This is a genomic window from Methylomonas sp. PHL2-19, from assembly GCF_059331595.1.
This window is the reverse complement of sequence record NZ_CP196839.1, coordinates 4,954,406-5,012,076: the sequence shown is the minus strand read 5'-3', so window position 1 is coordinate 5,012,076 and position 57,671 is coordinate 4,954,406. Positions and strand designations below refer to the sequence as shown.

At 51.6% G+C, this 57,671-nt stretch carries 53 protein-coding genes (2 of these 53 running past the window's edge); 28 read left to right on the top strand and 25 right to left on the bottom strand.

Going from position 1 to position 57,671, the window contains the following annotated elements; genetic code table 11:
* A protein-coding gene (locus ACR02O_RS23110) for a class I SAM-dependent methyltransferase (RefSeq protein ID WP_255190436.1) crosses the window boundary here: on the bottom strand, positions 1-496 show its 5' end (the start). The gene continues 518 nt to the left of window position 1, outside the view; the window shows 496 of its 1,014 coding nt (coding positions 1-496); its start codon is at positions 494-496; its stop codon lies beyond the left edge, outside the window.
* Between the two features lie 126 nt (positions 497-622).
* Positions 623-1,429, bottom strand: coding sequence for a class I SAM-dependent methyltransferase (locus ACR02O_RS23105; protein ID WP_494522516.1), 807 nt, complete (start codon positions 1,427-1,429; stop codon positions 623-625).
* A gap of 183 nt (positions 1,430-1,612) precedes the next feature.
* Between ACR02O_RS23105 and ACR02O_RS23100 the strand changes: the two genes are divergently transcribed.
* Positions 1,613-2,509 carry a LysR family transcriptional regulator gene (locus ACR02O_RS23100; RefSeq protein WP_255188820.1) on the top strand — a complete coding sequence of 299 codons (897 nt, stop codon included), beginning with the start codon at positions 1,613-1,615 and terminating at the stop codon, positions 2,507-2,509.
* Between the two features lie 434 nt (positions 2,510-2,943).
* Entirely contained in the window at positions 2,944-3,414 is a 471-nt protein-coding gene (locus ACR02O_RS23095; RefSeq protein ID WP_494522515.1) for a hypothetical protein, read from the top strand.
* A 3-nt stretch (positions 3,415-3,417) separates the two neighbouring features.
* Here the strand turns inward: ACR02O_RS23095 and ACR02O_RS23090 are convergent, their stop codons facing one another.
* The 3 genes from ACR02O_RS23090 to traF all read right to left on the bottom strand — a co-directional run bounded on the left by ACR02O_RS23090 (position 3,418) and on the right by traF (position 9,143).
* Positions 3,418-6,615, bottom strand: a complete 3,198-nt coding sequence (locus ACR02O_RS23090; RefSeq protein ID WP_494522514.1) for a conjugal transfer protein TraG N-terminal domain-containing protein — start codon at positions 6,613-6,615, stop codon at positions 3,418-3,420.
* A 63-nt stretch (positions 6,616-6,678) separates the two neighbouring features.
* Positions 6,679-8,130, bottom strand: a complete 1,452-nt coding sequence (locus ACR02O_RS23085; protein WP_494522513.1) for a conjugal transfer protein TraH — start codon at positions 8,128-8,130, stop codon at positions 6,679-6,681.
* On the bottom strand, positions 8,127-9,143 hold the full coding sequence (gene traF / locus ACR02O_RS23080; protein ID WP_494522512.1) for a conjugal transfer protein TraF: 1,017 nt from the start codon (positions 9,141-9,143) through the stop codon (positions 8,127-8,129). The genes ACR02O_RS23085 and traF overlap by 4 nt, the downstream gene beginning before the upstream one ends.
* Positions 9,144-9,647: 504 nt before the next feature.
* Here traF and mobI point away from each other — a divergent pair.
* Positions 9,648-10,118, top strand: coding sequence for a conjugative transfer protein MobI(A/C) (mobI, locus tag ACR02O_RS23075; RefSeq protein ID WP_494522511.1), 471 nt, complete (start codon positions 9,648-9,650; stop codon positions 10,116-10,118).
* A 347-nt stretch (positions 10,119-10,465) separates the two neighbouring features.
* Here mobI and trfA read toward each other — a convergent pair whose 3' ends face one another.
* Entirely contained in the window at positions 10,466-11,332 is an 867-nt protein-coding gene (gene trfA / locus ACR02O_RS23070; protein WP_494522510.1) for a plasmid replication initiator TrfA, read from the bottom strand.
* 7 nt (positions 11,333-11,339) lie between these two features.
* Positions 11,340-11,780 carry a hypothetical protein gene (locus ACR02O_RS23065; protein ID WP_494522509.1) on the bottom strand — a complete coding sequence of 147 codons (441 nt, stop codon included), beginning with the start codon at positions 11,778-11,780 and terminating at the stop codon, positions 11,340-11,342.
* Positions 11,781-11,909: 129 nt separating this feature from the next.
* Here ACR02O_RS23065 and mobH point away from each other — a divergent pair, with 129 nt between their 5' ends.
* From mobH to ACR02O_RS23040, 5 genes are all read left to right on the top strand, one after another.
* Complete coding sequence (mobH, locus tag ACR02O_RS23060) at positions 11,910-14,315, top strand: MobH family relaxase (RefSeq protein ID WP_494522508.1); 2,406 nt, start codon at positions 11,910-11,912, stop codon at positions 14,313-14,315.
* The gene (gene traD / locus ACR02O_RS23055; RefSeq protein WP_494522507.1) at positions 14,312-16,144 is read left to right on the top strand and encodes a conjugative transfer system coupling protein TraD; all 1,833 of its coding nucleotides are present in this window, start codon (positions 14,312-14,314) and stop codon (positions 16,142-16,144) included. The genes mobH and traD overlap by 4 nt, the downstream gene beginning before the upstream one ends.
* Entirely contained in the window at positions 16,141-16,773 is a 633-nt protein-coding gene (locus ACR02O_RS23050; RefSeq protein ID WP_494522506.1) for an IncC plasmid conjugative DNA transfer DtrJ family protein, read from the top strand. Before traD ends, ACR02O_RS23050 begins: the two co-directional genes overlap by 4 nt.
* A gap of 110 nt (positions 16,774-16,883) precedes the next feature.
* Positions 16,884-17,249 carry a hypothetical protein gene (locus tag ACR02O_RS23045; RefSeq protein WP_494522505.1) on the top strand — a complete coding sequence of 122 codons (366 nt, stop codon included), beginning with the start codon at positions 16,884-16,886 and terminating at the stop codon, positions 17,247-17,249.
* On the top strand, positions 17,227-18,024 hold the full coding sequence (locus ACR02O_RS23040) for a hypothetical protein (protein ID WP_494522504.1): 798 nt from the start codon (positions 17,227-17,229) through the stop codon (positions 18,022-18,024). Before ACR02O_RS23045 ends, ACR02O_RS23040 begins: the two co-directional genes overlap by 23 nt.
* Before the next feature lie 9 nt (positions 18,025-18,033).
* On the opposite strand, the gene ACR02O_RS23035 is transcribed toward ACR02O_RS23040, so the two are convergent.
* Both ACR02O_RS23035 and ACR02O_RS23030 read right to left on the bottom strand, forming a co-directional pair.
* A complete protein-coding gene (locus ACR02O_RS23035; protein WP_494522503.1) occupies positions 18,034-19,323 on the bottom strand; it encodes a Y-family DNA polymerase in 1,290 nt (429 codons plus the stop codon).
* 2 nt (positions 19,324-19,325) lie between these two features.
* On the bottom strand, positions 19,326-19,811 hold the full coding sequence (locus ACR02O_RS23030) for a LexA family protein (protein WP_494522502.1): 486 nt from the start codon (positions 19,809-19,811) through the stop codon (positions 19,326-19,328).
* Positions 19,812-19,914: 103 nt separating this feature from the next.
* Here ACR02O_RS23030 and lexA point away from each other — a divergent pair, with 103 nt between their 5' ends.
* From lexA to ACR02O_RS23005, 5 genes are all read left to right on the top strand, one after another.
* A complete protein-coding gene (gene lexA, locus ACR02O_RS23025; protein ID WP_494522501.1) occupies positions 19,915-20,541 on the top strand; it encodes a transcriptional repressor LexA in 627 nt (208 codons plus the stop codon).
* A gap of 9 nt (positions 20,542-20,550) precedes the next feature.
* Positions 20,551-21,957 carry a 3'-5' exonuclease family protein gene (locus ACR02O_RS23020; protein WP_494522500.1) on the top strand — a complete coding sequence of 469 codons (1,407 nt, stop codon included), beginning with the start codon at positions 20,551-20,553 and terminating at the stop codon, positions 21,955-21,957.
* On the top strand, positions 21,947-22,186 hold the full coding sequence (locus tag ACR02O_RS23015) for a TIGR02450 family Trp-rich protein (RefSeq protein ID WP_494522499.1): 240 nt from the start codon (positions 21,947-21,949) through the stop codon (positions 22,184-22,186). Before ACR02O_RS23020 ends, ACR02O_RS23015 begins: the two co-directional genes overlap by 11 nt.
* Positions 22,187-22,207: 21 nt before the next feature.
* The gene (locus ACR02O_RS23010) at positions 22,208-22,882 is read left to right on the top strand and encodes an SOS response-associated peptidase (RefSeq protein ID WP_494522498.1); all 675 of its coding nucleotides are present in this window, start codon (positions 22,208-22,210) and stop codon (positions 22,880-22,882) included.
* 98 nt (positions 22,883-22,980) lie between these two features.
* Positions 22,981-23,289 (top strand): hypothetical protein, encoded by a 309-nt coding sequence (locus ACR02O_RS23005; protein WP_494522497.1) that lies wholly within the window; start codon positions 22,981-22,983, stop codon positions 23,287-23,289.
* Between the two features lie 196 nt (positions 23,290-23,485).
* On the opposite strand, the gene ACR02O_RS23000 is transcribed toward ACR02O_RS23005, so the two are convergent.
* From ACR02O_RS23000 to ACR02O_RS22975, 6 genes are all read right to left on the bottom strand, one after another.
* Positions 23,486-23,803 carry a hypothetical protein gene (locus ACR02O_RS23000; RefSeq protein ID WP_494522496.1) on the bottom strand — a complete coding sequence of 106 codons (318 nt, stop codon included), beginning with the start codon at positions 23,801-23,803 and terminating at the stop codon, positions 23,486-23,488.
* 50 nt (positions 23,804-23,853) lie between these two features.
* A complete protein-coding gene (locus tag ACR02O_RS22995; RefSeq protein ID WP_494522495.1) occupies positions 23,854-24,195 on the bottom strand; it encodes an immunity protein Imm33 domain-containing protein in 342 nt (113 codons plus the stop codon).
* Positions 24,196-24,262: 67 nt separating this feature from the next.
* On the bottom strand, positions 24,263-24,874 hold the full coding sequence (locus ACR02O_RS22990) for a HEAT repeat domain-containing protein (protein WP_494522494.1): 612 nt from the start codon (positions 24,872-24,874) through the stop codon (positions 24,263-24,265).
* 72 nt (positions 24,875-24,946) lie between these two features.
* Positions 24,947-25,207, bottom strand: coding sequence for a type IV pilus assembly protein FimV (locus tag ACR02O_RS22985; RefSeq protein WP_494522493.1), 261 nt, complete (start codon positions 25,205-25,207; stop codon positions 24,947-24,949).
* A gap of 66 nt (positions 25,208-25,273) precedes the next feature.
* The gene (locus ACR02O_RS22980; RefSeq protein WP_494522492.1) at positions 25,274-25,531 is read right to left on the bottom strand and encodes a hypothetical protein; all 258 of its coding nucleotides are present in this window, start codon (positions 25,529-25,531) and stop codon (positions 25,274-25,276) included.
* Between the two features lie 144 nt (positions 25,532-25,675).
* On the bottom strand, positions 25,676-25,972 hold the full coding sequence (locus ACR02O_RS22975; protein WP_494522491.1) for a hypothetical protein: 297 nt from the start codon (positions 25,970-25,972) through the stop codon (positions 25,676-25,678).
* Between the two features lie 140 nt (positions 25,973-26,112).
* Here ACR02O_RS22975 and ACR02O_RS22970 point away from each other — a divergent pair, with 140 nt between their 5' ends.
* From ACR02O_RS22970 to traN, 15 genes are all read left to right on the top strand, one after another.
* Positions 26,113-27,501, top strand: a complete 1,389-nt coding sequence (locus ACR02O_RS22970; protein ID WP_494522490.1) for an integron integrase — start codon at positions 26,113-26,115, stop codon at positions 27,499-27,501.
* A 221-nt stretch (positions 27,502-27,722) separates the two neighbouring features.
* A complete protein-coding gene (gene traL, locus ACR02O_RS22965) occupies positions 27,723-28,004 on the top strand; it encodes a type IV conjugative transfer system protein TraL (protein ID WP_494522489.1) in 282 nt (93 codons plus the stop codon).
* Entirely contained in the window at positions 28,001-28,612 is a 612-nt protein-coding gene (locus ACR02O_RS22960) for a TraE/TraK family type IV conjugative transfer system protein (protein WP_494522488.1), read from the top strand. The genes traL and ACR02O_RS22960 overlap by 4 nt, the downstream gene beginning before the upstream one ends.
* Positions 28,609-29,586 carry a TraK protein gene (locus ACR02O_RS22955; RefSeq protein ID WP_494522487.1) on the top strand — a complete coding sequence of 326 codons (978 nt, stop codon included), beginning with the start codon at positions 28,609-28,611 and terminating at the stop codon, positions 29,584-29,586. The genes ACR02O_RS22960 and ACR02O_RS22955 overlap by 4 nt, the downstream gene beginning before the upstream one ends.
* Entirely contained in the window at positions 29,586-30,965 is a 1,380-nt protein-coding gene (locus tag ACR02O_RS22950; RefSeq protein WP_494522486.1) for a TraB/VirB10 family protein, read from the top strand. The genes ACR02O_RS22955 and ACR02O_RS22950 overlap by 1 nt, the downstream gene beginning before the upstream one ends.
* A gap of 27 nt (positions 30,966-30,992) precedes the next feature.
* On the top strand, positions 30,993-31,817 hold the full coding sequence (locus ACR02O_RS22945) for a DsbC family protein (RefSeq protein ID WP_494522485.1): 825 nt from the start codon (positions 30,993-30,995) through the stop codon (positions 31,815-31,817).
* A 5-nt stretch (positions 31,818-31,822) separates the two neighbouring features.
* Positions 31,823-32,329: a TraV family lipoprotein gene (locus tag ACR02O_RS22940; protein WP_494523480.1), complete on the top strand. Its 507-nt coding sequence runs from the start codon at positions 31,823-31,825 to the stop codon at positions 32,327-32,329.
* A gap of 131 nt (positions 32,330-32,460) precedes the next feature.
* Complete coding sequence (gene traA, locus ACR02O_RS22935) at positions 32,461-32,760, top strand: TraA family conjugative transfer protein (protein ID WP_494522484.1); 300 nt, start codon at positions 32,461-32,463, stop codon at positions 32,758-32,760.
* Positions 32,761-32,771: 11 nt separating this feature from the next.
* Entirely contained in the window at positions 32,772-33,029 is a 258-nt protein-coding gene (locus tag ACR02O_RS22930) for an RRXRR domain-containing protein (RefSeq protein WP_494522483.1), read from the top strand.
* A complete protein-coding gene (traC, locus tag ACR02O_RS22925) occupies positions 33,026-35,440 on the top strand; it encodes a type IV secretion system protein TraC (RefSeq protein WP_494522482.1) in 2,415 nt (804 codons plus the stop codon). Before ACR02O_RS22930 ends, traC begins: the two co-directional genes overlap by 4 nt.
* Positions 35,430-35,747: a hypothetical protein gene (locus ACR02O_RS22920; protein WP_494522481.1), complete on the top strand. Its 318-nt coding sequence runs from the start codon at positions 35,430-35,432 to the stop codon at positions 35,745-35,747. Before traC ends, ACR02O_RS22920 begins: the two co-directional genes overlap by 11 nt.
* A 4-nt stretch (positions 35,748-35,751) precedes the next feature.
* The gene (gene lepB, locus ACR02O_RS22915; RefSeq protein ID WP_494522480.1) at positions 35,752-36,291 is read left to right on the top strand and encodes a signal peptidase I; all 540 of its coding nucleotides are present in this window, start codon (positions 35,752-35,754) and stop codon (positions 36,289-36,291) included.
* Positions 36,278-37,486: a TrbC family F-type conjugative pilus assembly protein gene (locus tag ACR02O_RS22910; protein WP_494522479.1), complete on the top strand. Its 1,209-nt coding sequence runs from the start codon at positions 36,278-36,280 to the stop codon at positions 37,484-37,486. The genes lepB and ACR02O_RS22910 overlap by 14 nt, the downstream gene beginning before the upstream one ends.
* Positions 37,483-38,514, top strand: a complete 1,032-nt coding sequence (locus ACR02O_RS22905; RefSeq protein ID WP_494522478.1) for a TraU family protein — start codon at positions 37,483-37,485, stop codon at positions 38,512-38,514. Before ACR02O_RS22910 ends, ACR02O_RS22905 begins: the two co-directional genes overlap by 4 nt.
* On the top strand, positions 38,481-41,294 hold the full coding sequence (gene traN, locus ACR02O_RS22900; protein ID WP_494522477.1) for a conjugal transfer mating pair stabilization protein TraN: 2,814 nt from the start codon (positions 38,481-38,483) through the stop codon (positions 41,292-41,294). The genes ACR02O_RS22905 and traN overlap by 34 nt, the downstream gene beginning before the upstream one ends.
* Positions 41,295-41,327: 33 nt before the next feature.
* On the opposite strand, the gene ACR02O_RS22895 is transcribed toward traN, so the two are convergent.
* The 10 genes in view from ACR02O_RS22895 to ACR02O_RS22850 are tightly spaced (at most 45 nt apart) and all read right to left on the bottom strand, a layout consistent with a single transcriptional unit that may run on beyond the window.
* Entirely contained in the window at positions 41,328-43,640 is a 2,313-nt protein-coding gene (locus ACR02O_RS22895) for a nuclease-related domain-containing protein (protein ID WP_494522476.1), read from the bottom strand.
* Between the two features lie 22 nt (positions 43,641-43,662).
* Positions 43,663-44,529, bottom strand: coding sequence for a DUF7281 domain-containing protein (locus ACR02O_RS22890; RefSeq protein WP_494522475.1), 867 nt, complete (start codon positions 44,527-44,529; stop codon positions 43,663-43,665).
* A complete protein-coding gene (locus ACR02O_RS22885) occupies positions 44,526-45,749 on the bottom strand; it encodes a hypothetical protein (RefSeq protein ID WP_494522474.1) in 1,224 nt (407 codons plus the stop codon). Before ACR02O_RS22885 ends, ACR02O_RS22890 begins: the two co-directional genes overlap by 4 nt.
* A complete protein-coding gene (locus ACR02O_RS22880; RefSeq protein ID WP_494522473.1) occupies positions 45,746-46,369 on the bottom strand; it encodes a condensin complex protein MksE in 624 nt (207 codons plus the stop codon). Before ACR02O_RS22880 ends, ACR02O_RS22885 begins: the two co-directional genes overlap by 4 nt.
* Positions 46,362-50,018: an ATP-binding protein gene (locus ACR02O_RS22875; protein WP_494522472.1), complete on the bottom strand. Its 3,657-nt coding sequence runs from the start codon at positions 50,016-50,018 to the stop codon at positions 46,362-46,364. The genes ACR02O_RS22880 and ACR02O_RS22875 overlap by 8 nt, the downstream gene beginning before the upstream one ends.
* Before the next feature lie 45 nt (positions 50,019-50,063).
* Positions 50,064-53,090 (bottom strand): type I restriction endonuclease subunit R, encoded by a 3,027-nt coding sequence (locus ACR02O_RS22870; RefSeq protein WP_494522471.1) that lies wholly within the window; start codon positions 53,088-53,090, stop codon positions 50,064-50,066.
* Between the two features lie 6 nt (positions 53,091-53,096).
* On the bottom strand, positions 53,097-53,852 hold the full coding sequence (locus ACR02O_RS22865) for a Fic family protein (protein ID WP_494522470.1): 756 nt from the start codon (positions 53,850-53,852) through the stop codon (positions 53,097-53,099).
* Positions 53,849-55,138, bottom strand: coding sequence for a restriction endonuclease subunit S (locus ACR02O_RS22860; RefSeq protein ID WP_494522469.1), 1,290 nt, complete (start codon positions 55,136-55,138; stop codon positions 53,849-53,851). Before ACR02O_RS22860 ends, ACR02O_RS22865 begins: the two co-directional genes overlap by 4 nt.
* Positions 55,131-56,234 (bottom strand): PDDEXK nuclease domain-containing protein, encoded by a 1,104-nt coding sequence (locus ACR02O_RS22855; RefSeq protein WP_494522468.1) that lies wholly within the window; start codon positions 56,232-56,234, stop codon positions 55,131-55,133. Before ACR02O_RS22855 ends, ACR02O_RS22860 begins: the two co-directional genes overlap by 8 nt.
* Before the next feature lie 6 nt (positions 56,235-56,240).
* Positions 56,241-57,671: the 3' portion of a type I restriction-modification system subunit M gene (locus tag ACR02O_RS22850; protein ID WP_494522467.1), read on the bottom strand. The gene runs 939 nt beyond the window's last position; only the last 1,431 of its 2,370 coding nucleotides appear in the window; the start codon falls outside the window, past its right edge — the gene reads right to left on this strand; its stop codon occupies positions 56,241-56,243.

Genomic DNA, 57,671 nt, shown 5'->3' with positions numbered 1-57,671 from the left:
AGCCAATATCGGCAACTTTGGCGCCGGCCTCGAGTTTTTCGCGCACGCCATCAAGCGCGGGCAGCCATGAATCGATCAGGTTCATCGCATACATTGGCCGGAAGAAGCGTTCGGTGCCGCAGAACAAACAAGGACTATGATCGCTCCAGGGCAAGCCCTTACCGGAGCGGAAAACTTCAGTCAGTTTGGGTTCATCGACATAGGCAGACATGACTGCCTGGAAGAAGCCTTGCATGCAAGCCGGATGCCCTTCGGCGGCAAAAACGACGGCTTGTTCGGGCGATAATGAAAATCTGCCGGCTGCTGAATCGTAATTCACATACCCCGCCGCCGCGTTGGCAGAAAGCCACTCTCGAAGATAGCGTTCATCCATTCCGGTGCTGTCGGCCAGTTCCTGGCTGGTTGCGGGAGTAATCTCGGCCAAGGCGCTATACAGGTCGAGTTTGTCGCCTATATAGGCTATCAGCAAGCCCAGTGAACCGGCCACATCACCCATCACTTTTCCCTGCAACTGTTCCAGCTTGTTCTCATTAATATCTGTCAAACGTATTGCCATCTCTTATGCCTTCTGTTGTTAAGATCATTGCGAGTAATCTTTTGATCGTTGTGAAATTGCGGCCAGTTAAATTATAAGCGGGGGCTTTTCCGTCTCGAACAGAATCGCCTGCATCGGGTAACGCGTCGGGCCAGAGCCGAATTCTTTTTTGAACGCCTCAGCCAGTTCCTTGACTATGTCCTCGGGATCGATGCCGCCCCGGTCCTTGATTTCAAAAATAACGGGTGTGTAAACCAGGGCGCGCGCAAACGCCGTCACATCTAGAATGTCATAGACATGGCGCTGAACGGAAATAACGACTGGATCGAAACCGATCTGAATCAACTGCTCTTTGAGTGGATCGATTTGATGGCAGGACATGGGATCGAATAGAAACTGCGGTGTATCCGACGGAAAATATTGCTTGAGAACTTCGAAACTCAAACTGGCAAATGGGTTATAGCGTTCCGAATCCCAGACGCGGAACAGATAACGGCCGCCCGGCTTCAAGGTCCGGTAAACCTCGCGAAAGCCCTTGTCCCGGTTGAAAAACATGATGCCGAATTGGCAGACCACGGCATCGAAGGTTTCGTCATCGAACGGCAACGCGGTGGCATCGGCGTTTTGGAAGATTATCTGTTCGCCAGGCTGAAACTTTTGCCTCGCCACATCCATCATCGAATCGCTAATATCGATGGCGGTCAGGCGTGCTTCTTTTGCCAATAAATTACGCAAGTGACGCGTCACGATGCCGGTGCCAGCGGCGATTTCCAACACATCCATCGGCGCTTGCTCGGCGACGCGTCTTGCGGTATCGGCACCGTAATGCTCAAACAGCACCGGGCCAAGATCACGGTCATACGGTATGACAACCTCATCAACATAACCAGCCATAGTCAATTCCCTATATTAAGTCTGAATGTTATTGCAACCCAAAGCCTTACCAATGATTGAATGCCGCATGTTTAGTAACGGCATCACTGGGATGGCTTTGAAATAAGCTATAAATTGTATCGTAATGTGCTATCGATTAAAATGCATGGCAAATATCGAATTTAGCATAAGGCTTTTGCAAATATGCATAACATGAATTGGGACGATCTACGCTATTTCATCGAAGTGGTCCGCTCGGGCAATGTGACCGAAGCAGGCTTACGCCTCGGCGTTAATCAATCAACCGTAAGTCGCCGGATTGCTCAGCTGGAAAATCAATTAGGCAAAGCCTTGTTCGACCGAACAGCCAAAGGTTGGCTAATCACACCGGTTGGGGAAAAGATCGTTATGCTTGCCGAAGAAATGGCAAACCAAGCCAACGCCATTCATCGGAAAATAGAAAGCGATTCGGAAGACGTTTCGGGAGTCATCAAATTGACGGTTTCCGATGTTTGCGCCAAGCGATTCGTATTCCCTGTCATCCGCGATTTCAAACGCGACTATCCTGATGTCGATTTCGTGTTGATTGCTGCCGAAGAAGTCTTGAATCTAGCTGGCCGCGAGGCCGACATTGCGATTCACGCCATTATGGAGCCACCGCCGAATGTGGTGGGCAAACGCATCTGTCGGCTTGCCTATTCTGTCTACGGTCACCCGGAATTAGTGAAAAACCTGTCAACTGAAATGCCGCCCTGCATCACTTGGATAGGTGATGGCGCCACCTTACCCAATTGGATAACGAAAAACTTTCCGAAACTCAAACGGGCATATCGGACGAATTCCAGCGTAGCCATGTTTGAAATGTGCCGGGAAGGTTTGGGCTTGGCTTTGCTGCCTTGTTCGCTGGCCGATGAAGCGGATGAGTTGGTCCGTGTCCCAGTCGAGCATATCGAATCCGGTTATGACGTATGGGTTCTCAGTCATGTTGATTTACGTACCACCGCACGAGTTCGTATCTTTCGAGATCGCATGGTCGAATTTTTGACTAACGAAATCGACTTATTGGAAGGGCGTAAACCAAAGATCAATTCATGGAGTTGAAATTCAGCTTTGAGTAAAATTCCGGTCATTCCGTTAAGGATATTCATTGCCTGCTTTTGGCCGGGTCTTGCCTGCCAGTTCCTAAAAAACTAGAAAATTTGAACGACAGGTTTCGGGTTTAATTCAGTTTAAAAATATCCCGTTTAGTCTTTATTTGGCTGCGTTATGGTGGGTGACCTCTTGAAGTCACAGAACTTCAATGTCAATGGCTATCAATCCAATTGGATTAAAGCTAACTTGGCAGCTCAGCCTATTCGCAGTACGATAAGCTTGTTAAGCAAGGTTGGAGATCATCAATGTCCTCGTTTCCATCACACTCACGTCAACTAAGACTATCATCTAAACCGCATCAGACTGCGCCCGAAAGGTCGGTATTCGCCGGCCATCATGCTACTGTCAATTGCCTTGAATGTCACCGCACTATGGTCCCCAGAGTGGTGACGTACTATGGTCAACCCCTGCGATCGATCTGCCCCTTTTGCGGTGCAACTTATGCGAAGTTTCCGGGAGGGTTAAAACGATTTTTTGAACGATTTCATCCAAGAACTCTGTCTCTCGATGCCTTTAAAGGCTTAGTGATGATGACAATATGCTTTGGATTAATTTGGTTCATAAGTATTTGGGTAAAGTTGCCGGAAGAATTCAATTTTATTGGGACTATCGGTACTCTTATATTGGCTATTCTCGCTGCGGCAGAGCTAACTGTTCAGTTTGTTGAGTTTATGGCGGCCAAACTATCTCACGAAAGTAACTACTATTGGGCTGGTTTAGTTTTGATAGCCTTAGTGTTAGCGAACGAAAACCCTAATCTGATTGACTATTTGCTTCTTTTTTCAGGAATCATGATGTTGCGCTGGCTCGTCGTAGGTGTTTTACAAAATCTTCGAAGAAAGGCCAGTAGCTAATACTCAATAATTAATTCGTCCACGTGCACGATTAAGGTTACCTATTTGATCGATTAAATCCGGTCTATTTTGACCTGCGGCTTGTCTTAGCAATTTCGCAACATTATCTACATCTACAGGATCTTCTTCATTCAATAAACGTTGTTTTGCCGCACCCATACTGCCGTTATCGTCACCACCTACGGCAATTCCGGAAAATGCTTCGAACATAGCTGCTTTATAGTAAGCCTGTTGATTTGGCGTCAACTTATCTGCCACTTCATTGACTCTTTGATCGGCCCAAATTTGCGATACTTCGGTAAATCCAGGATAGGATTGTGATGCTGCAGATTTAACAGCATCCCATACGTTTTCGCCATTTTCATAGGCTGTGCGAGCATATGCAACGAATTGATTTATGTGTTCTTTACCCACCATTCCCACTGCTTCTAATGTTTTAGCGGTATTGTATAGACTACCTCCCAGAAAATTATAGGAAGCCTCTGCGGCCGAAGGAGTTTCATTGGCAGCCGCCGCAATGGATTGCCTAAAGTGCTCCGCTTTAATGTTCGCCAATTGCCCAAAGCCTTCTTTTGAATTTTGTTCACGCTCTGCCAGATTGCGATCATGTTGCGCTCCGACTCGAGCTTCGCCTCCAGCAACTTTTCCCGTCGCTGAACGAATCTGTCCCTGTGCACGCTGATTTAGCGATTCGGTTTCAGCGCGTGGGTCTTTGAGATTGGCCTGTTCGACTGATGCTTGAACCTTACCAGTTTCCGGAGCATTGGTTTTCAGCGATTCGTTCTGGCTGGCATTCAAGGTTTGATCGGCCTGCGGCGCATTAAACGCATCGCCCAGCAGTTGGTAACCCGAGATGTGTGCCTGGTGCGATTGTTGGTCATCCAGCGTGCGGTAACTGGGTGACGAAAATCCGGTCAATAACGACATGCCAGCGGCAGCATAGGCTTGATCGGCGTTGCTAATCCAACCGGCGGCTTTCCATTGCGATGCCAGTCGTTGCGTATCGCCGCGCAAGCCGTATTGATCCAATGTCCGATCCAGGCGTTCCATCAAGCCGGGATCATGGGCGATTTTGTAACCCGTTTCCGCCGCGCCGAAACTCGCCTGCGTCCCGAAGCGTTGTTGAGCCGATAGGGTTTGTTGATAGGATTCGCTGGCGGATACCGCATCGGTTGCACTGTGTTGCAATGATGACAACGATTGATTTTGTAAGCCCATCGACGCGACGTTTCGAGTTCCAGTTTGTGCATCCAGTGCCAGGCTTTTGGCCAACCCGGCTTGATAGCCCTGACTGTCGTTGACGGTTTGACTGATGTCGGCGGCAATGGCGTCGGACTTGTCCTGACTGACTTTGAAGTCGTTTTGTAAGCGACCAGAAATTGCGCCGCTGAGTTGGTCGTTACCGAGTTTAGCGCCTGCATTGGCACTGCCGGCCACCAAGGCCGAGAACTGATCGGCGGATATGCCGGTATCGGCATGTTTTTTGGCGAATGCTTCGCCGAACTGACGGTTATAGGCATCGGTATAGCTGGAACTGCTGGCGATTTGATTGCCCAATGAACGGCTGTCAAAGGCATCACTGGTGATACTGGCCGACTTCGACGCTGTTGAAGACACACTGTGCATGAAGCTATTGGTTGCCTGTTCGGAAGCACTGTAAGCCGACGAAACGACCGCACTCATGTCCTTGCCGGCCGTGAACGTGGGCAGCACTTTGTCGACGCCGGTTTGCGTAATCGCCGACAACGGACTGTATTGATGCTGCGCTTGCGCATTCAAGACCGGCGCCGGACTGATCACATCGGGCGTGGCGATTTTCTCGTTGACGTAATCGCCACCGTCCATCCGCCCCAAAAAATGGGTAGCAGTCACTGCCCCGCGATAAATCAGCATCAAGGTAATGGCCGGCGTTGAAGCGGCTAACATGCCGCCGATCGACAGCCATTGCTGCAACTCCATGTCTAATTGGTAAATGCCCATCATCGACGGCAAGTTGTAGGTGGCCGTAGTCAGCGCCGCCATTTTGCCGGCGGCCGACATCTGGATGAACAGATTGATCACCGCCAGTATAGGCATCCACAATTGGATCCACAGCAGCATCGAGAAGTAGCCAATATTCATCCGAATGCCGACACTACCCAGCATCACCACGAAGGCCATGATCGGTGCAATGGCGTAACTCAAACCTTCGATAAACGCCATCATCGGCCGGACGATCTTGGCAAACAGGGTTTGCTCGGCGGCCCACTGGGTATTGCGTTGCTGGATGGCTTGTTCGACCATGGCGGCCTTGTTCCAATGCAAACCGTCTTCATGCCGGCCGATCACGCCTTTCTCGAACATGGGCATGATCGCTGACATCAACATGTAATCGGCGGCGTCGACTACCCCGGGTCCGGCCAGCGCATCGAAGGCATCCTGGATTTTCGGCACCGTATCGCCAGCTGCCGGCACACCCAAGGTCGGTTGCAACAAACTCTCCAGCGCCGTCGCAAAATTACCGTTGGCCACCATGCTCAAATCGGCCCAGGCATCCGTGCAGGTTTTGGTTTGCGGTTGGCCGCCGACATAAATTTGGGTCATGTAGATGTCGGAATCAAAGCGGATGGCATTCAGGGGATCGGCATCACGCAAAATGGCGTCCACCGATTTCTGATTCAGATCGACACCGGTCAGGGTACATTCATGTACATAATTGGCAAACGAGGTTTCCATATCGCTGCCGGCATTGGGCACGTTGGCCGCCCCTAAATTCACCCGCGACAACAAATTTTTCCGTACTGCGGTCAAGGTCTGCAAACTGTCGGCAAAGCCATTGCCGGTCATCGACGGCGTGCCAAAGCCTTGCTCAAACAATCGCGTGGTCCGATAGCCCATGTTCGACATCACGCTACCCACGACCGCCGGCCCCAGGGGTACGTTGTCGACCACCACCACGCTGCCGGTATAGGCATCCTCGATCGACACCCGCACCGACGGAGCATACAACATCAGCCACAATACATACGCCAACAATAAATCCTGATAACGAATGCCACGGCCATCCCATTGCAACAAAGCTCGAAGCATGACGATGATGACACCGATCAAGCCCCCAACGGCTGCCGCAGTGCGGTAATCGCCGGTCCCGGAAATCATCGCGATCGCATTGAGAACGGCTTGCAGATAGGCGGAATCGCCCACGGAGAAGATTTCAAACATGGGCGACCTGCCTTTTAAACAACGAGGGAGTAAACCATAGTGGTGGGACGGGAGAACGAGATATTAAGGGCTTGGCCAAGCCAGCCCGGATGCCGGCAACTGCGCCACAGTGCCGTAGTGTTTGGGCTTCACGGTGGTCATCAATTGCTGGTAAAACGCCATCAGGGTTTGCGGATTACCGTAGCGGCCGGCAATGGTGACGTATTCGTCCTGGATCTGCTCGCGGGCATCCTTCAAGGCATCCATCAGCAACTTGGCATAGGCATGGTCATTCATGTGTGCGGCGGTTTGCACCGCATTGAGCAAATCGTTGACGATCAATTGCGCCAGTTCCAGGGCAATTACCGGTGCCGCTTCTTCGGCCCACAACTTGGCAATGCCGGCGTCTTCCCGCGCCAGGTTATGAATCATGGCTCCGATGGCATCCGGCACGGTTTGCATGAAGGCTTTTTCGCTATCGGTGATCTGGCCGCTGTTGGTCGAGAATTTGTAAATCAAACCGTTGCCGCTATTGGCCGAACCCAACAGGATGTCCATCACTCGCTGTTTCAAGCCGACCAGATTGACATTCTGGACAATGGGTTTGAGACATTGATCTGCATCGTGGCCATCCGAACAAGTGTACATTTTGACGGTTTGATAAGTGTTGCCGGCGTCGTTGCCGTACATCAAATCCTTGATCCGCAACACTGGCGGCGGCGCGCTGATCGCATTGTTTTCGCCTTTGCCATCGGGTGCGGCTTGCGGGGCATCGACGATCACCGTACCGGAAATACTCATTGCCGCTTCCAGCAAGCTGTTACCGCCGAACCGAAACCAGCCGCCGGCGTTCTGATTGACCAAGGCCCGCCAGACCAGATTACCTTGGATGATCTTGGTCATATCGGTCGGGTCATTCTGCTTGATCTGCTGTACCGGATCACCCAGGGTACTGGTATTAGTCCAACTGGAAAACACATCCGAAATGCCTTGGGTAAACGAGGCATTGGACAGATTGGTTTTGCTCTGCAGATCGAAGGCTTTGACCGTGTCGTTGACCAGGCCTTGCGCCAAACGGCAGGAGTTGCTGAACATCTGGTTCATTTCCTGGATTTTCTTTTGCAGGTCGGTCATCACCGACGCACACCAGGGACACATCGCACCAACCGCCAACTGAAACGCATAGCCTGCGGCGTTGCCGGCCACGTTGCGCAGCAATTGCACGAACTGGTTGAAGTTGATGAAACTGAAGCTGCCGCCAAACAAATCGATGCCTCCGCAACCGGCACTGAACGAGGGTGGCACGAACGACACCAGATTGGTGTTGGTGATACCGTTGCGCGCCACCAAGCTGCCACCGGTAATCACGCCACGACGCTGTCCCAAATGGGCGGTTGGCGCTGTAAAGTTGGTCATGGTGCCAAACATGCTGTCCATTTCCTGTTGCAGGTCGGCATAGGCTGGAACGGCACTTTCAACCAACAAAATCAACACTACGATCTGACGATAGCGTAATCGAAACGTAAACGACGTCATGGCGTGTTCCCCCTTTGCGCACTGCGTTGCAATGCCTGGATCAGTGACAGTGGATCTTGAGTGACCGCAGGGCTGATGCTACCGGCTGTCGGTAACAGCATTGGCGTATTGCGAATGCCCTGAGTGGTTTGGTATTGCGACGCATCGATCCATCCCGCTTCCTTGGCGGCCAGCAGAATCCGACCGGTAACTTCCTCTAACGACAAGGCGCCTTGCGCCAAGGGCACGATTTGCTTGGGCGGTTTCATCAGAAACAGCGCCGGTGTCTGTTCAACCCCCAACATCGCAGCCTGACCGTTATCCCGCTTGAACTGGCTAAAAAAGCCGTTCGGCATGGGTAATCCATCCAGCGACACAGGATAGATTTTGAAGCCGTAAGCGTTTTCCAGCATCGCCAGAATCGGCGCCTGGACATGGCAATAAGGACAATCGGACCGGAAGAAAAACAAAATGCCGGCTTGCGAGGCGATCGACTTCAAGGCCTGCTCAGCCACCACGCTGGCCTGATGATTGGCTTCATTGGCCGCATAGGTGGCCACCGGCCTGCGCACGGTTTCGTCGAGTTGCGGATCGGACATCACCACGTAACGCGCGGCGTTGGTAAAACGTTCGGCTTTATCCATCATCACCCGCTGCAGGTAATAAAACGCTGCGACATTTTCGGGACTCGGATCATCGATCGCCCGGTTCAGGTAATGCTCCAGGTTTTGCTTCAACCAGGCCGAGGACAGCGGTTGGGGTTCCGCAGAAGACTTGGATTGTGTTTTGGGTTCAATGTCAGCTTGAACGACGCTGGGCGGTTTGATTTCAGGCTTGGGTTTTTCCTGATCCGCTTGAATTTCGGGTTGCGATTTTTTAACCAGCTCCGGCAGCGCCTCATACCAAAACCAGCCGCGTTGCTTGTCTTCGAAATACGACGCAGTCGGTATGTCGACAGACGCATCCCTACAAACCGCCGATGTCGGCAGTAGCAGTACGAGCAAAAAGGGATGCAGAGCGTGTTTTGGGTTCATAGCTCAATTGTCTACGACACCCAAGACCTGGTCGTCATCGAAATCGCGATAATTTTGGCGATTTCGACAAAGCGGTCAAAAAAAATGCCCCTGTATGGCCGGCATCGACGAAACCGCCGAAATCATCCTCCTTTCGCAACCTTACCACGCGCCCGAATCTCTACAATTCGGTTCGGAGTTCTGAAATGTGCCGCAAAAACCTAACAATGCCTGGAAGGCTGAACGCCATGCGCAATCGGGCTTTAAGGGTTAGGCCCTGGCTATGACTACACACGGGAAAACCTATTCAGGGTTTTTGTTTAGAAGTCTGTATAGGTAAACACCATCGAAAATGTCGTGCCAGCACGAACCGGCAAGCCCATGGCCTCCATGGGTTAAAGCGCGGCGTGTTGGTATTAGGTCGTTCCCTCGATTTTTGACGTTGCCGGAAACATTGAATATTCATCATCAAGCTCACTAGGTTTTTTGCCGCGAAAAACCTGTGGTTAAGGATAGGTTTTTTACATGAATTCGTTAAATGCAGAGCACGGTGAATCGGCATTAGCCGATGAACGCGTGATTGAGTGGCTGGAAGCCCAAGTTGAGAGTTTGCATAGCCAAGCCCGTATGCTGGTCGATGATTATTGGCGACGCGTTAACCTGGAACGCAAAAAGCATCCGGCATCGCTACGCGGCAGAATGGGGGTACGCATCCGCCGCCGGGAAAGCGCTTATTCGTTCACCATCGAGTGGTTTCTGATCGCCTCGCTATCGATCGACGGCAAAACCAAACCGGTCACCCAGCACATCAAAAAGGGCAAAGGCTATCGCTATCCCTTGCAGCACATTCTGAAAAAAGAACCGGATTGGGAAGTCTCGCTTGTGGAGGAATTTGAAAACGAGTTTGTCGACCTACGCAAACAAATCGATTTATTGGGCAAGTTCCGCGATGCATTTCATCGCTGTCGGCAAAGTTTACGCGACGCTCTGGACTGAAAGTTATCCACAGGGGCGTAGCCCCTTATTAAGATTAAAAAAAGATTATAAATAGATTAGCACCCGATTTTTCAAGTCGTTGAAAATCGCTGCAGTCCACGCCGAACATGCCTTGCAGCGATTTCAAAAAATTGACCAAGCGTTAGTCGAATGCCGTGTGTTTTGTCAGCCGAATGCCGTGCTTTGCGTTAGCCGAATGCCGTGGGGTGTCAGTCGAATGCCGTTACCTTGTTAGCCGAATGCCGTGCCTCTGTCAGTCGAATGCCGTGTGCCCGTCAGCCGAATGCCGTGTCGGGGTGGCATCGACCGGGCTAAAAGTGCGTCAGTCGAATGCCGTGCCATTTTGGTTAATGTTGCCTGAGTTCGAGATGCCGTTTTTGCGTGGGTGTGGGTTGTTTTTTGACCTTGACGACATCCTCATCGATTTCAAAGTGCTCAATAGCGCCGATAGTGACCAAGGCCTGCAAGGCTTTACGCATCCGCAGTTTGAAGTCGCGGGGATTTTGGGTGCTACTGCCACTGAGTTGGTAAAGCGTTTGCAGTTTCAACGGATACGGTGCGGCATGCGACGACAGGAAACCATGCAGCCATAACGCCAGTGGATGTTTACGCAATTGCTGTCGCTGTTCGAATTCGATATGGGTGTAACCGTCTTCGAACAGTCGTAACATCGACTCGGTCAGTTCCACTACATAGCGCTGAGTGATTTCGTCGCGGTGGTAGCGCAGAAAGCCTTTTTCACCAAACGTCTGCCGACCGTGGTAGGTGATTTCGACGAAGGCGCCGCCTAAACGCGCCATCGATTCCTTCAACCATTCGTGCTGACTTTTGCCGGTCGATCGGCCTAACGCCATCAGCAGCGCGTGCGCACTGAAGGTTACGCTAAAGCCCGGCAATTGCATTCTGGACAGATGCACGATCTGCATCCAGACGTCCAGATCGGACTGATTGAGCTGAACGCCGAGATAACGGACTTCGATGCCCTCGACAGCCGCCAATAAGGTGCGCTTCTTGTATGCTATCCGCTCATTACCCTGCACACCAGCAAACAACGCACTGCGCAAACAGGCATTCGGCGTGCCGCGCATACCGGCTGGCCAACTGGGAAGTGTCGCTAACGGCTCCACGCGTCGGGGCTGGGCTTTCTTGCGTTCAGTCAATGACTGGAAGCGTTCGGTCAGATTGGTCAGTGACGTGACGGTATTTTGAGTCATACCCACCTCACTTTTTCAAACTGCGGGGATCGCAGTGCGTGGATGGCGAAGTCACCGGCGGTGGGTTTTGCTGGAGCATCTGGCGCTCTACGTCGGTCAGGTCCAGTTGATGATGACAGTATTTGCGCCAAGCCCGTTCCAGGGTCATGGGGTCGGGAGCTTCGGCGGTTTCATTTCTGACGAATTCATCAAGGGAGGAATCCGTTATGGTTGACTCTACCGGATCCTCGCGTCTGATCACATGTTCGATGGATGAGGTACACCATACCGAACCGCCCAAACGACTGGGCTGTCTTGCGTGGTCGAGGCGCCAGGCTAACTCGGCCGGTGGAACCAGCGATTCAATGACGGTTTCGCTGACCAGGTCATTCGGTGCGGATAAGGTACTACAGCCCATACAGAACAGGATGGGAATTAGTGTGCTAACGGGGGTGTTTCGGATACTCATGTCGTCTCCAGTCGATTTTTGAAGACTCAACACAGTAAGCATTATTTTTTAGGGCTCGTCATCGAAATCGCGATAATTATTGCGATTTCGAAGATGACCTCGAAAAAAAGTTAGGCATGATGGGTCGTCATGAAAACCCATCAATCTTCATTCCGGATACCTTGGCTGCAACGTTGGTTTGGCGTGAGTCAACCTGTGCCTGAGCCTTGCCCGGCCATCCAGGAAGACGAGATTCCCCGTTACCCGCCCTTCATGAAGGGGCTGCCGGCCGCGCCGGTGGCACGCATTCTCGGTACCCAAACCGAGCTGATTCAGACCATCGAACAGACATTGGCGTTACCGGAGGCGCTGTTTCAAAGCATCGTATTGCCGGTGATCGCGCGTTATGCCGCCTTCAGTCATCTGCTGCCGGCATCGGAGTCCCATCATCATCGAGGGGCTGGCGGTTTGTTTCGGCATGGGTTGGAGGTCGCGCACTGGGCGACTCTGGCCTCCAAGGACTGTCTGTTTGCTACCGATGCCACACCTAAAGTCCGAAAATCCCTGGAACTGCGTTGGCGACTGGCTGTGTGTTTTGCCGGGTTGTTGCATGACATCGGCAAACCGGTATCCGACATGGCTGTGATCGACCAACAGGGCGAACACACGTGGAATCCTTGCGATGAAAACCTGACGGATTGGGCTAACCAGCATCACATCGAGCGTTATTTTTTGCGCTGGCGTGAGAATCGGCATAAACGTCATGAACAGTTTTCGGCCCTGGTCATCGAGCGGGTTTTGACCCGCGAATCACGTGCCTTCATTCTGGAGCCAGGCCCTGAGATCATGCAAGCGTTGTTGGAAACCATCCATGGTCTAGATCGGGGTTCCAAATGCTATGCACTGGTGATGGACGCCGATTGCATGAGTGTGGAACGGGATTTGAAGGCCCACTACCACGGTTTGGAATCCGCGATGGGCATGCCGGTTGAACGCTACCTGTGCGATGCCATGCGCCGTTTGATTAAATCCGGTCAATGGCTGGCCAACGAAAAAGGTGCCAGGATTTGGCGATTCGAAGACGGTCTGTATATCGTCTGGCGCACCGCCGTTAAAGAAATCCTGAGCCTGTTGGATAAGGATCATATCCCCGGCATCCCGCGCGATGAAGATACCCTGGCGGATATTTTGATTGAACGCGGGCTCGCGATTCCAAAATCTCTACCCAACGGCGGACGGTTTCGTTATTGGCGTATGCAAACTGAGAGTCTGAATGGCAGCTTGTTCATGTTGCGCTTGGCCTCGATCGAGCTGGTATATAGCGGTGAACCGCCGGTCTCTTTGGTCGGTGCAGAAGTGAGGGATGAGACCGAGTCACCTGTTGCAGATCAAATCCCGTTAGTCTCCCAGTCTACGAGCGAACCTAACGTCAAGGTCGGCAAGCGGCGAAAAGTGAAGGCGCATGATAACCCGGTCAAAATAAACGCGGACGAGCCCAAAAGTGAACACGTCTCTGAACCGATCTTACCCGCCGATTTAGCGGCAATTTTGGCTATGGATGCGCTGGCAGACAGTGGCAGTGGGTTAAGCGATCATGCGGGTCTCGAGGTGGGAGAAATGGTCGATCCTCATCAAAACGACACCACGCCAAAATCGCCAAGCAGCGACTCGACAGGCGTGATTGAAGTCGAGTCAGACTCCCTTGCACCGAACAATACTCAGCAAGATCAAAGTGACGTGGCCCGACACTGGTTTGCCTCGCAAGGTCAAGCAGGGCACTGGCTGATTCAACTGGCTGCTATTGTCACGGCTGAACAATGGCGCTGGGGCACGGATATTTTGGAGGTGCAGCAACAGTGCTTGCTGAGTTTTCCCAAGACACCGGATGCACTCAAGCTGGAAGCCAATCAGTTTATTCGCGTCCTGGAGGAAAAAGGCTGGTTGGTGACCGATGTGCTTTCGCCTATGCGTAAGGTTAGAGAGATCCAGCAAGTCCGTGGCGTACTCCTCGCCAGTGAACCAAGCGGCATGTTCAAACAGCTTTTAGCCAACACGACTATGCCCAATGCCCATCGGCCTCAACTGACTGAATCGGAATTGTCAGGTCAGACACGGGAACAGAAGTCCGGACCCACGTCAGAAAATACCCTAAAGCGATCAACGGTTTCGTCCAGCAGACCCGCAACCAATCCGGAAGCGCCTCTCGATGCCAAACCCTTGCCGGATAACGCCACACCCAAGTCTGCTTCACTGGTACCCGACAACCCCGAGCACGTGAATACTAAGTATCCCAAAGCGAAATCGGACACGGTCGCCCACAAAAAGCAGCACTACCGGCAAGCCATCAAAATTTGGATGGATGAATTGCAACAAGCCTCCATGCGAACGGCAACGACTGGGGATGACCCCGCATGGCTTGAAGTAGACGAGCAGTCGATAGCGAATTTTCTGAATAACACACCTGGCTTGACCCGCACACAGTTAATGCGAGAACTTGCCAGTCATGGTGATTTCCGAAGTGTCGGTACCTGTTTACAACTGCGTCGCACGCCATGAAATCCGATTACGACTATCAGTTTCCCTGGCGGCCGATCTTCGAGGTGTATGCCATCTCGGGTTGGTTGGGCGGTGCCGGATTGGCGCATTTCATCAGCCGCTGGTCGGGCTTGCCGCGTGAGCCGTTCGATTGGTTGATGACGGCGTGCGGGGTGATGGCGTGTTGGCGATTGTCGCCGGCCTTGAGTCTTTGGTACCGAAAACGCCGATTGCGGCAGTTTCGGTTCCAATATCTGGATGCCGAAAAGCTGGTAGCGATGGTGAAACAGCATCCCGAAGCCTTGTGGTTCGGCTGGGGATTCGATTGGGTGCAAAAGCATGCGCAATTGGCCTATGAGATTTTGAAACGCGATGTCTCGACGCTGATTCCCAGCGATCATCAACGCATGGGCTCGGCCTGGATACATGGCCTGGAAGTGTCCGAAGGCGACATTCGTCAGCCCTTGCAGCATACCGCCGGCCATACGCTGCTGGTCGGTACCACCGGTGCCGGTAAAACCCGCGCCTTTGATGTGTTGGTCACTCAAGCCGTGTTGCGTGGTGAGGCGGTGATCATCATCGACCCCAAAGGTGACAAGGACTTGATGGCCTGCGCCAAACGGGCCTGCGCCTTAGCTAAGCGCCCTGATCGCTTCGTGTATTTCCACCCGGCGTTTCCAGAAGACAGCGTGCGTCTGGATCCCTTACACAATTTCAACCGGCCTTCGGAAATCGCCAGTCGCATCAGCGCCATTTCACCCAGCGAAAGCAGTAACGATCCCTTCAAGGCCTTTGGTCAAAAATCCCTGGATAACGTGATTCAGGGTTTGATGGTGATCGAGGAACGGCCAACCCTGGTCAAACTGCGCCGTTACCTGGAAGGCGGTCCTTCGACACTGGTGATTCAAGCCTTGGAACGCTATTTCGACAACAACCTGGGCCATTGGCGACACGAGGCGCGACCTTACCTGAAGAATGCCAAGGACATCGATTCCAAAGCGTTGGGATTGGTGCGGTTTTACCGAGAGGTCGTGCAATATCAATTGCCGAATCTGGATTTGGAAGGCTTGTTGTCCTTGTTCGAACACGACCGAGCGCACTTCAGCAAGATGGTCGCCTCCTTGATTCCGATCATGAACATGTTGACCTCAGGTTCCTTGGGGCCTTTGCTGTCACCGAATCCGTACGATGTGGATGATCTACGGCCGATTACCAATACTGGCCACATCATTGAAAAGGCTCAGGTCGCCTATATCGGTCTGGACTCGTTATCGGACGGCATGGTGGGTAGCGCCATTGGATCGATTCTGTTAGCCGACTTGGCCGCTGTCGCCGGCGATCGCTACAACTACGGCGTCTCGGATAGACCCGTGAATGTGTTTGTCGACGAGGCGGCGGAAGTCATCAACGATCCCTTCATTCAGGTGTTGAACAAAGGCCGCGGCGCCAAAATCCGCTTGTTCATCGCCACCCAGACCTTTGCCGATTTTGCGGCCCGCACAGGATCCCAGGACAAAGCGCGGCAAGTGCTAGGCAACGTCAACAACCTGATCGCGCTGCGAATCATGGACAGCGAGACTCAGCAGTACATCACCGACAATCTGCCGAAGACGCGGTTGAAGTACATCATGCGCACTCAAGGTGTCGCCACCAGCGCGACCAATCCCACGGTGTTTTCCGGCAATGTCGGCGAACGCTTGATGGAAGAAGAAGGTGATTTGTTTGCGCCGCAGTTACTCGGGCAACTGCCGGACTTGCATTACATCGCCAAGTTATCCGGCGGCCGCATCGTCAAAGGCCGATTGCCGATACTGTGGTCGGCACATGACCGCCAAGGTGCGAGCTCATGACCCGCAATTTGTTGTTCAGCCTGATGCTTTGGCTACTGGAAGTGATCCTGGTGGCCAGTTTCGTGTCGGACCGATGGACGCGTGAACTGCAGCGCGCCGAAGACCGGATGATGATTGGCTATTTTGGCGCCGATAAAGAATCACAGATCAGCCATACCGCGCAACACTGGTTTGACCGTTTATTCGTCAGCACAGGTATTCGAGACAGCGTCTTCCGCTATTTCATCCCCACCGAGCGCGAGCGGCAGATGTCCAAAGGCTTCGAGGATGTGGGGCGTAACGATTTGTTTCCCTTTATTGAAAGCCGGCTCAACGTGCTGTGGGACACGATCTTTCAAATGATCAAGCGCCTGACCACGGCCTGCATCTGGTTGCCGTACCTAGCAGCCGCATTGTTGCCGTTTGTCGTCGACGGACTGGTGCGGCGCAAAATCAGCCAGACCAACTTTGATTACCCCAGCCCCATGGCGCATCGCTACAGTCTTTATTTGATTCTTGGGGCGTTGTATCTGCTGCTGGTCAGTTTGACACTGCCGTTTCCGATTCCACCGCAAGCCGTGCCGGTGGGCGTTTTTGTCGTGGCTTACGCCGTCAACGTGTTGTTGGCCAATACGCAAAAGCGGGTGTAGGTGTGCCATGAATGTCATCTGTTTTCTGCACGGCATGATCAACAAACATCCGGCGCATAACCCCAAACTTTTTTTACCCCTCAACCTCAACACAACCCAGGAGCATTATCATGTTAAACCGTTCTATTAATGACACCGCTACGTCGGATCTTTTGGTTAAATACATTACGTTAACCGCTAAGAAAGTCGCCCTGAACCCAACGTCGCCTGAGCTCGATTCACTTTTTCGAGCGTTGATTGAGTCCTGTATTGCAAATGGCCAGGACGATATTTTGGTAAGCGCTTTACGACAAGCGGAAGGTTTGCACGTATTTTCGATATTAAATGAGCGTATTGTTTCGCTCGCCGAACGGATTCGGGTGAGATTGCCGTCTATGCCGAATGCAGAGTCGATCGTATTCGCCATTCCGATGGTCATCAAGCCCCATTCTGAAAAGGCTTTACCTAAGCGTATTGAAGACCCCCGAACGCATTAGACAATTGCTTCAAAGCCATGGGCTGATCAACGATAGACAAGCCCTCGCCATTCACGACGAATTATTCAGCCTTGAAGACATCAACTGGTTACCTAGCCAAATTCGCCAGCTCAACCAGCAATTGATCGAGCAAGCCGAAGGCGAAATTTCAACATCGGAATCACGCCGTTCTTTTGGTATGAAGCCCTCGGAGAGTCCGGAGGAGCACCTCATTTTGCGCTTCCTGGTGGGTGTGGTGATTAGCGATCAGGCATCAAACCCTCTTTTTTGTGAACAGTCCAAATCGGATGCCTTTGGGGGATTTGCCGAAGAATGGTCAGTAGCCTTTGAAGACGAGATGGATGAACAAACCGGTCACAACATCTCGGCGGTTGAAAAACCCAATCGGCTCAGTATTGCCGCCTCGCGCGGGATTCATTTACTCAATGAGATTGATATCTTCTATAAGCTAAATATGAAAGCCCAAGATTATCCCGTGTCAAAAGTCCTGCTCAGTAAACACGGTGTCGATGGCATACCCACGGAAATACGGGCGGCTTTTTTTGATCGTGAAAAAGAATTGTCAACCGTTTACGTTTGGCCGCTCTTGACAACCGATGACGCTAAGTCGGTATTCGAAGACATCAACGGGCTACTGACCAATCTCAATATTCCCCACGTGATTGACAACAATCTTCTTCCTGCCATCGAATTCACCGGAAACTTCGATCACTATTGTGAATCGATGTCCAGGCAATTGGAACCAGAGGAGCCTCAAACGTTCTTTATATGCTGAGTCATACCGTTAGCGAACGATGACCAATTCTCGCCAATCGGTGGTGTAGCGTTGTGAAATGCGTTCGGCTTTGGGTTTCCAACTGTTATCGAAGCCCGATGACGCGATCGTGACCGCTTTGGGGAATCGTCGATTGATGGTGTCCAAGGTTTGCATGAGGATGGCGTTATCGGGCGGCGTACCCTCGCAGCTCAAGTCGAAGAGATCGAACTGCGAGGGCGATGCGGCAGGGCGAATTGCGCTCAGCTGGACACCGCATTTTTGATAACTAAAGCCAGGTTTGTAGATGGCTTTTAAGCTCGACAGCGCGACGCGAATAATCGTGCGGGTATCCTGGGTGGCCGCATCCAACTTAACGGTTGCCGATCGCTGGTACTGAGGATCTTGAACGGCAAACGGATTTGTGCGAATAAACACACTGACGCAACCAGTCACTGACTGTTGTCGGCGTAGTTTTTCCGCCGCTCGGGTACAGTATGCCGACAGGGCTCGACTTAACTCCTCCAACTCTGTCAGTTTGCGACTAAACGACCGTGAACAGACAATTTGTTGTTTGTCCGCTGCGACGTCTTCCAAATCCAGGCAGGCCGTACCGTTCAGCTCAATGACCGTGCGGGCGATCACGACGTTGAATTGTGCCTGGATGGTTTTAGGTGACTGGATAGCCAAGTCCCAGACGGTTTGAATGCCCAACTGATTAAGACGTTTTGTGGTTTGCCGGCCAATACCCCAGACTTCATCGACAGAAACGATTTTCATCAGTTTTTTCCGACGAACGGGGTCTGTAAGGTCGAGGACACCGCCGGTTTGCTTCCATTTCTTGGCGGCAAAGTTAGCCAGCTTGGCCAGGGTCTTGGTTGGTCCCATACCCACACACACCGGAATGCCAGTTTGCCGAGCAATCGTATTGCGGATACGTTGGCCATAGGACATGGGATCTTGATAACAAGGGTACACGCCGGTTAAATCCAAAAACGCTTCATCAATGGAATACACTTCCATGCGCGGCGTAAATTCTTCCAGCAAACTCATCACCCGCGCCGACATGTCCGCGTACAAGGTATAGTTCGACGAAAACAGTTGGATTTGATGCTGATTGACCAAGTGCTGCACCTGGAATAAAGGCACACCCATTTTGATGCCAAAATCTTTAACCTGCTGGCTACGCGCCACCACACAACCGTCGTTATTACTGAGCACCATGACCGGTTTGTCATTGAGGTCCGGCCGGAACACTCGCTCGCAACTCACGTAAAAATTGTTACAGTCGACAAGACAGATGCGTGCTTGTTCCGTCATGATCAGACAGGGTGGATGACATTGGTGACCGTCCCCCAGAACACGGTTTCCAGGTCCTCGTTCAAGGGAATATCAGGATACGCCGGGTTTTCGGCCTTCAAACACCATTGGCCGTCAGTAACCATCAGGCGCTTCACCGTCAATTCCCCATTGACCGCGCAGATCACGATCTTATCGGGCATCGGCTCCTTGGAACGGTCGACCACCAGAATGTCGTTGGGATGAATGCCGGCACCGAGCATGGAATCGCCTTGGGCGCGCACAAAAAAAGTCGCCGCCGGCTTTTGAATCAGCAATTCCTCCAAATCCAGGGTCTTTTCCACATAATCATCGGCCGGCGATGGAAATCCCGCGGCCACTTTGCTGATGAACAGCGGCAGTCGTCGTTTTTTTTCCGGCTTGGCAAGATGAAACCAATCCAATCCGTCACGGATTGGGGGTAACGGTTGTGAGGGGTTGAGGATCGAAAATGGCAATGATTCGGTCATGGGCATCACGGTGGCTTACAAAATATTGATGGCATAAGACTACCATCGAAAACGCAAACGTTCTATGATTGTTCTCAATGTAATTGAACCGTATTTCTGCCGCATGAGCGCCGTAACCCGAAAACAACAGGCCATTTTGGATTTCTTGCTGGACAACCAGGCGCAGTTTCCACGGCCACCGTCGTTGAATGAACTGTGTCAGGCACTCGGCTTGAGATCGCGGGGCTCGTTACATTTGACCCTAAGGGGATTGATCGAGGCCGGTTTTGTTGAAACTATGGGGCACAAACATCGAGGGGTTCGCTTGACGGAAAAGGCCTTCGCATTGCGTGAATCTGGCCAACATCGGCCTCACGCGTTGCCCTTGGTAGGCAGCATTGCCGCCGGCAAACCGATCGAAGCGATTGAGCATACCGAATGGGTCAATGTCCCCGATCAAATTCGCACCGAACAATCCTGTTATGTGCTCAAAGTTAAGGGGGATTCCATGATTGAAGCAGGCATACTGGATGGCGATTGGGTGATCATCGAACAACGCAGTTACGCCGACAACGGTGACATTGTCGTCGCGCTCATCGACAATCAGGAGGCTACCTTGAAATATATCGAGCAAACAGGGGATGAGGTGTTTTTGATTCCCGCGAATTCCAGCATGGAAGCCATGCGTTTCCATCCATCGCAAGTCAGCATACAAGGCGTACTGGTGGGCCAGATGCGCAGTTACCGTTAGGACTGGACTATGCAACCATTAGCCTTTGTGGACCTGGAAACCACCGGTGGTTCTGCCACGAAAGACCGTATTACCGAGATCGGCATTGTCCTGGTGGATGACGATGGCGTGCGGGAATGGAGCCAACTGGTACATCCGCAAATGCGAATTCCGTTGTTCATCGAACAGATGACCGGCATCAGCAACGCCATGGTCGAAAACGCACCCAGCTTTGAACAAGTGGCCAAGGACGTGGATGCCTTATTGCAAGGCCGGCTGTTCATTGCCCACAACGCTCGCTTTGATTATGGCTTCCTGAAAAATGAATTTAAACGGGTTGGCCTAGTGTTTAAACCCCAGGTGTTATGCACGGTCAAATTATCGCGGGCGCTTTATCCGCAGTACCACCGGCACAATCTGGATAGCCTGATCGAACGCCATCAGTTAACTGCCAAGGAACGCCACCGCGCTTTAGCAGATGCCCAACTGATTCATCAGTTCTGGCAACATGCCCATCAGCAATTTTCAGCCGATGCCATCGAAGCTACGGTAAAAAACCTGGTGCAGCGCTCCAGCCTGCCGTCACAACTGGATCCGAATCTCGTCCATGAATTGCCGGAAGGCCCCGGCGTCTATCTGTTCTATGGTGAAAATGACTTGCCGCTGTATATCGGCAAAAGCATCAATATCCGCCAGCGAGTCCTATCGCACTTTGCCGCAGACCATCGCCACACCAAGGAAATGAGTTTGTCGCAGCAAACCAAGCGTATCGACTGGATCGAAACCGGTGGTGAACTGGGTGCCTTATTGACCGAAGCTAAACTGATCAAACAAATGACACCCGTGCATAACCAACGGTTACGGCGTAAAAATGCACTGTGTGCTTGGCAACTCGAGCAAAAACAGGAGCAACTGTTGCCGCGTCTGACCTGGGCAAACGATCTGGATTTCGGTTCGCAGGATAATTTGTATGGCTTGTACGGTAATAAACGGGATGCCGAAAAAGCACTTCGCAGTTTGGCTGAACAACATCAGCTTTGTCTGGGAATACTGGGCCTCGAAAAGATCGGCAGCGGCAAACCGTGCTTTGCGCATCAACTGAAACGCTGTCGGGGCGCCTGTGTCGGCAAGGAATCCGGATTGGAACATGCCACGCGATTATTGACCGCCATGAGCAAACTCAAACTGGCCAGTTGGCCTTACCCCGGTGCCATCGGCGTTCGCGAGGAAGACGATTTGCACGTGATCGATCACTGGTGTTATCTCGGCACGGCGCACAGTGATGACGAAGTCCACGCATTGCTGGAGCAAGGCAGATCGGCATTTGATCGCGATACCTATATGACCTTGGTCAAGGCGTTAAAGAAAACGCAGGTCGTGCATTTATGCTCGAGTCCAACCCATGAATCTATTCGCAGGAGACATTATGATGCCTGAATCAACTGCACGTCGCTTGAACCCTAAAAAATTGCTGTTGAGTAAATGGACTGCCGCACTGCCCAAAAACAAGGAAAAGCATTTTCTGGTCACCCAGCTAATCAAGCCCGAATGGCCGGATGCGCCTATCGAACACATCGAGCTGGAAGCAGTGTATTCGCGCCGCAGCTTTATCCTGCCCTGGCGTGACCTGACCGATACCGGGCAATGGTTACAAGGTTGGCAGTAAACCAGAGTGGATTAGAAAAGCATGTGCGGAAGATTTCAGCTAACAGCCTCACCTGAAGAGATTGCTGAACATTTCCAACTCTCGCGCCTGCCAAAATTCCAGCCCAGCTTCAACATCGCCCCTGCACGCAAAATCCTCTGCATTGTCGAGTTGGAGGACAAATCGCTAAAGGCGGTGAATCTGTTCTGGGGCTTGGTGCCGTCCTGGTCCAAAGACACCAAAAACAGCCATCACCTGATCAATGCGCGTGCCGAAACGATTCGAGAAAAACCATCGTTTCGCACCGCGTTTCATAAACGTCGTTGCCTCATCGTCGCACGGGGATTTTATGAGTGGCAGAAGATGGAATCCAGTAAACAGGCTTTCCATATTCATCGGCAGGACAATCAGCTATTCGCCTTCGCCGGTTTATGGGAACAGTGGCAACACGAAGTCGAAACGCTTTATTCCTGTACGATCATTACCACGGCAGCTAATGAGCTAATGCAACCCATTCATGAGCGCATGCCAGTGATCATGCCGGCAGGGTGTTATCACGACTGGCTCAACATAACCTCTACTACCGATGGCGCCTATGACTTACTTGAAAACTCAACTTACGCCAATATGGTTACAACGCTGGTCGGCGATTGGGTGAATAATCCTAGACACGACGATATTCGATGTATTGAGCCAAAAGTGAGTAGAAAATCATGAGCCGCTTTTTGAGATATGGCAGATTTTGCTCTAACAGAGACTATGCTTCTATCGCTTCAATGCAGAATGAAATGACAATTTGATCCGAGGAGCAGTCCGTGACGAAACGGGTAATTTTCTGTTTGCTAATAATCCTGGCCGAATCCGCCACAGCAGCGATTGGGGGCGGTGACAACATCGATTTCGCACCTCTCCCCAATGAGTTTTGCAATGACGATGCTCGACAAAAACATAAAAACCTCTTGAGTCAATACCCCAAAGACGAAGGAATCATCAATCTCTACGCCTATTTCATTGGGCTTTGCCAATTGGCGGCCGATGGAAACATATCGGAGCATGACGCCAGCATTTTTTGGGCAGAACAGCGAGACGCATTACTTCAAAAACGGCAAACACTAAAAAAATGACGCTGGTTTGGTGAAATTGTTGTTAATGATCTGTTCGACGCTACCGACCCCAAGTTGACATTTGAAGCATTGCGCTCAATGTCGGGAGGGCTTCAAATAGCAGCCATTCAACGCCCAGCTAAGGGGCGCGCAGCGAAGCGGAGCGTCCCTTTGAGCGACAGGTTATGCGGTGAAGCGACAGTTAGCATTAAAGCTCTCACAAAAAACCTCCGCGAACCGCGCGATCTCTGAGAGAGGCCACCCATTCATTTTTTGGATTTTCAAGGCAATCAGCGATTGGCCAACTTGGCGCAGTTTCAATCAGATGAAGAAGTGACCAAGCAAAACCGTAACAGCTGTCGGGCGGACCAAACAGCAAAACAAGGTTTCTTGCTTCCTCATCCGATACCGGTTTTTTGATGGCGCGAAGCAAACCCTCCGCCTCGCGCAGATACTCCAACGAAGCCTCTGCCTCGGGTGGCAATCGTCCAAGATCAATAAGTTGCTTAATTTCAGGCCGCATAACGTCTGGCATAAGGGGCGCGCTTTAGCGCGTCCCGCTTGATGGATGGGTTGGGCCACAGCTTAGACATTTAGAAGACTTTCATCGAACCAAACCTCGGTTTGCGCCGGCGCCAATAAAACTCGCCAACCAGGCGCAAGACCCAGGAAGGGCAACAAGTCTGGGCAATGCTCAGCGAGATGGGAGACATGCAAGGGTTTGAAGAAATCGCTGTTTTGCGATAGCTCCGTGCCGCCCCAGATGTACCAACCACAGGTTCCGTTTTCCGGGGTGTGGCGGAGTGCGTTAAGCGGAAGCGAGCCGAGAGATTCAAGCGCTAAGCCGACTTTTTGCGATGGCGCGGGCGGGACAAATTCTGAGCCATAGCGAGAGCAAATGTCTTGTGGAGAAAGCGACGTGGTCATGATGCCCAACGCGGAGTTGAGGGGCCCGCTTTAGCGGGTCCCCTCGAACGAAATGTTATGCAAAGCGTCACAGCGGTTGCCACTTTTTATACTTCTTTTCTTGCGCCAATTTCGCTGCACTTGATATGTCTTGGCGACTCGATGATAAGCAGCTTGATATGAAATTTTCTAGCCGGGTACCTTCCCATCCTGGCGCAGCAGCTAGTACCCAAAGCCGCAGATGATGGTTCACTTCATACTTTTCTGCGAAATCAATGATCTGCTCGATTTCATTTGAGGAGGGGACGAGGTGCAACATGGCCACAGCCCGCAACCCGCCGTTTATTAGCATTTCGTTTCCCTGACGGATCAGGTCGAATACTGCCGATACATCATTGGATCCTGAACGCGAGAGCCTGATGATTGCGTCTCCGAGAGCCATGTAAACCATCGTTGCTTCAAACGGACGCTCTGAAAGGCTCTTAAGATATGGCAGCGCTTCTTTATAGCCACACTCACCAAGCGCCATGACCATTTGATACTGCGTTTCCCAAGTGCGCGGGTCTTCAACTTCTCTATTGAGGGCCGTAAGCAATGCAGGCCCCGCAGCAACATTTTTTAGTTTTCGAAGCTTCTTAGCAGCAGACCTTCGTTTGGCTGACTTTGTGTCTTCAAGTTGTTTGATTAGTTCTTCCATCACGACTCTTTCCATGACGCATAACGCAGAGCTAAGGGGCGCGCAACGAAGCGGAGCGTCCCTTTGAGCGCAGAGTTAGGGATGCTTAGATAGCTCATCCAGTTTTTCTCCAATATCAACACGATTCGGGTTCTCCAGTTGGGCCTTCTTGAGTGCTTCAATTGCTTTCTTTCTTAGCCCGTAGGCCAGATAAACCTCTGCTTCTGCAATTGGATCAGCTTTTTGATTCTTGCGTTTGGGGTACTTGATTCGTTGCCAAACCGTCAGGCCGAGAAGAGCGATAGTGAATATTCCTGCAAGTACTAGCCCGGCGAGTTGTGAGTTTTGAACAGCCATAGTCACCCTAACGTTTGAGGTAAGAGGCGCGCGGTAGCGCGTCCTGCTTAACCGACGGGTTATGCGTCATTGTGCAAGCCATAGCCATAAGCGGGCGAATGGTAATGCTAGCAGTGCAACGATGCAAAAGAGCATGAGGTTCAACGGAATAGCCATGAAGAGTGATCCACTTGCTACAGCTACAACCAAGGCAACAATAACTGAAAGAATGGCAAGCCATATTCGAAGTAGCCTAGAACCGGAACTCAAAGTTGTAAGGTGCTTGAAAAATTCAAACAACGTATTGAATGTATCCGACAGGTCTTTGCTTGGTGCTTCGCTCATATTTGTCCTAATTGGCTAACGTAAAGCTAAGCCGACCGCTGGAGCGAAGCGGAAGCGGGTCGGCTTAGCGTTTTGTTAGGCAACGTGCGTTACTCTTTTCATTCGACGGAACCGCGATGCGTTTCGCCTTAAGGGTTAGGCATTTTAATCATCCCCCCATACAGGAGAACTGGGACCATCATATGGTTCAAGGTTTAGGCAATACTTTGCGGTAATTCCATTGTGGCTAGGGAAAACAAGATGTTTAATTGAATGAACCTTATATCTTTTGGGATTTTCGCCTGAATGGATGATGCCCACACCGTCCAGTCTTTCCCAACCCAAATCATCAAAGCGATCACCAACATTGACCGGTATGAATGGAGTAACGGATTCCATACGGGCTATTGGTTTATGCTCGCCTGAAGTATCACACAGTTCAAGTATGTATTTTGTAGCCATAACTAACGCCTAACAAGTTATTAGATAGTTCCGTATATCTACCATAAAAGCTGCGCTGCGCCAATAAATTTGTGATTAGCAAGGATTTTTCCTTTCTGTATATCATTCACACTGTATCCAAATCAGCTTTGGAGGTTGCCATGATAGCCGTTCCCGCATCTCTTAGTCAGGCATTTGAAACACAACTCAATCAGCGCAATGTGCCCGACCAGCAACGGCGCGATTTTCATAAGTGGTTTCGGTTTTATCTGGACTTTTGTAACAAGTACGGAGCAAACTCAAAGCTCACCGCAAGCTTTGCTCCATTTGACGAAAAGTTGAAAAGTAAAGGTCAGTCTGAAACACAACGACAACAAGCTCGCCGAGCCGTAGCCATCTATTACCGCATGGTCGGCGCGATTAAATCGCCAACAACACCCTCCAGCGATACGTTACCTGATCAGTCATTAACATCGAAGCGATTAGCTGAACCCTATCAGAGTCCTGTCAACCAGACCGTTACGACACCATCCGTACCAGAAACCACGAAGCCTTCTCCTGTCGACGAGTCGCCAAAGTTAACCGGTGCCAGTTGGGTGACGGTGTACGAACAACTGCAAGCCGCTATCAAGGTTCGTCATTATTCAAACAAAACTTGGCAAGCGTACCGTTACTGGTTGCAGCAATTTCAAACCTACACGAAAAGCAAAGATGCCCGTTTGTTGGACATGGATGATGTGAAAGCTTTTTTGAGCCATCTCGCCATGAATAAGCAGGTTGCCGCTTCCAGTCAGAATCAAGCTTTCAATGCGTTACTGTTCTTGTTCAAACATGTATTGCTAAAAGAATTCGGAAAAGTCGAGGGTGTGGTGCGGGCCAAGCGTCGTCCTTATATTCCTGTGGTGTTATCGCGCCCGGAAGTTGATCGAATTATCGGTTTGTTGGAACCGCCTTATGATTTGGTCGCCAAGCTGTTGTACGGTTGCGGCCTGCGCCTGTTCGAGTGCCTGAAACTGCGGGTGCAGGATTTGAATTTTGACCTGCAAGTGTTGACCGTGCATGACGGCAAAGGCCTGAAGGATAGAACGCTGCCGATGCCGGCAATGTTAACGACCGAATTGGCGGCGCAGGTTGAACGAGTTGCTGCCCTGCATGAGCAGGATTTGGCGGCGAACACCGCCGGTGTTTTCTTGCCCAAAGCGCTGGATGGCAAATATAAAAACGCCGCCAAGGAATTTGCCTGGCAATGGTTGTTTCCGGCAAAATCGCTTACCTTGGTTCCTTCCACTGAAGAGTACCGGCGCTGGCATTTGCACGAGTCCCATGTGCAACAAGCCCTTAAACTCGCGGTGCGCAGAAGCCGAATTGCCAAACGTGCATCGGCGCATACGTTTCGACATAGCTTTGCCAGTCATCTTCTACAAGCCAACGTCGATATTCGTACCATTCAAGAACTATTAGGCCACAGTGATTTGCGAACGACCATGATTTACACGCATACCGTGCCTAGTCGGACGATCAAGGAAGCGAAAAGCCCGCTGGATTTCTGAAGCTAAACCGTCGGCGGCAATGTGCCAGTTTGCAGTCATTCCTCAATGATTGTTCTGTGGCCGCTTGTGGCCGATCGCGTTGGATCTCGAACAGATCAAAGCCAATACAAATTTCAAACTTTTTTTGCCCAATTAACGAAATCGCAATAATTATCGCGATTTCGAAAACGACCTCCCGAAAATTCTCTTCACAATAATGACCATCCCAACCGGAGGTCATTATGGAACCCGTTGCCATTCCCCAATCAATCGACGATCCGATCCACATTTTATTGTGGAGCGCCGACGAGATCGTACCCTTCATGGTGAGCATGCTGACCGGCATGTTGATCGATCAGTTCATCCCAGGCTTGGCGCTCGGGTTGATTGCAGTTAAATTTTACCGGCGATTCCGCGATAACCGCCCTGACGGCTATACCTTGCATGCGTTGTATTGGCTGGGCCTGTTGCCCAGTCGCGCACAGACCATTCCCAATCCCTACATCCACAGGTTCCTGCCATGAGATGGTCGGAATTTCTGCAAACCTGGGACGGACACGAGACCGAGAATAGGTTTAGCCGCGTCATCATTATTGGCTTGCTGGTGATTTGCGTGATTACTTCGCTGGCCGCCTGGCGCACCGAACGCAGCATCATTCTGGTGCCACCGAGCTTGACGCAGGAGGTCGAAGTCACCCGCAGCCAAGCGTCCAGCGAGTTCAAAGAGTCCTGGGGCTTGTTCCTGGCCGAATTGCTCGGCAACACCACGCCGGCCAATGCCGACTTCCTAAAAACCGCGGTCGAGCCTTTATTGGCGCCGGATATTTACCGCAGTGTCCTGGATGCCATGAGCGATCAAATCAAGGCCATCAAGATGGACCGGGTCGCGATCAGTTTTACGCCGCGTCATGTCGATTACGAAGCCGAGACCAACAAAGTCTTCGTCAGCGGCGAACTGAAAAGCCAGGGCCCCAGTTCCAAACCGGACGTGAAGCTCCGTACCTACGAATTCATCATCGCCATCAAAAATTATCGTCCCCGGCTGGAATACATCGACGTGTATCCGGATTCCCCCAGAACCCTGGCCCGTTTGAAAGCCACTCAAGGCCAACCGCATGAGGATCAACCATGAAACGGCTCTTTTTTCCTTGGCTACTAGCGACCTTCACCCAGGGCAGTTGGGCCGCTGATGAGTTACCGGTGACCGTATTACCGCCGGTCACCACCGTGGCCGAAGAGTCATCCTCATCGCCATCACAGCCGGTTGCCTCGTCGCAGCCCGACTTAGGCATCGAGTTACCACCGGTCGATGCCAGCATATTGAAAGCCGCCAAACAACAAGCGGCAGCGTCTAACTCAGTTTCAGCCACTTCCATCGGCCCACAGCATATTTCGGTTAAACCCGGCATCAACGAACTGATGCCAATTGCCGTCGGTCACTTGAATCGTCTGGTCACGCCATTCGAGCATCCGGTGGTCACGACCACCAGCCAGGCGACTACCAGTACCAAAGGCAAAATCGTATACGTCGCCACCGCCGACGAAACGCCGGTTACGTTATACATCACCCCCGGCGACAACCAGGACATTGCGCTATCGCTAACCCTGATCCCCAAACGGATTCCGGCACGGGAAATTCATCTCGATCTGGACAAGGACAGCTACCAGTTACTGAACCAATGGCAGCACGCCGATAGCGCAAGTCGATCTTCGAGTCAGCAGGAACAAGCCTACATCAGCCAACTGAAAACCTTGTTTCGGGATTTGGGCTTGCAGAAGACCCCAGCCGGTTATTCGCTACGGGAACCAAAACCGCAGGAACAGATTCGCTGCCTACAAGACCGCGTGCAGATTAAAACCGGCCAAGTTCTGGAAGGTCAGGATCGGCTGATCTTTGTGGGGCTCGCCAAGAATACTGGCGGGGAGATGCTCGAGTTCGACGAACGCAGCTGTGCAACGACGCAGCAGGACATACTGGCCGTATCGGTCTGGCCCAACGTAGTGTTGAAGCCCCAGGAAGCTACCGAGTTATATGTCGTGGTCCGACAATCGCCTGAGGCATCGTCCACCTTGCGGCCTTCGTTACTGAGTGGAGGACAACCCTGATGGCCAGCGTCGAGTCCTGGTGGACACGCTTGAGCCCGACCGCCAAACGCAATCTAGCCGTCGGCAGCATCGGTACCGTGGTTTTGGCCGTCATCATCGCACTGGCCACCGTCACCCCGGAAGTCAGCAAACCGCTGAGTAAACAGGCCACCATCCAACACATCCTGACCGATAGCGATCCCCGTTCGCTAGGCATTGACGGTATTTCCGCGCAATTGCGCGATCTGCTGCAGAAAAACGAGGAACAAGCCCGACGGCTGGCTGCGATTGAGGAACAACAAAAGCGCGAGCAGCAATCCGACGAAATTCGTTTCAAACAATGGACCACCGCCGAACGGGAAGCCTATGAAGCCAAACTCCAGGCCGTCACAGGTGAAGTCGAGTCGTTGAAGAACAAAGCGGCTACACCGACAACGACCGCCACCCCAGGCGACATCAATCAACTCCCATTGGATCCATCAACATTGGGAAGAGCGTCAAACCGCCGCCCAAACAACCCTCCATTCGTCAACGGACAAGACGATCTCAACCGCGTGTTCGAGCAAGCCGCTGTGCCCGGACCGATACCCGGTAATACCGGCGTCTCGGGAGGCCGAGCCAATAGTCAGGGGCCGGCGGCGATGCAGATTCGCGTCATCCAAGAAGGCGCTGAGCAGTCCAATGGTAAAGATAAAGATACCTCGCCAACCAACGCGCATGGCCAATCTCAGCCAGGCCACGCCAACAGCGACGTCTTTATCCCTGCTGGCAGCATTCTGACCGGCGTATTGCTGAATGGTCTAGATGCCCCAACCGGTCGCAAAGCCAAGAAAGAACCCATGCCGGTACTGTTCCGGATCAAGAAGGAAGCTATTTTGCCCAACCGTTTCCACGCCGATGTCCGCGAGTGCTTTTTGCTGGCCGCAGGCTTTGGCGACTTGAGTGCCGAGCGCGCCTACTTTCGCGGTGAGACCTTTTCCTGTGTACGCCAGGATGGTGGGGTGATCGAAGTGCCGATGAATGCCTATGCCACCGGCGAAGACGGCAAAAACGGTGTGCGCGGGCGGGTGGTCTCAAAACAGGGGGCGTTACTCGCCCAATCGATGATGGCGGGTTTCCTGCGCGGCTTTTCCGATGCCTTCGGCCGTAACCAGATCCCTGTGTTGATGACCGGCGGCATAGGCGCGTTATCCGGTACCACCCCGTTCCAAAGCGCTTTTTCCTCCCAGTCAATGGAAGGCGGTGCCTTGACAGGCGCGGGTTATGCGATGGAGCGGCTGTCGCATTTTTACATGGACATGGCCGAGGAAATTTACCCGGTCATCGAAGTCGATGCCACCCGTCAAGTCAACTTCATCGTGCAAAAAGGCACGGCGCTGAAGCTGAAGTCACCGAGTTGATTCCTTAATCCAAACCCCAAGGTCGTTATGACATTACGCCATATTTCTTTATTACTGGCCTCGCTAATCGGACCATCGATTGCCCTGGCAGCCAATCCACCAAAACCGCCGGTGTCGGACATTGCCGCAGGCCTTTTGTCGATCAAGATTGACGGCATGCAGGATTTACCGATCTCGGGCCTCAAGATGGTCAAATCCGGCGATCAAATTGTGTTCATCTCCAGCAACGGCCGCTTTGCCTTTTACGGCGGCAAGCTGATGGACGTCTGGACCCAACAGGAGATTAAGGAGTTGGCGGATATCGACAACATCGCCAACCGCATTGACCTGTCGCGGATGAGGCTAAAGGCTGACGATTTGGGCGCTGTGACCGTCGGCCATGGCAAAGGCCAAGTGCTGGTGTTCATCGATCCGCACTGCCCGTACTGCGGCAAGGTCATGAAAGACCTGCAAGCCTTGCAGGACCAGTACACCTTCAAGCTGGTGATGATCCCCATCCTCGGCCCAGAATCGCAAAACATCGTCGTGCAATTGGCCTGCCAGTTAGGCGCAAGCGATAGCAAAACCAAAGACGCCGTCCGTGACCGACTGTTGAAACAGGATTTCGCTGGTTTGCCAACCGAACCACCCGCTCAGTGCAACAAAGAGCCGCTGCAAAAAGCCGTGGTCACCGCCAAGTTGTTCGATTTGAAGGGCGTGCCGTTTCTGATCGCCCCGGACGGCCGCACCCACAGTGGCGCACCCGAGGTGTTAGCCGATTGGTTGGCCGACAAACCCAAACCGTCGCCCAGTCTGGCAACGACGCCTGCTACAAACGCCAAAAACGCCAACGCACCGGAGAAACAGCCTTGAAACCCATGCACCCAAATTCCCTGATTTTCATCGGTCTGTCACTCATCGTGTTAACCACCGGTTGCGCCACCACCGAATACGGCTGTAAAGGTATGCCGGACGAACCCAGTTGTCTGTCAACGACGCAGGCTTACCAAGTCACCAATACGGCGATAACGGAAGCGCCTCCGGAAAATAACCCCAGTTCGGAGCCAACCTCATCACCGGCAATCGTACCGCCGTTACAACAACCCGTACCTAAAATCGAAGATCCCACGCCGATTCGTACACCATCCCAGGTGATGCGCATCTGGATCGCACCTTGGGAAGATGCCGACGGCGATTTGATGGTGTCCAACTACGTCTACACCGAACTGGAACCTCGGCGCTGGATGATAGGCAAGGCAACTCCGACAGCCAGTTCGTCGTTGATTCCCTTGCAAGTCGAACAACGTCCACCCGAGAAACGGCCGACCGTTGACGCAAGTGATGAAGACAACCCGTCATCCCGACTCGGCAAGCCATTGCCTTGATGGGTCAACCCATTTAACCGCAGGTCCCACACCCCCTGCGAGAGTGAGCGGGCAACCGCTTAAACCCTGCCGGACTAACCGTCCGAGATTCGACGGGCAACCGTCTTTTAACCTGAATGAGGATATTTTTGATGAAAACGTCATATCGAAGCGGGGTCTTGATTGCCCTGGCATCGTTATTTTTTATGCTGATGGCCAATGACGCCATGGCCGGTACCGGCGGTACCGAGTTCAACACCGTCTGGACCTTGCTCACTGGCTGGGTGGAAGGCTTGCTCGGCCGCATTATCGCTATCGTGTTCGTCATCGTCGGCCTGGTCGCCGGTGTCGTGCGCGGCAGCATCATGGGCTTTGTGCTGGGGATTGCCAGTGGTGTCGGCCTGTTTGCGGCACCGACCATTATCACCAACATCGTGACCGCCACGATTTAGGCCTTACCACGATGACCGGTTCAACACTTGATACCGAGACTGCGGCGGGCAACCGCCGCCTTGCTTCATTGGCACACGATAAGCGAACCGTCAGGGTCCAGGATGCCAACGGCCAGCCAATCAACCCCTGCCATCCGGCTAGAGCCCGGCAGTTGAAACGCAACCACCGCGTATCGCTGGTGTGCCGGCATCCCTTTACGATTCGTCTCGATCCGGAATGTCCAGTCGAAGACCTGCTGTTGTTTTCCGAAGAGGATTTCCTGTTATGACCACCGCGCAACGCCCCCGTGCCGACCAACTGTTCCCGGTACTAGCTTATGAGTACGACCATCACCTGTTCTTGATGGCCGATAGCAGCATTGGCTTCGGCTTTCTGTGCCGACCGATGATCGGCGCCGATGCCAGCGTTTCTGCGCGGGTCAACGTTTTACTGAATCAGGACTGGCCGCCCGAAACGCTATTGCAAGTTTCACTGTGGACTTCGCCGGACATCGAAGAGTCGCTGGCCATCATGCAAACGCGGCGTCTGAAACAGCAAAAGCAGACCTATAAAACCATGACCCAAGCCAGTATCGATTTCTTGCGGCGCGGTACAACCAAAGCCCCGGAAGCGATATCGGGAGCACGCTTGCGGCGCAGCCACATTCTGGTCACGGTCAAACTGCCGATGGCCTATCCAAGGCCCAGTGAAACGGAAATCCGTCGTGCCACAGAATTACAACTCGCCACTCAGCAGTCCCTGGCGACGATTGGCTTGTATCCCGAGATTCTGGATGCCGATCAGTATGTGCGAGTGCTAAACACCATCCTTAACTGGAACCCCGATGCCGGCTGGAAAGATCGTGTGGTACCGGAATGCGATCCATCGCAACTGATCCGCGATCAATTGCTGGATTATGACAATGCCTTACAGACAGACGAAAAAGGCGTCTGGCTAGGTTCAAAACGTGTAAAAACCCTGTCCGCCAAACGCACACCCGATCATTTTTATTTCGGCAGCGCCAAGAGTTATCTGGGCGACATTTTGTCCGGCACCCGCGGCATTCGTCAAAACACCTTGCTCAGTTTGACCCTGCATTACCCGGACGCTGAATCGACCCGTACCCACCAGGAAGGTGTGCGGCAATTCATCACCAATCAGGTCAATACGCCGATAGCCCGTTTTCTACCGGTGCTGGTGCAACGCAAACACCATTTCGACGTGTTGTTTGACGCCTACCGTGACGGCGACCGGCCAATCAGGGCCTATTTCGGAGTGTTACTGTTTTGCGACGAACAAGAAGAAGCGGCGGCGGTGTCCAATGCCCGCGTCTATTTTCGAGAGCTGGGTTTTCAGCTCCTGGAAGACAAGTATTTCTGCCTGCCGTTTTTCCTGAACTGTTTGCCCTTTGGTCCCGAGCGTTCGGCGATTGCCGACCTGAAACGCTACCGCACCCTGGCCACCCGCCATGCCATTCCGTTATTACCGCTATTCGGTGATTGGGCCGGCACCGGTACGCCGACATTGAATTTCGTCTCAAGGAACGGTGAGCACATGGCGGTATCGCTGTTTGATAGCACCGGAAATTACAACCTGTGTATCGCCGCAGAATCCGGTAAAGGCAAATCCTTTCTGACCAACGAGATCATCGTCAGCTACCTGACCGAAGGCGCGCAAATCTGGGCCATTGATGTCGGTCGCTCCTATGAAAACCTCTGCGAGGTGCTGGAAGGCGATTTCGTCAAATTCACCCACGGTTCGAGCATTTGCATGAACCCCTTCGAAATCGTGCAGAACTTTGAGGAAGAAGCCGACATGTTAGCCGGATTGGTCAGCCAGATGGCGGCACCGACCGAGAAACTAACCGATTTCCAAACTGCGGGTCTCAAACGGATATTGAAGCAACTCTGGACAGAAAAAGCGCAGGCCATGTCGGTCGACGACATTGCCCGGCAACTCTGCGCTGAAACCGATCAACGTTTAAAAGATGTCGGCGAACAGTTGTTTCCCTTTACTACCCGAGGCGAATACGGTCGCTACTTCAATGGCCGCAACAACGCCAAATTCACCAATGACTTTACCGTCCTGGAACTGGAAGAACTCAAAGGCCGCAAACATCTGCAGCAGGTGGTGTTACTACAACTGATCTACCAAATCCAGCAAGAAATGTATCTCGGTGAACGCAACCGACCGAAGATCGTCATCATCGACGAAGCCTGGGATTTGCTCACCGAAGGCGATGTGGCCAAGTTTATGGAACACGGCTACCGGCGCTTTCGTAAATACGGTGGTGCAGCCGTCACCATCACCCAGTCGGTGAACGACTTATACCGCAATGCCGCCGGCCGCGCCATTGTCGAGAACTCGGCCAATATGTATTTGCTCGGTCAAAAAGCCGAAGTCATCGAAGGTATGAAGCAGGATCGCCGTCTGCCGCTATCGGATGGCGGCTACGAGTTACTAAAAACCGTACATACCTTGCCCGGTGCCTATTCCGAGATTTTCTTCATCACCGAGATGGGTTCCGGTATTGGCCGGCTGATTGTCGATCCGTTCAAACGCATTCTGTTTTCCACCAAACCTGAAGACGTCAACGCCCTGAAGCAGTTGCGTCGGCAAGGCTTGAGCCTGGGTGATGCCATTCAACAACTCATCGACAGTCGCAGCAGCAAACCGAGAGAGACTAGCTATGGATCCTAAATCGCAATGGCTCGGCACCGTTTTCATCGCAGCCTGTCTGGGTGGCATCGGCGGTTGGCTGGCCACACAACAACAATTACAACAACTCTTGGCACGCCTTAATCTGGTCACACCGGTGTTCGTGCTCGATCGCGCCAAGTTGATTCAATCGATTCCGCCCAATGCCAGCCAGGAACACATGGCCAAGATTGTCGAGAATTGGCAGGGTCAGGCCAAGAAACTCAGTGATGCGGGCTATCTGGTGATCGATTCAACGGCGGTGGTGGCTGCTCCGGAGGATGTCTATGTTCGACAAGCCAGACACTAAGGATATGAAGAAGCCTCGGTTCCATTCGCCATCGTCGTACTGTGTCACTCGATTGACTTTAGGCCGCTTCCTAATAAAGGCAATACCGATTCTATTGCTGGTGTTGGCCGTTGAACGCTATATCGGCCAACGCTTTTTGATCGGTGGCGACGACCAGGTAGACCGCTGCCTGCCGGACAAATGGGTGTACCTGATCGACACTTACAACAAAGACATCTGGCGCGGCGATTTGATTGCGTTCCGTGCCGAGCGCATGGCACCCTTTTTCAAGGATGGGCAGATCATCGTCAAAATCGCCGCCGGCGTCACGGGCGATACCATCCATGTTGATCCGCAGCACACCACGATAAACGGCGAACCAGTCATCAATGGTTTGCCGTTGACCGAAAAGCTTAAAAAACCGGCGGCACAATTTAATCGCCATGAAACGATTCCGCCCGCCGCCTATTGGGTGACCGGGCAAACCGACAAAAGCTTCGATTCGCGTTATTGGGGTTATGTCTATGACCATCAAGTGATTGGACGGGCCTATGCGTTGTTTTGATCTTCTCAAAAATCCTTGGCGTCAGTCGGCGGTTTGTTTGCTTTGTTGGTTTGGTGTGCAATCGGCTCAAGCGGAAGACGTCTGGCTACAACGTTCTCAGGCCATTATGCAAGCGTTGGAAAGCCAGCCTCGACCCGACTGGTTGAATGGAAAAGCTGAACAGTTGGGCATCAAGCGTCAGGCTCAACAAGCCTTGGAAGCTTCGCAAGCGATTCGAGCAGAGGCGCTATCGACACGATCGACAACATTGGCAAGCGGTCTGCCGACAACCCCTTCGAATAAACCAGTCACGCTATTGTTTGTGTCCTTCTCGCTGGGTGAGTCCGCGCTGAAAAGCATCTTTGAAGAGGCCGCAGGCCGGGATGATGTGTTGCTAGTGTTTCGCGGTCCCAAACTTGGCCAAAAGCTACCGGCATTGATGGCTGATCTCAAACGCTTGCTGAAAGGCTTCGAGCCGCTGCCCAACATCGTGATCGATCCCACCCGTTTTCAACGCTGGTCGGTTTCATCGGTGCCTGACATCGTCGTCGAACAGGAAGGTAAAGCTCAGTTACACGTTCGAGGTGTTAGCAGTTTGTCCTGGCTAGACGAACAGATCAAAGCCGGCAAACAAGGTGATTTGGGCGCCTTGGGCGATGTTGGCGAAATTACCGAAATCGACTTGCTTGAAGAGATCAAACGCCGGATGGCCGCCATCGACTGGAAACAAAAGCAGCAACAAGCTATCGCTCGGTTTTGGGAACAACAAAAATTCGAAGACTTACCCACGGCTCAGGCGAATCGTGACCGGACAGTGGATCTGACCATCACCGCTCCGCGCGATCTGGCAGCGCCGAACGGTCAGCTAATCATCCGTGCCGGACAAACCGTCAATCCGTTGGACAAAATGCCGTTTAGCTTATGCCTGAAGGTGTTCGATGCCACGGTGCCGGCTCAAGTCGAACTGATTCAGCATCAGTCCTGTCAAGACAAACAGGCCCGCGCGATGTATCTGGCAACGCAATTACCGCGTAAAGACGGTTGGGAGAATCTGAAAAACCTGGAGAAGCTGTTCAAGTCGCCACTGTATCTGCTGACACCGGATGTGCGCAGTCGTTTTCAATTACAGCATGTGCCGGCTATCGTAGAACAATCCGGCAACCGTCTGCTGGTTCATGAACGAAAATTGCCTGCCTCAACAAGAGAACGGTCATGAAGCGATTCATTTTCCCTTGGGTGTTGGGCGGTTTGATAATGCTGACAACCCCGCTTGTTGCCGACACCACCACCCATAGCAATGATCCGTTGTGCTCTGATGCCGAATTGTGGTCCGGCAAGTTGATTACCGATATTTGTTGGAGCTGCTTGTTTCCGATTCGTGCAGCCGGAGCATCGCTGGGCGGTGGTAACGTACCCAGTATCGCCACCGACGAGAAGTTCTGTTTCTGTACCGATCCAATGGGTATTCCGGAACTGGGTATGACCATGGGCTTATGGAATCCGGCCCGGCTGATCGAGATCGTCCGCAATCCCTGGTGCTCGCCGGCACTGGGCGGCCATAAGTTCAGTGCTTCAAATGTGCGCTTGATTGCCACTACCGGCAAGGCCGACTTCGATGCCAGCGAGATGTCGTTTTTCAATTACCACTACTTCGCCTTTCCGCTGACCATTATGCTGGATCTGTTCTGGGATGGTCGCTGCAACAGTGACGGCTACCGGGATTTTGATTTGCTATATGTCTCGGAACTGGACCCGACCTGGAATAGCGACTTATTGGCGTTTTTTACCAGTCCGGAGACGGCGTTGTTTGCCAATCCGGTGGCGATTTCAGCGTGTGTGGCTGATGCGGTAGCGGCAGCCACCGGCAATCCTTTGGATGCGTTGTTCTGGTGTGCTGGGGCCTGGGGGCATATGTATCCCTTATCCGGCATATCGCCGACCAGTTACGGTACCGATCCGCGCATTACCAGTTTATTGGCTACGCGGGCGACAGCGTCCTTGCATCGACGCGGGCTGGCCTGGAAAACCTCGGGCAACGATGCTTTATGCGGCGGCTATATCTATCCCTTCATCCCAAAGTCGCAATACCGGCTATCCATGTTTTATCCGGTCGCGGAAACCGACTCCAATCACGCCATTGGCGAAACCACGTTCAAGTGGGGTGCGGGTCGCACTTATCCTGGGCCGGGTGAAGATCATCTCTACCTGCTGTGGCGTTGGCAGGACTGCTGTGTGGGGCTGTGATGGGCGTTAAGGAGTTATTCGAACCGCAACGTCGGTTTACGCAGACGCTGTCTGCGATTTTGTGCGTAACCATGGCCTGGACGCCGTTTGGCGTGTCCTGGGCGGATGCGATTCAGGCAGCTGGGCGCGATGGTCAACAACTCGGACAGCAAGTTCTGGGCGGTTTTGCGTTTCCGCTCGATACCGGCAACGGTACGCTGACCTTGAATCCGGGAACGGCTCAGGAAAGCGCCATTTCGATTGGCACGCTGTTTCCGGATACGAATAGCACTTCAAGCACGACCAGCGATTTTGCCAATCTCTATGGCAACAATCCCGGCACGCTGGCGGCGGGTCTGGATGCACAGACATCCTTGAACGGCGAAACCAGCTTAACCGGCGAAGCCTATCGCACCTTGATCGATAACGCTCACCAGTCACACCCGAACTTACACGCCGATCCGATCTGGCACAACGGCGATCAGGTGTTTGCCGATTTTACCCCATGGGCACAGTCATTCTCAGATTGCACGACCACGACGACCCAAACCGAAACTCAGCAATCGGTGCGCGTGCCGGATTATCAACTTTGCCTACGACAACCGACGGTACCGCAAAGCTGCACCGCCACCCATCAAGTCAATGTCGAGCCTTTGATCCGCTTCGTCAGTGGTGACGGCGGGTTTTCCAGTTGCGGGCCGGGTTGCATGGATTTGTATGTCGGCCGGGTGGGTGACGATTATTGGGAATCGGATTGCGGGCTGTTTACTTGGCAGGTCAAATACGAGGTCTTGCATCCGGAAGCCATCACCAGCGCCACGCTGGAATACGTCAAATACGATGACCACACACGGGTCTATTACGACAATCAGTTGATCTATACCGGTGCCAGCGGCTGGCTTGGGGATTGCGAGCTTTACACCAGTTGGAACGAATATCCCAACACTGATGTGTTGTATGCCTTCAACAGCAGTGGCATCAAGGTGTTCAAGGAAGAAACCCGAGTTTCCGGACGCGGCGAAGGCTATTCGCGGATTCGGCTGCGCTATGACCTGTCGAAACTGATCACCCAGGACGAATGGAGCTGGAGCGGACCGAATTGTCAAAACTTGGCCAACGCAATTACCGATGGCATTTGTCAGGCTGGCAGCCAATTGAGTTGCACGAACGATCCCGCCAATGCGTCGGGCTGTTACGTCGATCCGACTTCGCAGGTGATGGTCTGCGGCACGGATTTGGCCCAAGCCCCGGTGGCCAGTTCGACCGGGATTCGCAATACTTGCATGAATATTCAAGCCTCAGGAAACTGCGATTTGAATCAATACGGCCAATGCTGGACCGATACCGCCGGCACCCACTGTTTGGAACCACCGGCCAATGGTACGACTACGAGGAATTGTTCGACTTTGGAAAGCCAAGGCTGCTCGTTCATCAAAAGCCAATGTACCAGTGTGTTGGCATCCGGCACCTGCTGGGACAGCGTCGATACTTATGACTGCGGGCAAACGGTGGGCATTCCCGGCATTCAAAGCAATTCCCAACAGCAATGCGCCGGGCAGATTCGCTGCATGGGCGAAGATTGCATTACCGTGAATCGCACCCAGAGTCAGGATTTCAGCAAGGCGGTCGCCTTACTCAACAGCGCTCAGCAAATGGCGATGGACTTGCATTGCGACTACGCCAACGCCGATCTGCAGCAGAAGGATCCGACCACCTGTCAGGTATTCCAGGGTAAACCCGCCAGTTGCAAGATGGTCGGTGGCGCGCTCAGTCTGGTCGATTGCTGCGAAACACCCTCGGGGGCGATGGGGCTGGGACGTTACATTGATTTGCTGATCGCCACCAGTCAGATGGACAGCGCGGTGATGGCCATGGACAGTACCTCGGCGATTCGAGGCGCCTGGGAAACCATGCGTACTCCGTTCACGTTAGCCGGCGATGCCTGGAACAGTTTTCAGACGGATTTTGCCTCGACGGTGAATGACTTGGTCGGTACCGACATGCTCAGTACCAGCGACATTGCCTCACAAGGTTTACTGGACTCGCTGAAAGGCGAATTGATGAAGTCCGTGGCAGAATGGATTGGCCAGACCTTTGGCGAAGCGGCCGGTAACGCCTTGTTCAGTGCCGGTGGCCAGGCGGCCTTCGACTCCGCGGGCAACTTGACCCCGGCGGCCCAATCGGGCGGCGTCGAGTTGGGTGGCGGTGCCGCGGTCGCAGGTGAACTGCTCAGCACCCTGATGACGGCCTATACCGTAGTGATGATCATCATCATGATCATCCAGATCGTCTATTCCTGCGAGGAACCGGAATACGAACTCGCCGCCAAGAAACAACTGAAAGTCTGTACGGATCTGGGCACCTATTGCGAGAGCAAGGTGGCAGGCGTGTGTTGGGTGCGCAAGGAAAGCTACTGCTGCTACAACTCGCCGCTAGCACGCATCCTCAACGAACAAATCAAACCGCAGCTGGGCATGGACTTTGGTACGCCGGAAAGTCCAACTTGTACCGGGATTAAAGTCGCAGATCTGGACCGCGTGGACTGGACTCAGGTCAATTTGGACGAATGGTTGGCAATTCTGGCACAGACCGGGCATTTGCCGTCCACCGCCAATGCCGCGTCCATGCTCAATCTGGATCAACTCACCGGAACCGGCAGCCGACTCAATCCGCAGAAATACGGTGCTGTCTCCAGCGGCCGCCAAGACACCTTAACCCGCACACGAGGCCGGATGACCGACCTGGATGTACCTACGGTCAAACGGCAGTCGGAACTGGAAGGATGGGGAATGGGGCCATAGCCACAAAGCTTCACAGTGAAGATTTTGGGTATTTCAAGTGTCGAGGACATCCCAAATAGTCGCAGCTTCGATGATTGTCGCAAACTGTCCTGCATCAAATCCATAAGGATAGAGATTATCATCGTCAATCTGTTCAAAAACTGAGGATAGTGCATCTCCACAAATCTTTGCAAAGTCATCTTTTATGACAGTGCTAGAACCATGTTTAGTTTTTTCGGTATCGATAGCTTGGTGCAAATCCCGCAATAAATGACGTTCATTTCTAAGCGCAATGATAACTTCCTGAAGCGAGACTTTTAAAAATCCCTCGAAATATTCATGATCATGCTCTATTGAAGTATCGATAATCCAGAAATGTGTTTGGATCTGACTGGGATCTCGCCCAAGTACCAGCGCTGACAATGTCGGATCAGTCGTTAACTCCTTGGCCACCCATGCACTTTTACGTTTTAGTTGAAGAGCCGCTTTACGGAGAGTATTCGTTCTATGCAGCCAGGCATCGTGATGGGTCTTGCGAATGTAGCCAGACTTTATTTCAAAAACAAATAAATGATCATCACGTAAGCAAATTAAATCGATTTCGCCGACTTCTTCACTGGAGTCACGTGGTGGGTTAAGGTTTCCAACCACTTTAAAACCAAATTCTGTAAATGTTTCTGCCAGCCTTTTCTCGATGCGATTGGTTTCCAGATTCAGTTCATCTCGATTTCGTCCCAATCGCCGTAAGTTATTAACAGCGGCAGTTACATTATTTTGAAACGCAAACATCCAAGGAAGCTGGAACAGATAATTGCCAATCTTCAAAATTGGCCTTTCATGTAACTCGGGTTTCAGGGCATGTTCATGCTCACGTAATTGCCGTGATAAGTCTTTAAGATCGTTTGACCAAAAATCGAGAATGGCTTCGGTCATTTGCTTGTTACCGTTTGGGTATTCCTCGCTGGAAGTCCAGTTACAAATTCTGGCAATCTTTGCCTTACGCTCAGCAAAAGTAATCGGAAATCGAATTTCGCCTTCAACCAATCCCGCAAAGGAAAACACCGTCAATGCCGTCAACCAGTCTCCGGCCAGTTCGAATTCACGGCAATAGGGAAGAATGTATCCGTGCTTGTAAAAAGCGTGCATCAATTCGATTGTCAGCAATGTCCGCAATAAATCGACCTTGACGCCGCCCTCGGTTGTGAAATGATCGTCGAGGCCATAAATTTCAGTCAGCTCAAGTTTGGTGCGTATAGCGGATATCCAGGCAAACCGATTACTTTCTTCATTTTCTGGGGTGCCAAAGCGTTCAAAGGCAAGGCCTAGCTTGATAAATTCATCAATCGACCTGAAATGCCAGTACTGATGAAATCGATCAAGTTTCATACCGTTCCGACCCCAGTCATACCCTTCCTGATTTACCCGCGGAAATACAATCAGCTTTTCATTTTCAAAGCGAATGTCGTAATCATCATCGAAACAAAAATTCTCGATGGTTTTACCTACAGATTCATTAAATTGCAGATAGGCGTCAACGAGGCGTTCAAATGTCTCCAGATAGAACAGACATTTTTCGGCAACTCTAGCTGTGGAATGAGATGGAAACAGTAACGAAGCCATATGTTTTCGAAGCGATTCGCCGATGATTCGCTCCGATATAAAAAAATCATTTTGTCCACTGGCTTTTAGCTTTGAAACGAGTATTTGATTGAGGGCATCAGACATTTCCTGAAAGGCATCTCGACTAGCCTCGGCACGATCCTTTTCAAATTGATGAGGCCTCAATTCATGTTGTCCTTGGCTGTAAACAATATGTTTGAATGCGAACAAGCTTGCATAGACCAGCGTTTCTAACGGCGTTAACCGTTTCAACTCGGCTTCAATCAACTTTATCGCGTTCTTAAATCTGCCGTTTTCTTCTTCGAGAATTTCGCACGCTTTAATAAAATCAGATAGGTCCACTGCGTCGCCTAGATCAAGCGCATCGATTTCCTGCCAACGCAATGACTTTGGTGACAAAAACACCTGAGAATAGCGAATGGCTCGCCGGAGTGTTACGGGTGCCGTGACAACTAAGTGTTGCAACCAATTAGGTCTGGTTACTTTGTTTTGCTGAAGATAACGAGCCAAAGCCAGGGCGAAGGCTTCCTCTGCAAAAATATCCTCCGAAGCTTCATCCCAAAATGCGGCCGTCCAAAAATCAAGATCTCGATCAGCAACACTTAAATTTCGCTTCCCGGCTTTGGCCGGCTTTCCATCCAGGTACCGGTGAGTCAATTTGATAATCGCTTCAGTCGCGGATTCACTACTTTCGGTTAAGCGTAGAAATCGATCTTGGTAAAAGTTCGGGACTGGCTCTATCATCATCAGGTTATTACTCTGATCAGGGTTAGGCGGGGAGCATTCTCAGCGACGTATTATCGACCAGCCAATGCTCCTGAACGATGCCTGCCTGATGCAATTTTATCAGCTGCCAACAAGCTTGGATGATGGGATAGCGGGTATCGGATAAAGCCATGCGGCAACCGGCGAGTTGTTTTTCATAGAGTTTATGATTGGCTTTGCCGGAGTCTTTAAAATAACACTCCAACTGCACCAAGTCCGGCGCTATCAAACCGGCAAAGCTTGGAAAAGACTGCGCGATGCTCAGACCTTTCGGATCCATGTCGCCCATTACCCAGACTGGCAATGGGTGTTTCTCGATCAGACTCAATACCGTGCCAGCCTGATACACCTGATCGCCCCGAAATATCACTAGCGGATCGGTCGACTCTGCCAATTCATCCAGCTTCATCGCACTCAACTGATCGAAGCACCGGTAATTTTCAACGATCCAGATACTTTGATGTTCAACGCAGGTGATGCTGTCTAAGGCTATATCGCAATGACTGTTGTCCGGCAGTCGATATGCTTCACCGTTTAACTTGAGCATCCTACCCGGCAAGGGTTTAATGGCTAATCGGCTTTTCTTCACCGATTGCCCCGCTAGTTTTTCATCGAAGGCAAGCGTTAACACCTGCTCGCGCTGCATGGTGGAAAATTCACCCATTCCCACTTGCTGCAGATCAATGCCGGTGATTTTATTAACCAACTCGCGCAATTCCTGTTTATCTGCGCTGGTCAGATGCAGTTTTTTGGCTTGGGTGAGGCCGATATTGTATTCGCGGTGAATGGCCTGCCAGGTTTGATTGAGCGGAAAAATCGCTTGTTCGCTAGTTAATGCGCGGGCAATCACAGTCAGCCAGGTTTTATTCATTTCTCAACCACTTGGTAGCACAATACGATGTCAGAAATCTTCTTATTGCCGGTAAAGCCTGTCCCTTGGCCTACCTCACGCCATTCGACTTGCAGGGACTTATGTTGCTGTTTCAAGCATTCGTTCATCACGCACGCTAACCAGATGGTGGGTTCGATATCGGAGGTAAATACCTGTTGAAATGCCAACGCCGATAAGGGGCGACCGGCTTGCTTCCGGACTTTGGCCATAAAGGCCGCCAGTTGCTGCCGGTATCTAGGAACCTGTAAGGTCTGCTTTTCTGTTGGCGTGAGGTTAATCGAGTTCAAACGCCGCTGCTTTTGTTTGGCTAACAGGGCGTCGCTATCGATACGGATCTTCTGGGCAATCTCGACCAGTTCCTGCTCCACGGCATGATCCAGGGAGTCAGCATGCGCAGATAGCGCTAAAGGCTGGATACGATTCCAGTGTTCCGGAATCTGATCGTGCTCGCTCCAATCGAGCGGCTGGTAATCGGGGTTTTGCCGTAGATAAAACGCAAAGCCCTGCACCAGTTGCGCGCGGACTTCGATTTGCCGTAGTTCGAACAGGAAAATTTTGAGTTTATCGAGAATGTCTTGCAGTCGCTGTTGGTACTTCGGCAAGAGCCTGAGTAATTGCCGTTCCAGCAGTTGATGTAACTCCGGCTGCTCTTCGACATATTCCAGTAAAAATTCAGGCTGCAAGGCGCTGATGGCATTGACCAGTTTTTCTAGGCGGGCAATGTAAAAGCTATTTTGCTTTTGCTTCTCCGCCAGGGTACGAACATTGGCAAAACGGCTGTTGACCAGCATTAACAGGTAACTGGTGTTCTCCTCCAAATTGTCGGCCAAATCAAACACCAGCCGTTGGATTTCCAGCAGATAATGGTCGACATCATCCAGCCTATTTTCCCGCCAGGCATCCTGATACAAACCAATTTGCTGCTCCAGGGTATCGATCCAGCTCGACAGATCGGTATCTAGCCGACGGATCCGGTCGCTGCTCAAAGCACTATCCAGAAACTGGCTCAAGCGACCGGCGATACGAAACCCATCGTCGCCGTGATCGACCAGTACTTTAAATTGTTTGAGTTGATTGAGGGTGCGTTGGTTTTGGCTATCGGAATAAATGGTGCCGTTGAAATAGGCTTTGGCGATCAAGTCGCTATGATTAGCCAGAGCCCTGAACAGCCGTTCCAGGCTTTGTTCGGCCTGACTCAAAACAGACTCTCCTGGGTCACTTCATCTTCATCCTGGGCAATGGGCAATTGCTCATGTTCTTTGATAAATTGCAGCGCTTGATAGAAATAATCCAGCTTGCCGGTTACCTGATAGATCAGCGTATCGCGGTTGGACAGATGCAAATAACCCCATTGATCCAGCGTTTTCAGCAGCTTTTCCAGACGGCTTTTCACGGCATCGTCAGTACAGACAAAATCTTTGAAGCGGCTAAAGGTTTGCAAGCGATCAGCCAAGGCCTGGTTGCTCTCGATGACCTGTAATAGTGCCCCGAAACTCAGCGTATCGCCGGGTGATAAAGCCGTGTCGCGATGCAAACAGGCCATCATCATCTCCAGCCATTCCACCACCGGCTGCAATTCCACCCGAAATTGCTGAAAGATTCGTTGAATATCGCGGCGGGCGCCGGCGTCAATCTGTCGATACGCGGCGTAAAATGCCAGCCCATTCTGAGTCTTACTCAAACGGTATTGCAATTTGCTTAAGAATTCGTCAACTTGTTGTGCATTATCAGTCTGCTGTAAAAAACGAAAGCCGGTTTCGTCGCTGATTTCGCAAATGAACTCGCCTTGCAGCAAGCGCTTTAGTAGCACGTCAAACATCAGCTAGCTCCCTGACCAAGGGAGCCAATTCCATGAGATATGCGTCATCGATTTCCATCTCTACCAATTCACGCTGACCAACCACCTGATAACGGTTTTTGAACAACCGTAGTACGTCCGGATCGGGATCGGGAAAAGCCGACAGCAAGGTGATGTCGTTATTGCTGAGTAACTCCAGCAACACCTCGATATTGACCTGATGCAATTCCTTTAATTCATCCATCGGCCAGATGATGTTCAAGGGTTGGTCCTTGCGGATCATGTTGACCAGAGCAATAAAAAATACGCACAAAATCAGATACGACAGGCCGTGACTGGAAATTTGCTGCAACTCCTCGGCATGGGTTGCGCGTTTGCTACGGCCGTTTTCGCTGACTATGATTTCCAGTTCCAACAAATTGACCAGTTTCATTTCCACCCGACCTTTGCCTGGCATCTGTTCCGCCACCAAGCGCACCATGTCAGCAAAGGCCTCACCGGGCAACCGGCCATCGCCGTTACGGTTCCAGTCATCGTATTGCTTGGTAAAGGCGACGATTTGCGGCCAATAGCCCAAAGTCTGCACTTTTGAGGTCAAGCGCCCCTGGATGCTTTCGATTTTATCGAAACGGATGTTGCTATCGATATGTTTGGCCAACCGTCTTGATAGCGAGTCTATGCCGCGGTCGAAATGTTCCAACGCTTGTTGATAATTCCGGATTACCGCGCCAAACAGATTGGCCTGATTGACTAGTAGACTGCGAAGATCCTGGTGAGCACTGTCGTACCAATTCAAGATTGGCGATAGCCAGGCCGTTTCGTCGCTATCCAGGCCCAGCTCATTTTCCTGACTGGCATAATACTGAGCCGGACCGGTGCCGGGATAACGTGCTAAGGTCTGTTTCAAATGCCTCAGCTTGGCCAGTAGCAGGCGACGCTGGCTTTTATAAGCCTCGTTCAAGCTACGATATTCGTTTTGTAACAAGGCCAAGGTATGCGATTCGTCAAAACTGATGACATTGGCGGCATAACGCGCATAGGGCGTGCAGTCGTCCAGTAATTGTTCCAGAGTCTTCAATTCCTGCGTCAATTTCTCAAGCGATGCGGCCAGCTGATCCATCTCGGCTTTTAATGCTCTGCTGTGCTGTTGATAATGGTGCTTGGCGGCTTCGTACTGTGCCTCGGTTAGCCGGAGTTCTGCAGTTAGTTGGCGAATCGCATTGCTCAGCTGAGGGTAGCCAGACCAATGCAGTTGCTCCCAACGCCGATAATCGCTGACTGTTTCAGCTGCGGCTTTGGCGGCTTGCAACTGTTTTTTCAAAGTATCAATTCGGGTCTCAAGCTGTTGCAAGGCATCGACATCGATTTTTCGGGTTTTCAGACTGTTCAGTCGTTGTTGATCGAGTTCTTGAAGGGCCTGTTGCTCTTGGCTTTTTAGCACTGAAATGTCTTGCCGGATATGCTCGACTTGTTGGCTGGCAACCTGTTTGATTCGGGCGATAACCGCGTCGAGTTCAACAGCCAGCTGCTTTTCCTCGTGTTGCAATTGCCGTTTTAAGCCCTCTAATTGTTGTTTAATATCCGCCAAGGCTTGCTCGACAGCCGTTTTTTCGGCCTGTAACTGTTGCGCGCGCTGGCGTTTGCTGGTTTCAATCTGCAGCTTCAAAGAGCCTAGTTCGCTTTGAATAGCCTTCAAGCCGGTTTGCAGGCGACCCTGCTCGCTTTCAGCTTGTTGGGATTGCTTGCGCAGTTGGGTATCGGTCTTTTTCAAAGCCAACAATTGTTGCTCGACCTGTTCGTCCAAGCCGGCCAACTCGCGTAAGCGGTGTTCATGCTCAGCCAGCACTGTACGGATTTGTTGTTCATCGGCTGCCAAATCCGCCGGCAGCACCTCCAAATTCAGCGACACCCCGTACAATCCTGTCGGATTTCCCATTAACGCCGGCTCAAGGTCGTCGCGCAGCAATAGTTCCGGATTAACCACTTTGGCGATGTCCTGCGCCCAGTCCGGTTGATGCTCACGTAGAAAACGCAGCAAGGTATCAGCTTCGGTATCCAATTGCCGTTTTAATTGATTGATCGCCTCCTCAATGGTTTGTTTCTCAGTCTGAAAACTTGCTTTTTGTTTCAGAGCATCCTCAACAGCCTCTTGATTGGCTTTGATACGTTTGTTGATACCGACGACTTCGGTTTTGGCCTGATCCAATTGCTGTTGCAGACTCTGTTGAAGTTCCAGTTTGGCTTCGCGGGTTTGGATTAGTACCGGATCAGGTTGGATTTGGGCAATTTGTGCATTCAGTGCCCCCAACTTTCCCTGAACTTCGCCGGCCGATCCGTGTAGTTTCTCTTGTTCGCCATTATTCGCGGCTCTCAGTTGTTCTCGGGCCTGGTTATGTTCCGCACGATGTTTGGCCTCATCTTGGCTAGCCTGCGCCTTGGCCTCATCGATCTGCCGCTCGTGCTGGTGACGTTGCTCGGCGTAACCTTTCTCCGTGTCGGCTTTGATCGCTGCGAATTGGGCATTGATGTCCTGAACTTCGGAAGTTAGCTTCTCGTAGTGCTGTTGTTCCCTTGCCAGACTGCCGGCAAAGACAGGCTGTTGCTCGGCCTGACGAATACTCAGCTGTATGTCTTTGGCGTCCCATTCGGCTTTTTCTTTCTCCAGTTGGGTTTTCTGCTTCTCCTGGCTGCTTAGCTCGGCTCTTTGTTGGGCAAGAGCCGATTGCATTTCAAGTTCCTCGGCTTCCCAAGCAGTCTTCAAGGTTGTCAGTGCTTGTTCGGCTTGTGAAAGTTGTTCTTGTTGCCCTTGCTGTTGCTGGCGATAACGCTCCTTCAACAGTAATAGGCGCTTGTAAAGTTCACCGAATCGGCTTTTAAATTGTTCCTGTTCAGCCGCAAGCTCACTGAGTTCTGCGGCCTGTTCCCGCTCGGCTTCGCTGTGTTGGTAGGCCCGGTATTCCTTGTGCCAATCCTCTAATTTATCCATAGAGACATCCAAGGCAATGGAATCGCGGTTCTCGTCGATACAGTTGACCAGCATTTCCCGCAAGTCGGCAAAATCGGTCGAACGTTGCAGCATGCCGGAGACGATTTTTTCGATGTCCTTCAGTCGCCGCCCGGCACTACCCTGACAAAAGCTATAACGGGCAATCAAATTACGCAATTCCTGACCCTTGCTATGCGGCAGGTTTTGAATCACCGTGCGATAGTCGCTACAGGACGTCAGCTGATTGCTGGAATTAATTTGACGTTTGTCCAAGTGCCGTTTCAGATCGCGGCAGGAAATCGGAAAGCAAGAGCCATCCAGTCGAGTTTCCAGAAAATCGTCACGATCAAAGCCCTTATCGACGAAGCGATAGCAAAGACCTTCTTCATTGAGTGAGGCATAGATCACTACCAGGCAAACTTGCTGATCCCGGCGATACTCGAAAATGATGTAAGACGACTCATTGGGCAAATAATGCTTGGCAAAGCTGTCGGTGACTTTACTTCTCGGCACCAATCGCCCAGGTCGTTCGCCAAAAAACAACGGGATCAATCGCAACAAGGTGGTTTTACCAGCACCGTTGACACCGTTCAGGTTGGTGTGCCCCTCCAACCGAACTTCTTGTAACGTGCCCGGTTTATAGGAGTCGATCAAAATCAGCCGAATTAATGCAAAACTTCCCATCCGTTACCTTTTTGACTGTTCAAGTGTTCTTGGTGATAGGCACAATCAAGCCACCATTTGCCGCAAACTCTGCTGCATAGCGGCTTTAAATGCAGGATCATTGGCAAGCAGTTTATACAGCTCCAATTCATTGCGGCGATTCTTGAGTATCACGTCTTCAAATATCTTTTCAAACGCCAGGATCCGGGTATGAACATCGGGGTTGTTTTGGTATTTTTCCTGAAAATCTGGGTGTGCTTTGATACCGTCGGCGATATTGATGAACTTGATGCGCTGCTCTTCGGGTGTTGCACCCCAGCCTTGAAACCAGCGTTCATTAAAGCTACGAATGATTTCATCCAGAGGATCGTGTTCCTCACCACCGCCATGCGTTCCCCGCAGATTGGGGTTTTGCGGCTCCAGCTCGGTTTCGCTGGCATCCAGGCCAATGTGGTGGTTGAGTTTGACCCGCTCCAAACCATAAGACGACAAATCCACCGACTCCAGCAATTCATCAATCTGATCCGCATTGGGGTCTTTCACGATCAGCTTGGGGATTAGAAACTTCAGGAACCAGAACAGTTTTTCCCAAACGACAATTTCATACGGGATGATGGACGCCATTTGTCCATAGATTTTGACAAACTGCTTGGCCTTGATCTTGAAGTCGGCTTTAGCCAGTTCATCCAGCGCCAATTCTTGATTGAACCGGTCTGCCGCCGTATCGATCAGCGGGCTTAGCTGCTGTGCATCGGCATTACTAAAATACAGTTCGACAAACTGCTCAACCTCAAACCACTCATATACCGCCACCTCATCCAGTGCGTCTTTTAACTCATGCAATACATTGACATCCGTGGCTTCTGACAAGCGCGTGGCTGTATAGAAAGGATCGAAGGCCGTTTTAATATCGTCTACCGAATTAAAGAAATCCAGGATGAACAAATCTTCGGTTTTCTTACCCCACTTGGGTGCTGCTCGGTTCAATCGCGACAAGGCTTGCACCGCCAGTACGCCTTGCAATTTTTTATCGACATACATCGCACTGAGCTTGGGCTGATCGAATCCGGTCAAGTATTTGTTAGCGACGATCAACAAGCGGTACTCGTCTTGATCGAAATAATCGCGGGTTTCATTTTCGGCAAAACCATTGATTTGCGCTTCGCTGTACTCGATGCCGTCAACTTCTTTAGTGCCGGAAAAGGCGATGGCGACCTTGAACGGATTGCCGCGGTCCTTCAATAGCTGGCTAATGGCCCGGTAATAACGAATGGCCGCTTCGATATTTTGGGTAATCACCATGCCCTTGGCTTTGCCCTTGAGTTTTTTGCTGTTGACCATCTGCGGGATGAAATGGTCGAGCATGATTTCCGCTTTGATCGCAATAGTCTGCTGATGGCGTTCGACAAAGGCGCGCAGCTTTTTCTGTGCTTTGGCGCTGTCAAATAGCGGATTATCTGTAATCGATTTTTGGATCTCGTAATAGCTTTTATAGGTGGTGTAATTGGCCAACACGTCCAGGATAAAGCCTTCCTCGATCGCCTGTTTCATGGAATACAAATGAAAGGGTTCAAAGCTGCCATCCGGCTGTTTAACGCCGAACTTTTCCAGCGTGGTGTTTTTCGGCGTCGCGGTAAAGGCTAAATACGAGGCATTACCGCGCATTTTCCTGGATTGCATGGCTTGCAGAATTTTGTCCTGCACATCCAGCTCTTCCTCAGCCTGCTCGCTTTTACCCATCGCCCTGTTCATGTTGTCGTGCGCGGAACCACTCTGCGAGCTATGCGCCTCGTCGATGATCACCGCAAAGCGTTTGTCGCTCAGATCGGCGATGCCGTCGATGATAAAGGGAAATTTCTGGATGGTGGTGATGATGATTTTCTTGCCTTGCTCCAAGGCACTTTTCAACTCCGAAGATTTAAACGCCGGGGCGACGATATTTTTGACTTCGGAAAAATCCTTGATGTTTTCGCGCAATTGCTTATCCAACAGGCGGCGGTCGGTGACGACAATCACCGAATCGAACAATGGCTTTTCCAGGTCAACCGCACCTGGCGTATCCAGCTTGGCTGGATAAGCTTCTATCAATTGATACGCTGCCCAGGTAATGGAATTGGATTTACCGGAACCCGCCGAGTGTTGGATCAGATAGGTTTGCCCAACACCGTTTTGACTCGCATGTGCCACCAGTTTGCGCACCACATCCAGTTGATGATAACGTGGGAAAAACAAGTTGCGCTTATCCAGCGGTTCTTTACTGCTGCCATCCAGTCGCACAAAATGTTGAATGATATTGGCGACGCTCTCCTTGCTAAACACGGCTTGCCATAAGTAGGCGCTTTTGTGGCCATTGGGATTGGGCGGATTGCCGGCGCCGTGGTTATGGCCTTTGTTGAACGGCAAAAAGAAGGTGTGCGGCCCTGCCAGTTTGGTGGTCATGTAGATTTCATCGGTATCCACTGCCATATGCACCAGGCAGCGACCAAATTGCAGCAAAGGCTGATTGATGTCGCGATCTTCGCGGTATTGTTTCTGGCCGCGATAACGCGCGGTTTGGCCGGTCCAGGGATTTTTCAGCTCCAGCGTGGCAAACGGCAGACCGTTGATGAACAACACCAGATCGATTTCTTCCAGGGTATTGCTCAGTGAATAGCGCACTTGGCGAGTGCTGCTGAAAATGTTGTCGGCGAAGTTTTGCTTCACCTTGTCGGAACTGCTGGCCAGCGGTGCCGGATACATCAGGTGCAAAGTGGCATCGTCGACGCTCAAGCCTTTTTTCAGCAAATGCAACAGGCCGTATTTTTTGATCAGCTTATCGAACCGCTCCAGCACTTTAAGCTGCCAGTCGCCGCCGTGCTTTTGCAACTTTTCCAGCTCTTCATGCTGGGTGTGCTCCAGAAACGCCCAAAAGCGTTTGCTGTCGATGGCATATCGGGCATTGAAATCGTGCGGCAAGCCGAGTTGGTAACCGTGGCTGGGGCTGAACGGCAGATCGCCCATTTCAGCAACACCCTTTTGGGCTTCCAGACAGGTGCCGGTCAGCTGTTTTTCGATGGCGATTTCCAGTTCTTTCTCGGAGGTTTTGCTGACCATCCCTGATTACTCCTTTTTTTGAAGTAGCGCCAATCGGCGCTGCACGGCTTCGATGACCTTCTCGGCAATCAAACTATGAAAAGGCTGTTTATCCTGCCCCAAGTTACATTGCTCCAAGGCATCGTAATAAGCCAGCCGGGATTCGGTGTCACCGTGAATAATGGCTATTGGGTAGCCGTGTTGCAGCAAAACCAGATTCATCACCAAGCGGGCGGTACGGCCATTGCCATCCACAAACGGATGAATCGTCACCAGTTGTTCATGCAGCTCGGCGGCCAGCACAATCGGATGCAGGCTTTGCCGGTTTTTCGCATAGAACTCAAAATACCCGGTCATTTGCTCTTCCAGTAGCCAGGGCTGCGGCGGTGTATGCCGGCTACCGCTGATCATCACCGGAATATCCCGAAACCGCCCGGCATACTGTTTGTCGATTCCGCGCAAGACCAAGGCATGCAAGGTCAACAAGTCGTGTCGATTGAAGATGGCGTCACGGCTGGCCATCTCGCGGATCAGTTCCACCGCCTCGTAATGGTTGATCGCCTCCAAATGTTCGACCAGCGGCTTGCCGCCGATTGTCAGTCCCTTGTTGATCACCAGATCGGTTTCGCGCAAGGTCAGCGTGTTGCCTTCGATGCGGTTGCTGTCGTAGGTGTATTCGATGTCGGTAGCCTTGTCCACGCTGCGGCTATCCCAATCGCGATATTCCTGCAATTGGCTCAGCAAGGCATCGGCTTGTTCGAGCAAGGCGGCTAAAGCGCTCATACGACAACCTCAGGAACGCGGATTTTGCCGGTGACGGCGCTGTTGATCAGCGTGGCTTTGTATTCTTTGAGTTTATCGATTTGTTGCTGCTGGATGGCAATGGCCTGATCGATTTTGGCGGACTGAGTTTCGATGTGGGTGACGATGGCAGTTTGTTCCTCAACAGGAGGAACGACAGTCATCAATTGCTTAAATTCATTCCAATACAGTCTTTTCCGAAAATCGGTAATTCCTTTTGAATTTCTGTCCATTTGTTGAATAAATTCCGGGCAACGATATTGATACTCAAAATATGAAGAGGCTATTTTTTGGCTCGGTGTGGCAATAATATAGGCAGGGCTAACCATACCTTTAACTACCACTGCGCCAATTGCACCCTGCCAAGCACGCATCATATTGAAGACTATATCGCCTGGCTGAACCAAGTTATATTTGGTTTTATCTTCAATTTTGATTCGACCTCGGATGTTTTCTTCATCGGATATTTCTTCCGAAGAAACAGCCGTATGAATTGAAACGGATAGCAATGGTAATCCCTCTTCGCCTGGTTCGATTCGTTGCCTGAATAATGCACGGTTTGCCAGTACTTCCCAATGCGCCGGAATCTCTCCGATCCATTCCACCCCGGAGTCTAGCATAGTCACATTGGGGGCTAGGCCACGGGTGACGGCATTTTGAATCAGGATTTGTTTGCGCTCTTTGAGCAGGGCGATTTGTTGTTCCTTGATCGCCACGGCTTGGTCGATTTGCGCGGTTTTACGGTCCAAAAAGGCGGCGATGGCGGTTTGTTCGGGTAAAGGCGGAATTCCCAAAATAACCGCCTTCATCTCGTCATAGCGAGTAGTCCAAAGATCGGCAACAATTCCATGCCCCATGCGATAAAACTCTTCAATAAATGCGTAACTTTTCAAAAGAAAGTTACAGTATTGGGAGTCAATGCCATTCGGCGTCAAAACAATATTAATCAGAGAAACAGAACCATCTCTATCGGAAACCCCACTAGAACCTTTTCGATCTGATCGACTATTGATAACAAAGTCGCCCTTTTTTACCAATTTTCTATTGTCACCATCATTAGTTTTTGCCGCAGTATCTAATTGCGGCAATATTCCATTTTTTGTGACCGACAAGGGTGGAAAGTCTTTATCAGAAACTTTTTGCCTGCGTTCTTCAAAACGCGTGCCTAAACGAGTTAACATCCAATGCGCCGGAATCTCCCCCAGCCATTCCACGCCGGAATCCTTATAAGCCTCGTAAGTGGGCATCTCCGCCAGTTGCTCAATCATCGTCCGCCTCATCCTTTTTATTCAGCAATTGCGCCTGCACTTTTATCCGCTCGCGTTCCAATTCGTGTTTCAGCTCGGCTTCGGTCGGTAGAAACGGCAGATATTTGGCGGCAAACAATTGTTCGCTGTCGGTCAACACCGAATACTTTACGACCGCTTCGCTTTTCTGGCTGCACAGAATCAGGCCGATGGTCGGGTTGTCGTCCGCCGATCGTTGCTGTTGGTCGTAGATGCGCACATAGCTGTCCATCTGGCCCACATCTTGATGGCTAAGCTTGCCCAGTTTCAGGTCAATCAGTAAAAAGCACTTTAGCTTGAAATGATAAAACACCAGATCGATGTAAAAGTCCTGGTCTTCGGTGCGGACGCGCTGTTGCCGGGCAACAAACGCAAAGCCTTTGCCCAATTCCAACAGGAAGGCTTGCAGGTTATCCAGCAGGCCTTGTTCCAGATCGGATTCCAACAAGTGCTGGCTGGGCAGGTTCAAAAAATCGAGAATATAGGGATCGCGTAATATATCTTGAGGCCGCAGTTGCTGTTGCCGCTGGTTTTCATGGGCGATATGCTGCTGCGCCTCGGCTTGAACCTGCGCTTTATCCTGACTGGATAACAGGCGTTCGTAGTAGAGTTTGTCGATCTGTCGTTCCAGTGCCCGCACGCTCCAACATTGCTGAATGGCTTCCTGCTGATACCATGCGCGAGCTTGGTCGCTTTCGATACTGGCCAATAGCTTGTAATGCGACCAACTCAATTTGAGAGACACTGTCTCTTGAATTGGGAAAGTTAAGTAAAAGCGCCGCATGTTCCGCAAATTGCTGGCATCAAAACCCTTGCCGAATTCCAACGTCAATTGCTGCGAGAGTACTTGTAATTGTTGTTTACCGTAGGCAGCGCGCGCCTGCCCTTGTTGTTCATGTTCGACGATCAAACAGCCAATCTGCCAGTAGCATTGCACCATCGCACTATTCACGGCCTGCTGTACTTGCTGACGTGACTGTTGAATAACCAGAGCAATGTTGCTGAAAAGCGGCGCTAGTCCATCGGATAGCGACGGATGTGGGCTGGCTGATTTCAATGGTTCGGCATCGTTCATCATCGTCGCCTATAGCAGGTTTAAGTCAATGCCCAGAATATCGGCAATCAAGCCTTCGGCCTGCTTTTCCAGGGCGATGATGTCTTTAGCCACGTCATTCATGCCGCGCAGCGGTTTGTGCCGATAGAAATATTTGTTAAAGCTGATTTCGTAACCGATTTTGACCGAATCAAGGTTTATCCAGGCTTCTGCGACATGCGGTTTCACTTCGGCCTGGAAGTAGCGGTGAATCTGGTCGTTCAATGGCACCGATTCGCTGTCGCGCAAATCGGCATTGGATTCGTAGCTGAGGTATTCGCCTTTTTTACCGGTGGGGTAAACGCCAAAATCGGGTAGCTCATCTTCGCTGCAATCCAGGCGTTGCAAGACCTTTTCGAGCATATCGCCATTGAGTTTGAAGGTTTGCGCGATGACTTTTTCGGCGGTTTCGTCGTACCAACTGACGGCGTTGAGGATGGCGTTTTTGTCGCTGGCACTGAGTTTGATGTTTTGCGTCTTTAGAATGGCGTCAACGGAAGTCTTGAATTGGTTGAAATCGCTGGATTCGTCGCTACCGATCGTCGCCATCAAGGTTTGCGCTGTTTGCATCAGGTTTTGTTGTTTCAGCCAGGTATCCAGGCTGAGCAATTTGCTGCGATTTTTAGCATTGAGGCCCAGTTCATTGTCTTCGCACCAGGCCAGAATGGTTTTTTCGTGTTGCTCCAAACAACCGGGATGATAGACGGCATCGCCCCATTGCTGGTAAATCCACTGCATCGGCTGATTTAACGACTTATCAAAACGTAAGGTTTCAATGCGCACCAGGCTAAATTGGGCCTTGCGGCGGTCCGGACGTTCGATATTGACCTTGTAATAGCCGAAATCGCTGTTGTCGAATACCCGAGCGGCGATACCCGCTTCATCAGTTTGACGCTCTTGAGTGGCCAAGTTTAAATAGGTTTCAGCGATGGTCTGGATATGTTCCGGAGCGAATTCGCAGTTTTTATTGCCAAGATTTTTGCGCAGTTTGCGGTAAAGCTGGCTGGCGTCAATCAGTTGTACCTTGCCTTTACGTTCGGGGGCCTTGTGATTGGATAGCAACCAGATATAAGTTGTAATGCCGGTGTTGTAAAACAGATTGTTGGGTAGCTGGATAATGGCTTCCAACAAGTCGTTTTCGATGATGTGGCGACGAATATTGCTTTCGCCGCTGCCGGCGTCGCCGGTAAACAAACTGGAGCCATTATGCACGGAAGCGATGCGCGAACCGTGCGGGCTGTTATCCAGCGGTTTCATTTTACTGACCATTTCCATCAGAAACAGCAATTGGCCATCACTCGAACGCGGCGTAGCATCGAGCGTTTCCGGGTTGCCCCAGTAGTCGTTTAACGTCACCCGAAACCGGGCATCGATCACGTCGCCGCCGTCTTTGATATATTTCTGCTCGCTGGCCCAGCTTTT

Excerpts from the sequence above, each read along its gene's own strand:
- ACR02O_RS23105 (WP_494522516.1), bottom strand. The coding sequence starts at position 1,429 with ATGGCTGGTTATGTTGATGAGGTTGTCATACCGTATGACCGTGATCTT.
- ACR02O_RS23100 (WP_255188820.1), top strand. The coding sequence starts at position 1,613 with ATGCATAACATGAATTGGGACGATCTACGCTATTTCATCGAAGTGGTC.
- ACR02O_RS23090 (WP_494522514.1), bottom strand. The coding sequence starts at position 6,615 with ATGTTTGAAATCTTCTCCGTGGGCGATTCCGCCTATCTGCAAGCCGTT.
- ACR02O_RS23085 (WP_494522513.1), bottom strand. The coding sequence starts at position 8,130 with ATGACGTCGTTTACGTTTCGATTACGCTATCGTCAGATCGTAGTGTTG.
- traF (WP_494522512.1), bottom strand. The coding sequence starts at position 9,143 with ATGAACCCAAAACACGCTCTGCATCCCTTTTTGCTCGTACTGCTACTG.
- mobI (WP_494522511.1), top strand. The coding sequence starts at position 9,648 with ATGAATTCGTTAAATGCAGAGCACGGTGAATCGGCATTAGCCGATGAA.
- trfA (WP_494522510.1), bottom strand. The coding sequence starts at position 11,332 with ATGACTCAAAATACCGTCACGTCACTGACCAATCTGACCGAACGCTTC.
- ACR02O_RS23065 (WP_494522509.1), bottom strand. The coding sequence starts at position 11,780 with ATGAGTATCCGAAACACCCCCGTTAGCACACTAATTCCCATCCTGTTC.
- mobH (WP_494522508.1), top strand. The coding sequence starts at position 11,910 with ATGAAAACCCATCAATCTTCATTCCGGATACCTTGGCTGCAACGTTGG.
- traD (WP_494522507.1), top strand. The coding sequence starts at position 14,312 with ATGAAATCCGATTACGACTATCAGTTTCCCTGGCGGCCGATCTTCGAG.
- ACR02O_RS23050 (WP_494522506.1), top strand. The coding sequence starts at position 16,141 with ATGACCCGCAATTTGTTGTTCAGCCTGATGCTTTGGCTACTGGAAGTG.
- ACR02O_RS23045 (WP_494522505.1), top strand. The coding sequence starts at position 16,884 with ATGTTAAACCGTTCTATTAATGACACCGCTACGTCGGATCTTTTGGTT.
- ACR02O_RS23035 (WP_494522503.1), bottom strand. The coding sequence starts at position 19,323 with ATGACGGAACAAGCACGCATCTGTCTTGTCGACTGTAACAATTTTTAC.
- ACR02O_RS23030 (WP_494522502.1), bottom strand. The coding sequence starts at position 19,811 with ATGACCGAATCATTGCCATTTTCGATCCTCAACCCCTCACAACCGTTA.
- lexA (WP_494522501.1), top strand. The coding sequence starts at position 19,915 with ATGAGCGCCGTAACCCGAAAACAACAGGCCATTTTGGATTTCTTGCTG.
- ACR02O_RS23020 (WP_494522500.1), top strand. The coding sequence starts at position 20,551 with ATGCAACCATTAGCCTTTGTGGACCTGGAAACCACCGGTGGTTCTGCC.
- ACR02O_RS23015 (WP_494522499.1), top strand. The coding sequence starts at position 21,947 with ATGATGCCTGAATCAACTGCACGTCGCTTGAACCCTAAAAAATTGCTG.
- ACR02O_RS23010 (WP_494522498.1), top strand. The coding sequence starts at position 22,208 with ATGTGCGGAAGATTTCAGCTAACAGCCTCACCTGAAGAGATTGCTGAA.
- ACR02O_RS23000 (WP_494522496.1), bottom strand. The coding sequence starts at position 23,803 with ATGCCAGACGTTATGCGGCCTGAAATTAAGCAACTTATTGATCTTGGA.
- ACR02O_RS22995 (WP_494522495.1), bottom strand. The coding sequence starts at position 24,195 with ATGACCACGTCGCTTTCTCCACAAGACATTTGCTCTCGCTATGGCTCA.
- ACR02O_RS22985 (WP_494522493.1), bottom strand. The coding sequence starts at position 25,207 with ATGGCTGTTCAAAACTCACAACTCGCCGGGCTAGTACTTGCAGGAATA.
- ACR02O_RS22980 (WP_494522492.1), bottom strand. The coding sequence starts at position 25,531 with ATGAGCGAAGCACCAAGCAAAGACCTGTCGGATACATTCAATACGTTG.
- ACR02O_RS22975 (WP_494522491.1), bottom strand. The coding sequence starts at position 25,972 with ATGGCTACAAAATACATACTTGAACTGTGTGATACTTCAGGCGAGCAT.
- ACR02O_RS22970 (WP_494522490.1), top strand. The coding sequence starts at position 26,113 with ATGATAGCCGTTCCCGCATCTCTTAGTCAGGCATTTGAAACACAACTC.
- traL (WP_494522489.1), top strand. The coding sequence starts at position 27,723 with ATGGAACCCGTTGCCATTCCCCAATCAATCGACGATCCGATCCACATT.
- ACR02O_RS22960 (WP_494522488.1), top strand. The coding sequence starts at position 28,001 with ATGAGATGGTCGGAATTTCTGCAAACCTGGGACGGACACGAGACCGAG.
- ACR02O_RS22955 (WP_494522487.1), top strand. The coding sequence starts at position 28,609 with ATGAAACGGCTCTTTTTTCCTTGGCTACTAGCGACCTTCACCCAGGGC.
- ACR02O_RS22950 (WP_494522486.1), top strand. The coding sequence starts at position 29,586 with ATGGCCAGCGTCGAGTCCTGGTGGACACGCTTGAGCCCGACCGCCAAA.
- ACR02O_RS22945 (WP_494522485.1), top strand. The coding sequence starts at position 30,993 with ATGACATTACGCCATATTTCTTTATTACTGGCCTCGCTAATCGGACCA.
- ACR02O_RS22940 (WP_494523480.1), top strand. The coding sequence starts at position 31,823 with ATGCACCCAAATTCCCTGATTTTCATCGGTCTGTCACTCATCGTGTTA.
- traA (WP_494522484.1), top strand. The coding sequence starts at position 32,461 with ATGAAAACGTCATATCGAAGCGGGGTCTTGATTGCCCTGGCATCGTTA.
- ACR02O_RS22930 (WP_494522483.1), top strand. The coding sequence starts at position 32,772 with ATGACCGGTTCAACACTTGATACCGAGACTGCGGCGGGCAACCGCCGC.
- traC (WP_494522482.1), top strand. The coding sequence starts at position 33,026 with ATGACCACCGCGCAACGCCCCCGTGCCGACCAACTGTTCCCGGTACTA.
- ACR02O_RS22920 (WP_494522481.1), top strand. The coding sequence starts at position 35,430 with ATGGATCCTAAATCGCAATGGCTCGGCACCGTTTTCATCGCAGCCTGT.
- lepB (WP_494522480.1), top strand. The coding sequence starts at position 35,752 with ATGAAGAAGCCTCGGTTCCATTCGCCATCGTCGTACTGTGTCACTCGA.
- ACR02O_RS22910 (WP_494522479.1), top strand. The coding sequence starts at position 36,278 with ATGCGTTGTTTTGATCTTCTCAAAAATCCTTGGCGTCAGTCGGCGGTT.
- ACR02O_RS22905 (WP_494522478.1), top strand. The coding sequence starts at position 37,483 with ATGAAGCGATTCATTTTCCCTTGGGTGTTGGGCGGTTTGATAATGCTG.
- ACR02O_RS22895 (WP_494522476.1), bottom strand. The coding sequence starts at position 43,640 with ATGATGATAGAGCCAGTCCCGAACTTTTACCAAGATCGATTTCTACGC.
- ACR02O_RS22890 (WP_494522475.1), bottom strand. The coding sequence starts at position 44,529 with ATGAATAAAACCTGGCTGACTGTGATTGCCCGCGCATTAACTAGCGAA.
- ACR02O_RS22880 (WP_494522473.1), bottom strand. The coding sequence starts at position 46,369 with ATGTTTGACGTGCTACTAAAGCGCTTGCTGCAAGGCGAGTTCATTTGC.
- ACR02O_RS22875 (WP_494522472.1), bottom strand. The coding sequence starts at position 50,018 with ATGGGAAGTTTTGCATTAATTCGGCTGATTTTGATCGACTCCTATAAA.
- ACR02O_RS22870 (WP_494522471.1), bottom strand. The coding sequence starts at position 53,090 with ATGGTCAGCAAAACCTCCGAGAAAGAACTGGAAATCGCCATCGAAAAA.
- ACR02O_RS22865 (WP_494522470.1), bottom strand. The coding sequence starts at position 53,852 with ATGAGCGCTTTAGCCGCCTTGCTCGAACAAGCCGATGCCTTGCTGAGC.
- ACR02O_RS22860 (WP_494522469.1), bottom strand. The coding sequence starts at position 55,138 with ATGATTGAGCAACTGGCGGAGATGCCCACTTACGAGGCTTATAAGGAT.
- ACR02O_RS22855 (WP_494522468.1), bottom strand. The coding sequence starts at position 56,234 with ATGATGAACGATGCCGAACCATTGAAATCAGCCAGCCCACATCCGTCG.